General features: G+C 44.5%; 50 protein-coding genes (1 of these 50 running past the window's edge). 21 read left to right on the top strand and 29 right to left on the bottom strand.

The features are described from left to right. On the bottom strand, window positions 1–1,027 hold the beginning of the coding sequence (gene tamL, locus MVI27_RS00250; protein ID WP_246958634.1) for a translocation and assembly module lipoprotein TamL. It extends 1,541 nt beyond the left edge of the window; only the first 1,027 of its 2,568 coding nucleotides appear in the window; the start codon lies at window positions 1,025–1,027; the stop codon falls past the left edge of the window. On the opposite strand from tamL, the gene MVI27_RS00245 reads away from it, so the two are divergent. Then, the gene (locus MVI27_RS00245; RefSeq protein ID WP_246959152.1) at window positions 1,013–1,741 is read left to right on the top strand and encodes a TrmH family RNA methyltransferase; all 729 of its coding nucleotides are present in this window, start codon (window positions 1,013–1,015) and stop codon (window positions 1,739–1,741) included. The two genes, tamL and MVI27_RS00245, sit on opposite strands and share 15 nt — an antisense overlap. Before the next feature lie 23 nt (window positions 1,742–1,764). Here MVI27_RS00245 and MVI27_RS00240 read toward each other — a convergent pair whose 3' ends face one another. The 5 genes from MVI27_RS00240 to porQ form a co-directional block, all read right to left on the bottom strand. After that, window positions 1,765–2,262 (bottom strand): phosphoribosyl-ATP pyrophosphatase, encoded by a 498-nt coding sequence (locus MVI27_RS00240; RefSeq protein WP_246958633.1) that lies wholly within the window; start codon window positions 2,260–2,262, stop codon window positions 1,765–1,767. Window positions 2,263–2,267: 5 nt separating this feature from the next. Then, the gene (locus tag MVI27_RS00235) at window positions 2,268–2,573 is read right to left on the bottom strand and encodes a phage holin family protein (protein WP_246958632.1); all 306 of its coding nucleotides are present in this window, start codon (window positions 2,571–2,573) and stop codon (window positions 2,268–2,270) included. 80 nt (window positions 2,574–2,653) lie between these two features. Continuing rightward, entirely contained in the window at window positions 2,654–3,037 is a 384-nt protein-coding gene (locus tag MVI27_RS00230; RefSeq protein ID WP_246958631.1) for a YtxH domain-containing protein, read from the bottom strand. Between the two features lie 114 nt (window positions 3,038–3,151). Then, window positions 3,152–3,820 (bottom strand): (d)CMP kinase, encoded by a 669-nt coding sequence (gene cmk, locus MVI27_RS00225; protein WP_246958630.1) that lies wholly within the window; start codon window positions 3,818–3,820, stop codon window positions 3,152–3,154. Between the two features lie 56 nt (window positions 3,821–3,876). Beyond that, window positions 3,877–4,875: a type IX secretion system protein PorQ gene (gene porQ, locus MVI27_RS00220; protein WP_246958629.1), complete on the bottom strand. Its 999-nt coding sequence runs from the start codon at window positions 4,873–4,875 to the stop codon at window positions 3,877–3,879. Window positions 4,876–5,011: 136 nt separating this feature from the next. Here porQ and pyrH point away from each other — a divergent pair, with 136 nt between their 5' ends. Together pyrH and frr are read left to right on the top strand one after the other, a co-directional pair. Continuing rightward, complete coding sequence (gene pyrH / locus MVI27_RS00215) at window positions 5,012–5,719, top strand: UMP kinase (protein WP_246958628.1); 708 nt, start codon at window positions 5,012–5,014, stop codon at window positions 5,717–5,719. Window positions 5,720–5,767: 48 nt separating this feature from the next. Beyond that, complete coding sequence (frr, locus tag MVI27_RS00210; protein WP_246958627.1) at window positions 5,768–6,322, top strand: ribosome recycling factor; 555 nt, start codon at window positions 5,768–5,770, stop codon at window positions 6,320–6,322. Between the two features lie 54 nt (window positions 6,323–6,376). Here the strand turns inward: frr and MVI27_RS00205 are convergent, their stop codons facing one another. Further along, a complete protein-coding gene (locus MVI27_RS00205; RefSeq protein WP_246958626.1) occupies window positions 6,377–7,030 on the bottom strand; it encodes an NAD(P)H-binding protein in 654 nt (217 codons plus the stop codon). 60 nt (window positions 7,031–7,090) lie between these two features. Between MVI27_RS00205 and MVI27_RS00200 the strand changes: the two genes are divergently transcribed. Beyond that, a complete protein-coding gene (locus MVI27_RS00200) occupies window positions 7,091–7,444 on the top strand; it encodes an MmcQ/YjbR family DNA-binding protein (protein WP_246958625.1) in 354 nt (117 codons plus the stop codon). Here the strand turns inward: MVI27_RS00200 and MVI27_RS00195 are convergent. Further along, window positions 7,441–8,361, bottom strand: coding sequence for a bifunctional riboflavin kinase/FAD synthetase (locus tag MVI27_RS00195; RefSeq protein WP_266213192.1), 921 nt, complete (start codon window positions 8,359–8,361; stop codon window positions 7,441–7,443). The genes MVI27_RS00200 and MVI27_RS00195 overlap by 4 nt on opposite strands. A gap of 142 nt (window positions 8,362–8,503) precedes the next feature. Here MVI27_RS00195 and atpD point away from each other — a divergent pair, with 142 nt between their 5' ends. Continuing rightward, window positions 8,504–10,012 carry a F0F1 ATP synthase subunit beta gene (atpD, locus tag MVI27_RS00190; RefSeq protein ID WP_246958624.1) on the top strand — a complete coding sequence of 503 codons (1,509 nt, stop codon included), beginning with the start codon at window positions 8,504–8,506 and terminating at the stop codon, window positions 10,010–10,012. Between the two features lie 75 nt (window positions 10,013–10,087). Continuing rightward, the gene (locus tag MVI27_RS00185) at window positions 10,088–10,369 is read left to right on the top strand and encodes a F0F1 ATP synthase subunit delta/epsilon (RefSeq protein WP_246958623.1); all 282 of its coding nucleotides are present in this window, start codon (window positions 10,088–10,090) and stop codon (window positions 10,367–10,369) included. Window positions 10,370–10,581: 212 nt separating this feature from the next. On the opposite strand, the gene rnk is transcribed toward MVI27_RS00185, so the two are convergent. From rnk to MVI27_RS00170, 3 genes are all read right to left on the bottom strand, one after another. Continuing rightward, a complete protein-coding gene (gene rnk / locus MVI27_RS00180) occupies window positions 10,582–10,992 on the bottom strand; it encodes a nucleoside diphosphate kinase regulator (RefSeq protein ID WP_246958622.1) in 411 nt (136 codons plus the stop codon). 80 nt (window positions 10,993–11,072) lie between these two features. Further along, entirely contained in the window at window positions 11,073–12,347 is a 1,275-nt protein-coding gene (locus MVI27_RS00175) for an aminotransferase class I/II-fold pyridoxal phosphate-dependent enzyme (protein WP_246958621.1), read from the bottom strand. A 106-nt stretch (window positions 12,348–12,453) separates the two neighbouring features. Further along, on the bottom strand, window positions 12,454–13,488 hold the full coding sequence (locus MVI27_RS00170) for a PLP-dependent cysteine synthase family protein (protein WP_246958620.1): 1,035 nt from the start codon (window positions 13,486–13,488) through the stop codon (window positions 12,454–12,456). Window positions 13,489–13,708: 220 nt separating this feature from the next. On the opposite strand from MVI27_RS00170, the gene MVI27_RS00165 reads away from it, so the two are divergent. From MVI27_RS00165 to MVI27_RS00155, 3 genes are all read left to right on the top strand, one after another. After that, window positions 13,709–17,194 (top strand): glycosyltransferase family 117 protein, encoded by a 3,486-nt coding sequence (locus tag MVI27_RS00165; RefSeq protein ID WP_246958619.1) that lies wholly within the window; start codon window positions 13,709–13,711, stop codon window positions 17,192–17,194. Window positions 17,195–17,302: 108 nt separating this feature from the next. After that, entirely contained in the window at window positions 17,303–18,112 is an 810-nt protein-coding gene (kdsA, locus tag MVI27_RS00160; RefSeq protein ID WP_246958618.1) for a 3-deoxy-8-phosphooctulonate synthase, read from the top strand. Between the two features lie 84 nt (window positions 18,113–18,196). Next, window positions 18,197–20,626: a TonB-dependent receptor plug domain-containing protein gene (locus tag MVI27_RS00155; protein ID WP_246958617.1), complete on the top strand. Its 2,430-nt coding sequence runs from the start codon at window positions 18,197–18,199 to the stop codon at window positions 20,624–20,626. A 36-nt stretch (window positions 20,627–20,662) separates the two neighbouring features. Here the strand turns inward: MVI27_RS00155 and MVI27_RS00150 are convergent, their stop codons facing one another. From MVI27_RS00150 to bamG, 4 genes are read right to left on the bottom strand one after another with little or no spacing between them, the layout of a single operon-like run. Beyond that, the gene (locus MVI27_RS00150) at window positions 20,663–22,183 is read right to left on the bottom strand and encodes a carbon-nitrogen hydrolase family protein (RefSeq protein ID WP_246958616.1); all 1,521 of its coding nucleotides are present in this window, start codon (window positions 22,181–22,183) and stop codon (window positions 20,663–20,665) included. A gap of 33 nt (window positions 22,184–22,216) precedes the next feature. Next, entirely contained in the window at window positions 22,217–23,281 is a 1,065-nt protein-coding gene (locus MVI27_RS00145) for an anhydro-N-acetylmuramic acid kinase (RefSeq protein WP_246958615.1), read from the bottom strand. Window positions 23,282–23,310: 29 nt separating this feature from the next. Continuing rightward, on the bottom strand, window positions 23,311–23,901 hold the full coding sequence (lptC, locus tag MVI27_RS00140; protein WP_246958614.1) for an LPS export ABC transporter periplasmic protein LptC: 591 nt from the start codon (window positions 23,899–23,901) through the stop codon (window positions 23,311–23,313). Between the two features lie 3 nt (window positions 23,902–23,904). Continuing rightward, window positions 23,905–25,176, bottom strand: coding sequence for a BamG family beta-barrel-assembly machinery protein (gene bamG, locus MVI27_RS00135; RefSeq protein ID WP_246958613.1), 1,272 nt, complete (start codon window positions 25,174–25,176; stop codon window positions 23,905–23,907). A 245-nt stretch (window positions 25,177–25,421) separates the two neighbouring features. Between bamG and MVI27_RS00130 the strand changes: the two genes are divergently transcribed. Beyond that, window positions 25,422–26,537, top strand: a complete 1,116-nt coding sequence (locus MVI27_RS00130) for a DNA polymerase III subunit (RefSeq protein ID WP_246958612.1) — start codon at window positions 25,422–25,424, stop codon at window positions 26,535–26,537. Here MVI27_RS00130 and ligA read toward each other — a convergent pair. Continuing rightward, on the bottom strand, window positions 26,534–28,540 hold the full coding sequence (gene ligA / locus MVI27_RS00125) for an NAD-dependent DNA ligase LigA (RefSeq protein WP_246958611.1): 2,007 nt from the start codon (window positions 28,538–28,540) through the stop codon (window positions 26,534–26,536). The two genes, MVI27_RS00130 and ligA, sit on opposite strands and share 4 nt — an antisense overlap. Window positions 28,541–28,663: 123 nt before the next feature. On the opposite strand from ligA, the gene cax reads away from it, so the two are divergent. After that, complete coding sequence (gene cax, locus MVI27_RS00120; RefSeq protein WP_246958610.1) at window positions 28,664–29,722, top strand: calcium/proton exchanger; 1,059 nt, start codon at window positions 28,664–28,666, stop codon at window positions 29,720–29,722. Window position 29,723: 1 nt separating this feature from the next. Here cax and MVI27_RS00115 read toward each other — a convergent pair whose 3' ends face one another. Further along, window positions 29,724–31,796: an alpha-ketoacid dehydrogenase subunit alpha/beta gene (locus tag MVI27_RS00115; RefSeq protein WP_246958609.1), complete on the bottom strand. Its 2,073-nt coding sequence runs from the start codon at window positions 31,794–31,796 to the stop codon at window positions 29,724–29,726. Window positions 31,797–32,008: 212 nt separating this feature from the next. Here MVI27_RS00115 and dnaE point away from each other — a divergent pair, with 212 nt between their 5' ends. Both dnaE and MVI27_RS00105 read left to right on the top strand, forming a co-directional pair. Further along, entirely contained in the window at window positions 32,009–36,658 is a 4,650-nt protein-coding gene (dnaE, locus tag MVI27_RS00110; RefSeq protein WP_246958608.1) for a DNA polymerase III subunit alpha, read from the top strand. Window positions 36,659–36,771: 113 nt separating this feature from the next. Next, window positions 36,772–37,428, top strand: coding sequence for a LuxR C-terminal-related transcriptional regulator (locus MVI27_RS00105; RefSeq protein ID WP_246958607.1), 657 nt, complete (start codon window positions 36,772–36,774; stop codon window positions 37,426–37,428). Window positions 37,429–37,537: 109 nt separating this feature from the next. Here the strand turns inward: MVI27_RS00105 and MVI27_RS00100 are convergent, their stop codons facing one another. The 6 genes from MVI27_RS00100 to MVI27_RS00075 are packed head-to-tail and all read right to left on the bottom strand — an operon-like array spanning window position 37,538 to window position 42,917. Then, the gene (locus MVI27_RS00100; protein ID WP_246958606.1) at window positions 37,538–39,031 is read right to left on the bottom strand and encodes a carboxypeptidase-like regulatory domain-containing protein; all 1,494 of its coding nucleotides are present in this window, start codon (window positions 39,029–39,031) and stop codon (window positions 37,538–37,540) included. Further along, the gene (locus tag MVI27_RS00095; protein WP_246958605.1) at window positions 39,028–40,410 is read right to left on the bottom strand and encodes a CsgG/HfaB family protein; all 1,383 of its coding nucleotides are present in this window, start codon (window positions 40,408–40,410) and stop codon (window positions 39,028–39,030) included. Before MVI27_RS00095 ends, MVI27_RS00100 begins: the two co-directional genes overlap by 4 nt. A gap of 13 nt (window positions 40,411–40,423) precedes the next feature. Next, window positions 40,424–40,834, bottom strand: a complete 411-nt coding sequence (locus MVI27_RS00090; RefSeq protein WP_246958604.1) for a curli production assembly/transport component CsgF — start codon at window positions 40,832–40,834, stop codon at window positions 40,424–40,426. 4 nt (window positions 40,835–40,838) lie between these two features. Continuing rightward, window positions 40,839–41,555: a curli-like amyloid fiber formation chaperone CsgH gene (csgH, locus tag MVI27_RS00085; RefSeq protein WP_246958603.1), complete on the bottom strand. Its 717-nt coding sequence runs from the start codon at window positions 41,553–41,555 to the stop codon at window positions 40,839–40,841. A 31-nt stretch (window positions 41,556–41,586) separates the two neighbouring features. Continuing rightward, entirely contained in the window at window positions 41,587–41,982 is a 396-nt protein-coding gene (locus tag MVI27_RS00080) for a hypothetical protein (RefSeq protein ID WP_246958602.1), read from the bottom strand. Between the two features lie 50 nt (window positions 41,983–42,032). Further along, window positions 42,033–42,917, bottom strand: coding sequence for a hypothetical protein (locus MVI27_RS00075; protein ID WP_246958601.1), 885 nt, complete (start codon window positions 42,915–42,917; stop codon window positions 42,033–42,035). Window positions 42,918–43,170: 253 nt separating this feature from the next. Between MVI27_RS00075 and MVI27_RS00070 the strand changes: the two genes are divergently transcribed. Genes MVI27_RS00070 through MVI27_RS00055 form a run of 4 tightly spaced genes read left to right on the top strand, consistent with a single transcriptional unit; the run spans window position 43,171 to window position 49,350 of the window. Continuing rightward, a complete protein-coding gene (locus MVI27_RS00070; RefSeq protein WP_246958600.1) occupies window positions 43,171–43,764 on the top strand; it encodes a TetR/AcrR family transcriptional regulator in 594 nt (197 codons plus the stop codon). 5 nt (window positions 43,765–43,769) lie between these two features. Continuing rightward, window positions 43,770–45,107: a TolC family protein gene (locus MVI27_RS00065; protein ID WP_246958599.1), complete on the top strand. Its 1,338-nt coding sequence runs from the start codon at window positions 43,770–43,772 to the stop codon at window positions 45,105–45,107. A 1-nt stretch (window position 45,108) separates the two neighbouring features. Then, on the top strand, window positions 45,109–46,161 hold the full coding sequence (locus MVI27_RS00060) for an efflux RND transporter periplasmic adaptor subunit (RefSeq protein WP_246958598.1): 1,053 nt from the start codon (window positions 45,109–45,111) through the stop codon (window positions 46,159–46,161). A 33-nt stretch (window positions 46,162–46,194) separates the two neighbouring features. Further along, window positions 46,195–49,350 carry an efflux RND transporter permease subunit gene (locus MVI27_RS00055; RefSeq protein ID WP_246958597.1) on the top strand — a complete coding sequence of 1,052 codons (3,156 nt, stop codon included), beginning with the start codon at window positions 46,195–46,197 and terminating at the stop codon, window positions 49,348–49,350. Window positions 49,351–49,469: 119 nt separating this feature from the next. Here the strand turns inward: MVI27_RS00055 and MVI27_RS00050 are convergent, their stop codons facing one another. The 6 genes from MVI27_RS00050 to MVI27_RS00025 all read right to left on the bottom strand — a co-directional run bounded on the left by MVI27_RS00050 (window position 49,470) and on the right by MVI27_RS00025 (window position 54,856). Further along, window positions 49,470–50,834 (bottom strand): MATE family efflux transporter, encoded by a 1,365-nt coding sequence (locus MVI27_RS00050; protein ID WP_246958596.1) that lies wholly within the window; start codon window positions 50,832–50,834, stop codon window positions 49,470–49,472. Between the two features lie 64 nt (window positions 50,835–50,898). After that, on the bottom strand, window positions 50,899–51,654 hold the full coding sequence (locus tag MVI27_RS00045) for a DUF72 domain-containing protein (RefSeq protein WP_246958595.1): 756 nt from the start codon (window positions 51,652–51,654) through the stop codon (window positions 50,899–50,901). Next, on the bottom strand, window positions 51,644–52,246 hold the full coding sequence (locus MVI27_RS00040) for a hypothetical protein (RefSeq protein WP_246958594.1): 603 nt from the start codon (window positions 52,244–52,246) through the stop codon (window positions 51,644–51,646). Before MVI27_RS00040 ends, MVI27_RS00045 begins: the two co-directional genes overlap by 11 nt. Window positions 52,247–52,256: 10 nt before the next feature. Beyond that, entirely contained in the window at window positions 52,257–52,793 is a 537-nt protein-coding gene (locus MVI27_RS00035; RefSeq protein WP_246958593.1) for a type 1 glutamine amidotransferase domain-containing protein, read from the bottom strand. Window positions 52,794–52,925: 132 nt separating this feature from the next. Continuing rightward, window positions 52,926–54,110 (bottom strand): sigma-54-dependent transcriptional regulator, encoded by a 1,185-nt coding sequence (locus MVI27_RS00030; RefSeq protein WP_246958592.1) that lies wholly within the window; start codon window positions 54,108–54,110, stop codon window positions 52,926–52,928. A gap of 80 nt (window positions 54,111–54,190) precedes the next feature. Then, complete coding sequence (locus tag MVI27_RS00025) at window positions 54,191–54,856, bottom strand: YggS family pyridoxal phosphate-dependent enzyme (RefSeq protein ID WP_246958591.1); 666 nt, start codon at window positions 54,854–54,856, stop codon at window positions 54,191–54,193. Between the two features lie 215 nt (window positions 54,857–55,071). Here MVI27_RS00025 and MVI27_RS00020 point away from each other — a divergent pair, with 215 nt between their 5' ends. The 4 genes from MVI27_RS00020 to MVI27_RS00005 form a co-directional block, all read left to right on the top strand. Beyond that, the gene (locus tag MVI27_RS00020; protein WP_246958590.1) at window positions 55,072–55,764 is read left to right on the top strand and encodes a hypothetical protein; all 693 of its coding nucleotides are present in this window, start codon (window positions 55,072–55,074) and stop codon (window positions 55,762–55,764) included. Further along, a complete protein-coding gene (locus MVI27_RS00015; RefSeq protein ID WP_246958589.1) occupies window positions 55,745–56,533 on the top strand; it encodes a sensor histidine kinase in 789 nt (262 codons plus the stop codon). The genes MVI27_RS00020 and MVI27_RS00015 overlap by 20 nt, the downstream gene beginning before the upstream one ends. Continuing rightward, complete coding sequence (locus tag MVI27_RS00010; protein ID WP_246958588.1) at window positions 56,521–57,165, top strand: response regulator transcription factor; 645 nt, start codon at window positions 56,521–56,523, stop codon at window positions 57,163–57,165. Before MVI27_RS00015 ends, MVI27_RS00010 begins: the two co-directional genes overlap by 13 nt. Window positions 57,166–57,488: 323 nt before the next feature. Beyond that, the coding region (locus MVI27_RS00005) for a hypothetical protein (RefSeq protein ID WP_246958587.1) at window positions 57,489–57,671 on the top strand (183 nt) is incomplete at its 3' end.

The raw sequence follows: 57,671 nt of genomic DNA, 5'->3' as shown, positions 1-57,671 counted from the left end.
GCTGATACAGATCACCCGTTCTTAAAATGATGGGTCGCCATAAAGCTCTGGTTTTATACTGATCATCCAGTTTATAAAAATTAATGCCGAACAGCGAATCCCTTTCAGTTTCAACCGAATCTGCCAGTTTTTCCAGCACGTATACTTTAATATCACCGATGGTTGTTTTGCGGTACTGCGTGTCGAGGCTGTCACGGCGAATCTCCATTGTCAGCGGCACATTTTTACGGCTGGTCAAGGTATCTGCAGTAAAATAAATTTCTTCATTAGAAGCATTAAATTTATAATAGCCGGCATCCTTCATCAGATCACCAATTCGCTTTACTTCCTTTTCTAATACTTCCTGATCGAGTACATTTTTACCGCGCACCAACGACTTGTTTAATTCCTGTTCATAGACAGATTTAATCTGCGGATCCGAAATATCATAATAGTAATCACTGATAAACGTCGGATCCTTATGCGTAATTAAGTAGTTTGCCTGCGCCTTCTTAGCAGTAGAATCCAGATCATGGTTGAATTTTACATCCGCATCCCAATATCCGCGGTACACAAAATATTTGCGGATAGATTCTGCACTTTGTTCCGTTTTGCCTTGTTCCAGAATCACCGGCGGCTGCCCGATATTTTGAAAGAAACGCTCAAACAGCAGGCTTTTGCCAACATATTCCGGGTGACGGTATTTAATAAATAAAGAATCCCGTAATTTCTGGTCACGCACTTCACGCGGGTAGGTCATATACTCCGCCAGGATGGAATCGTATTTAGGATCAGTAGCATTATAAAACCAAAGTCCGAAAGGAAACAGGAACAATTGCTTGCGATTGGGTTTCTGCAACACATGCGAGGGCACTTCGTCCTGAAATAACTTACCGTCCTCATACCGGAAATTGTTTTTCGTCAGCAGATATTCGCCTTCCGGAACCTTTCGAGTCGTGCTGCAGGCATATAACAGCAAAAGCACCATTGCGGAAGAAAAAAATATATGATAATTTTGACGATATTTCAACAGATGCTTACGGCCCATATAATTAAAACTTTACAGTCGCTGGATAAAAAAAAATTCAGACAAAAATACAATTTGTTTTTGGTTGAAGGGAATAAAACCATCCGCGAGATCCCGCAGTCACCGTACCGCATCCGTCAGATTTTCACGACGACTCCCGACACGTTTTCAGGTTTTGATGCTGAGGTCATTAGCATTACTGAAAACGAACTCCGCAAGATCAGTTTTCTTCGAAACCCGAAAGATTCAGTCGCGGTCTGTGAACTGAAGAAGGAGGAAAAATATAAGATCAAAGGACCGCAACTTGTCCTCGACGGCATTCAGGATCCGGGAAATCTGGGCACCATTATCCGGCTGGCCGATTGGTTTGGAATCGATCAGATCCTTTGTAGCCAGGATACCGTGGACTATTATAATCCAAAAGTCATCCAGGCCAGCATGGGTTCCTTTTTGCGGATAAATATGGTGTACGGCGACCTGGAAAAAGAGCTCGCGAAGACCGAAATTCCGATCATTGGAACCGACATGGATGGCGAGAACTTATTCAGCTACGAATTTCCTGATGATTTTTTTCTGGTACTGGGCAATGAAGGCAACGGCATCCGCCAGGAAATCGAAAATAACTTATCGCAGAAAATTACCATTCCGCGATTTGGCAACGCCCGGCAAACTGAAAGCCTGAACGTAGCCATGTCTGCCGGTATTATCCTGGGACAGATTTTTGCAAAAAAATAAGCCGGCAAAAACCGGCTTGTATCTTAAATCAGCTGTTCAAAGCTGGAGGTTGTTTTTGTTTTCTGGTATTCTTCCAGTTTCTTACGAACGAAACGAAGTGCGATGGGTGCCAGGTATATTACGGCCAGGCCCACTGCTTTTTTCTTCCAGCTGGACGATTTCATGTTTTTCTTGGCGTAATTGCCTACCATGGTAACGGCAGCAATTTTTAGTGTATTCTCCAGTAAATGAAATCCGGTATCGCTTTTCGCCATTCCGTAAATCGCATTTCGGTTGAGCACAGAGTCTTTAATACCAGTGCTCACGTCCTTCACTATCTGGTTTTTTTTCACATGCATTTTTAAGCCCCCGTGGCCGTCGGATACTTCGTCAATAAACCGGTCGGTGAATCCGTGTGTCATCGCGCTCAGGCTTTCCTTCGGTTTTTTAAAGGTTAAAAGATCCTGCAGATCCGAAACTTCGGCTTTCAGCAGTTCTTTTTTACGCTGTAATTCTTCGAGGCTGTTGTATTTTGCACCCATGTCTCTCAGTTTAAATTTTTAATGATCATATTGGCTACAGAATCTTTGATCGCTTTTCGGCTCAGGAACAGCACTACAATAATGAGTAGATAAATCCCGGCCATGATCAGCATGCCATATGCATAATTACCCAGCCAGTACCCAATCAGCAGTCCCAGCCCGATGTTTAATAATATGATAAAAAACAGAAAGGCAATAGAAATCAGCACACCTAAAAGCACCACGCCTGCGGACAGGGTGACTTTCTCGGTGATCTCCATTTTGATAAGATCAATCCGTTTGGAGATATACTCTTTTATTATTTCTATCATAGTTATTTTTTTAATGTTACAAAAAAAGGAACTTGCGATAAGTCCCTTTTTTTATGATAGGAATCTGAAAATCAGCCGGATTAAGACTTCATTCCATCCAGTTCATTTTCAACATCGCCTACCACATCTTTCGTCGTAGCAACAGCCTGATCTTTGTATTTATCATAACCGTCTTTCACAGAGCTAACTACTTTATCGGTAGTATCCTTCACCTGCGTTGCGATATTATCGTACTGGTTTTTTACTTTTTCAGAAACATCCTGGTACTGGTCTTTTGCTTTTTCCGCTACTCTGTCGTATTGGTCAACCGCCTGGTCCTTCAAGTCATTTGCTTTTTCTTTAATTTTCTTTCTGGTTTCAGCACCTTCTTCCGGCGCATACAGCATTCCCAGAACTACTCCTGCTGCGGCTCCTGCCAACAGACCTGCCAGTACACTTGCTGTATTACTTCCTTTTTTAGACATTTTAATTGATTTTTAATAGTTAATAATAGTTATACCGCGGTCTTCTACCGCTTTTCCTAAAGTTACAATTTATATACCAATTAAAAAAGATGCTATGAAAAAGTATGTTAAAATCTACTTAATGTAGGAAAGCATCAATTCGATTGTTTCATATTTATTTAATGACGTATTGTCAATCAGGATCGCATCGTCTGCCTGCTTCAGCGGAGCCACTTCGCGTTCGCTGTCAATTTTATCACGAAGCATCAGGTTGGCCTGCACTTCTTCCTGCGGAGTTTCAATACCCAGACCTTTCAACTCCAGGAATCGGCGTTGGGTTCTTTCTTCAATACTTGCTGTGAGGAAAAACTTATAATCAGCCATGGGCAATACCACTGTTCCGATATCACGGCCATCCATGATAATGCCGCCGGCTTCGGCAGCTTCGCGCTGCATCTTCAACAGAAAGTTGCGTACTTCCGGTTGCCTTGCGATGAGACTGACCTGAGATGAAACCTCTGCCGTGCGGATGGGTCCCGAAATATCCTCGCCATTCATAAATAAAACAAGTTCCTCACCGATACGCCGGAATTCCAGCGTGAGTTGCGGTAAAGCTTTAAATAGATCATCCAGTTGAATATCTCCATCTTCCGAACGGAAATTCCGGAGGGCAAATAAAGTAATACCGCGATACAACGCGCCCGTATCCAAATGAATAAGGCCGAGCCGCGCGGCGACAACTTTTGAAATTGAACTTTTACCTGTAGAAGAATAACCGTCTACGGCAATAACAGGTTTTTTCATACCGCAAATTTGCTGAAAAAAATCGGGAATATAATGCAGAGGGTTTATGAAAGCTGCTATCGCCGATAGCCGGACAGCTCAATCAGATCCAGCGTCAGACCGATTGTATTTACATTGGATGCATTATGGTAGCGGACATGGGCATAATCAAACCGGAAGCTGCTTATTTTAATGCCGAAACCTGCGGACAAACCGGCAAAGCTTCGCTGATCCAGCACCGCAAGTTCACTTCCGCGCCGTATGTTGTAACCGATTCTGATGTTAAAGGGCTGCTCCGGGAACAACTCGGCGCCCAGCGAAAAATGGTCCGCCAGCTTTCGGGTCCAGTTCACCGGCTGGCCGTCGGCATTGTAATCCTGTGAAATATTCAGTCTTTGCAGGTCGTGCGCCGTGATCGTCAGTGCTACCGGAAATTCATCCAGTATTTTGGTATAACCCAAGTCCACGCGAAAGGCTACTTTTTCCCGCAAACCATTATAAGTCTTGAACTGATAACCAAAGTTCCGGAAAACCAGGGCCAGCGTTTCCTTGCTTTGCGCATTATGGTAGGTGATTCCCGCAGTACCGGTGACCGCCATCGAGGAATAATTATCAATCCGTGAACTGACGATATTGACACTGCCACCGATGGTAAAATCCTCATCAAACTGGTACGCGTACATCACGCCGGCCGCAGCATCGCTGGCGCCAAATTCGCCACTGATTTCGGCGCTTTCGTCGGTACGCGGCATATGCCCGTAATCCATATAGCGGAGGTGTGCACCGACCAAATGTGCTTCACCCAGATTTCGGACATACGTCGCCGTTCCGTACTGGGAGCCGGCCAGAAAGCTTGTATAATTAAGCCCGATCATCTGATCCTGTTCCAGATTCATCAGCGCTGGATTGACCGCTGCAAAATTCACATCGTGATCGCGCACGGAAACGGCATCGCCCCCGAGTGCTGCCTGCCGCGCGGAGAAAGGCGTATTTAAAAAAGGATAGACACGGTCTCCCAGTTGCGCCGAGGCCAGCAACAAACAGTGAATCCCCGAAAAAAGAAAAAGTTTTTTCAAAAAAACGTTTTTAAGAACCGTTTGCACAGCGGCAAATCAGCAGTTTTAAAATTTTCAGCGTAAAGATAAATCTATTAACGTAATTATGCCGCTTTCCTTATATTTGCACCGTAAAAAAAGTAATAAATCTGTAATAATGAAATACCAGCGAATCCTTCTTAAACTAAGTGGCGAAGCCCTGATGGGCAGCCGGCAATACGGCATCGATAACGACCGCCTGAAAGCCTACGCTGCTGAAATTAAAAAAATCACCGACCTGGGCTGCCAGGTAGCTATTGTGATCGGTGGTGGTAATATCTTCAGAGGGTTGGCTGGTGCTGCCTCCGGAATGGATCGGGTACAGGGCGATTATATGGGCATGCTGGCTACCGTTATCAACGGAATGGCTTTGCAGGGCGCGCTGGAAGACGCCGGTATTTTCACTAGATTGCAAAGTGCCATTGAAATGGATAAGGTGGCGGAACCTTTTATTAAAAGAAAAGCAGTTCGTCATCTCGAAAAGGGCAGAGTAGTAATCTTCGGCGCCGGCACCGGAAACCCGTATTTTACAACGGACACGGCGGCAACTTTGCGCGCCATTGAAATCGATGCGGAAGTTATTCTGAAAGGTACCCGCGTGGATGGCATCTACGATTCTGACCCGGAGAAAAATGCAGATGCTGTGAAGTACAGTACCTTGTCTTATGACGAAGTATTCGCGAAAGATTTAAAAGTAATGGATATGACCGCCTTTACCTTAAGCCGCGAAAACAATCTGCCGATTATTGTTTTTGATATGAACAAGGAAGGCAATCTGCTGCGTGTGGTGCAGGGCGAATCTGTTGGTACGCTGGTCAATATTTAAAAGCACGATTTTTGCGCTTAATTTTATTATAAGAAATTCATACATATCATGGAAGATCTGGAACTCATAGTAGAAACAACAAAGCAGGAAATGGATTCTGCACTGAAACATCTGGAGCATGCCTTTCAAAAAATCCGTGCCGGTCGTGCCTCCACGGCGATGGTGCAGGATGTAATGGTGGAATATTACGGCACGCTCACGCCGCTGAACCAGGTAGCAAACCTGATGGTGCCTGACGCGATGACGATTTCCATCCAGCCCTGGGATAAAGGCGCAATCAATCCGATTGAGAAAGCCATCATCAATTCCAACCTGGGTTTTGCACCATCAAATAACGGCGACAGCATTATTATTAATGTTCCGCCGCTGACCGAAGAGCGCCGCCGAGATCTGGCCAAACAAGCGAAGGCAGAAGCTGAAAACTCTAAGGTAACCGTGAGAAATGCACGCCAGGACGGAATGAAAGAACTGAAAAAACTGGACGGTATCTCTGAAGACATTATTAAAAATGAAGAAGCTTCCATCCAGGAATTAACAGACAAATACGTAAAACTCTGCGACGAAATGTTTAAAGCAAAAGAAGCAGAAATTATGAAAATTTAATGCTTTGTATATTACAATGTAAAACCGCAGCGCACAGGTGCGGTTTTTTTGTTTTTAAGGATTTTTTTCTGCGAAAGAAAAGATATTGTCCAGTTTAATTACGGATTCACCACTGCTTTTGATAAAAGCTGCGTTCACCATCCCTTTGGCCAGCACAGATGTGGGCAGCGGACGGTATTTTTTTGCCAATCCTGTTTTGGTAATTGCCTGCAGAATAGCGGCGCCTGCTTTCTCGCCGAAACGGTCAGAATTTTTTCGCACCAACATACCCGGCTGAAAAATGGTGAGTTTCGGAAAATTCAGTTTTCGAAGATTGTCTTCCAACATACCCTTTAACCTGGAGTAAAAAAGTCTGGAGTGCGCATCCGCACCGGCGGCTGAGACCAGGATAAAATGTTCAACATCATTGTCCTTGGCAGCTTTTGCAAAAGCAGTGGGATAGGTAACATCAGCCAGCATTTGTGCTTCCTGACTGCCAGCTTGTTTCAGTGTGGTACCCATACAGCAAAAAGCAATTTCGCCCTGTACTTTGCTTTGCCATTCATCAGGAGAAGAGAAGTCAACTTCATGAACGATTAATTTCGGGTGATTATCGAGCAGCGGTCTGCGCACCAGGACATGTATTTCTGTGAATTCCGGATGTGTAATAAGTTCCTGAATTAAATCTTTACCTGTTGCACCGGTCGCGCCAATTACTGTAACTCTCATCTGTTGTATTTTTCTATAACGTAAACCTTAAAAGTAATACATTTGATTAAAAGTATGCGTATGGATATCGAACAATTGACTGATTATTGCCTTCAAAAGCCGGGCGCAGAGCTAACCTTTCCGTTTGGCGAAGACATTCTTGTCATGAAAGTCGGCGGTAAAGTATTTTTATTATGCCTGCTTGATCAGATCCCACTTTCTTTCTCTGTTAAAACTGATCCGGACTGGAGCCTGGAACTCCGCGAACAGTTTCCGCAGATTACCGGAGCCTATCATATGAATAAAAAACACTGGAATTCAGTTGTTTGTGATGGGCTGAAACCAAATCTTATTAAGACATTAATTGACCAGAGTTATGAATTGGTTTTTAAAAGTTTGCCGAAAGTGGCGCGGGCAGAACTTAATGGAGTTTAAAAAGAAAACGCCTCGGTGAGTCTTTTGTCTTCATCAAGTTTTAAAATGAGATCCTCCATGGTCGTGAATGCAATTTCCTCATGTAAAAATGCACGGAAACGTACTGTGACGGTTTTGCCGTAAATGAAACCATCAAAATCCAGGATGTAAACTTCCACCGTAACCTGTTTGCCGTTCACTGTCGGATTCGTGCCGATGCTTAACATTCCTTTGTATAGTTTGCCGTCAAGTTCAGTTTCCACAATATAAGCACCTTTTCCCGGTAAAAGCTTCATCGGATCGACCTGCAGATTTGCAGTTGGATACCCAATCGTTCTGCCGATTTTTCGGCCGTGAACCACAGTGCCGGTTAGGGCATAGGTGTAACCAAGCATGTCATTGGCTAACTGAACTTCCTTACTAAAAAGCGCGTTTCGTATCTGGGTTGAGCTGATATGCAACTCACCGAAGTCTACGACAGGAACCTGCTCTACAGTAAAACCTAATTTGGGCCCAAGCTCCTGCAGCAGTTGAAAATTACCGCTTTTGTTCTTGCCGAACGTATGATCATACCCCACAATTAAATGACGCACTTTCAATTTGTCCACCAAAACCTGTCTCACAAATTCTTCTCCGCTGAGATTACGAAAATCCTCATCAAATGATTTCAGGAAAAGATGGAGTAATCCATTTTTTTGCAGAAGTTCCTGTTTCTCTTCTAAGGTCGTGAGCAGATGTAAAGCCTCATCCGGCTGAAAAACGGTTCGCGGATGCGGCCAAAAGGAAATAATTCCGGTTTCCAGATTCTGCTGCGCTGCCACATCTTTCAAACGTTCCAGAATTGCCTGATGACCGCGGTGTACACCATCAAACATTCCGATGGAAAGCGCCAGCGGACGGGAATCAGCAGAACGGTTAAAATCTGTGTGTATCTTCAAGAGAACATTATTAAAAACAGGCCTGCGCACGGCAGAAAAGATGCGTTTTTTAAGATAGTGCAAATATGACAAAAATCTTCTTGACATCCAATTGCGGATCTGTGAATATTGACTATATTTGCACACACGAAAAAAATTAGCAATGGCAAACCAAATTAAAGGAAAAATTTCTCAGATCATCGGTCCGGTAATCGACGTGCTTTTTACCGATGTGGAGGAGCTTCCAAAGATCTATGACGCTTTGGAAATTACAAAACAAGATGGTACGAAAGTGATCCTGGAGGTAGAACAACACGTTGGTGAAGATTCTGTAAGATGTATCGCAATGGACGCTACCGACGGATTGCAGAGAGGTCAGGAAGTAATTTCACAGGGCAGACAGATCACCATGCCAACAGGCGAAGGAGTGTATGGCCGACTGTTTAACGTGGTAGGTGATGCCATCGACGGTATTCCTCAGGTTTCCAAAGAAACCGGTCTTCCGATTCACCGCGAAGCACCAAAATTTGACCAGCTTTCCACTTCTGCTGAGGTTCTTTTTACCGGTATTAAGGTAATTGACCTGGTAGAGCCTTATGCAAAAGGAGGTAAAATTGGATTGTTCGGTGGTGCAGGGGTAGGTAAAACGGTACTGATCCAGGAATTGATTAACAATATTGCAAAAGGACACGGTGGTTTATCCGTATTCGCAGGAGTAGGTGAACGTACCCGCGAAGGAAACGACCTTTTGAGAGAGATGCTGGAATCCGGCATTATTAAATATGGTGAAGAGTTCAACGAGTCCATGGAAAATGGCGGATGGGATCTTTCCAAAGTGAACCTGGAAGAAATGAAAGACTCTAAATGTACTTTCGTTTTCGGACAGATGAACGAACCACCGGGAGCAAGAGCGCGTGTAGCACTTTCAGGACTTACGATTGCGGAATATTTCCGTGATGGTGACGGACAGGGACAGGGAAGAGACGTACTTTTCTTCGTAGATAATATCTTCCGTTTTACACAGGCAGGTTCCGAAGTTTCAGCACTTCTCGGCCGTATGCCATCTGCGGTAGGATACCAGCCAACACTGGCTTCTGAAATGGGGGCGATGCAGGAAAGAATTACTTCAACGAAGAACGGTTCCATTACTTCCGTACAGGCGATCTACGTACCTGCGGATGACCTTACCGACCCGGCACCGGCTACCACCTTTGCCCACTTGGATGCAACCACGGTACTTGACCGCAAGATTGCTTCCCTCGGTATTTACCCTGCGGTAGACCCACTGGAATCTACGTCACGTATTCTGACACCGGAAATTCTGGGTGAGGAGCACTATAACTGTGCGCAGCGTGTGAAGGAAATTCTTCAGCGTTACAAAGCACTTCAAGATATCATCGCCATTCTCGGGATGGAAGAACTTTCCGAAGAAGATAAACTGTCAGTGTACCGTGCGCGTAAAGTGCAGCGTTTCCTTTCTCAGCCGTTCCATGTTGCGGAGCAGTTTACCGGTCTGAAAGGAGCTCTGGTAGATATTAAGGATACCATCAAAGGGTTCAACATGATCCTGGATGGTGAGCTGGATCACCTGCCGGAAGCAGCTTTCAACCTGAAAGGAACCATCGAAGAGGCGATCGAAGCAGGAGAAAAAATGCTTGCTGAAAACGCGTAGTACTCAATTATAAAAAAAGAAAAAGGGTAGCAGTACTCTTTTTCTTTTTATCATGACTCTGTAAACCGACAAAGAATGAACATTAAGATATTAACTCCTGAAGCAGTAATTTTCGAAGGCGAGGTGAAGTCCGTTTTACTGCCGGGCCGCAACGGTGAATTTCATATCATGAAAGACCACGCTGCGATTGTAACTTCCCTTAATGGTGGAAAGATTAAAATGTACACTGAGGCGATCAGCGAACCTTACAGCAGCAATTTCACCCGTGAAAATGAGAAGGACAGTGTTTTTTCTTTCGCCGTAAAAAGTGGAGTGATTGAATTCAGTAACAATAAAGGAATTATCCTGGCTGAATAATCAGTTGGTCCTTTCATAATAAAAGCGCCGCCTTTGGTTTCAAAGGCGGTGCTTCTTTTTCAGATCATCCCCATACTTCCCATCAAACCCAGGGTAGCTGAGAGAATGACCACACATTTCCAGCAATTAAACTTCATTGTATCATGGTCTTAAAGCCGTTATAAAGCAGAAATCCTGCCATCGAGCGGAAACGGTTATTGTGTCATATTCTGTTACGCATCAAAATCACCGGCTGCTTCAGGCTGATATACGATTTCATCGATCACAATTTTAGTCATGCCGGAAGGAACAAGCCAGTCAATTTCATCACCTACGCGGTAACCGATCAGTGCTGCGGCCACGGCCGAAAATATGGAGATTTTCTTTTCCTTAATATTAGCTTCCGATGGATAAACCAGTTTGAATTCCATCGTACTTTTGTTATTCTGAAAATGAATTTTGACGATCGAATTCATGGTCACCACATCACCACCGATATTTTCGGGTTCCACAATTTTCGCATTTTTTAACTCAGCCAGCAGTTTTTCAGCTTCTTCCTTCTTAATGCTGTTGGTGGCTTTCGCTGCCGTAATGGCGCGGTGGATCCGGTTAAAATCCTGCTTGGTAATTATTACTTCTTTCATATAATAAGGTGTTTGATTTAAAATAAAAATGACCGCCTGAATTTTTCAGACGGTCATGTATATCATGCTGTGAAAAATTCTTAATCGGCCTTGAACTGAAGGTTTTGTTCCTCCATCAGCTGTTCTTCCTGTTTCTTATAAAACCCTGAATCCAGTTTTTCACGGATTGCTTCAAAGGCGGCCAGCGTTTCATCGATTTCCGCATCCGTGTGCGAAGCCGTCGGGATCAGGCGAAGCAGAATCATCCCTTTTGGAATTACCGGGTAGATAACCACCGACGTAAAGATGCCGAAGTTTTCACGCAGGTCGCGGGCTAGCAAAGTAGCTTCCACTGTGCTTCCCTTCATCATAACCGGCGTTACACAAGTATTGGTATTTCCTAAGTCGAAACCACGGTCTGTAAGTCCTTTTTGCAAACGGTTTACATTATACCACAGTTTGTCTTTGATTTCCGGGCGTGAACGCAGCAATTCCAGACGCTTTAATCCACCGATAACCATTGGCATGGTCAGCGACTTGGCGAAGACCTGAGAGCGAAGGTTATATTTTAAAATTCCGATAATATCTTTATCCGCCGCAATGAAAGCACCGAAACCGGCCATTGATTTTGCGAAAGTAGAGAAGTACACATCAATCTGATCCTGGCAGCCTTGTTCCTCACCAGCGCCGGCACCTGTTTTTCCAAGCGTTCCGAAGCCGTGTGCATCATCTACCAGCAACCGGAATTTAAACTTGTCTTTCAGCGCGCAGATTTCTTTCAGCTTACCCTGCATACCACGCATTCCAAATACTCCTTCGGTAATCACCAGAATACCACCGCCGTTTTCTTCGGCCACTTTTTCCGCACGTGCCAGGTTCTTTTCAAGGCTGGCAATATCGTTGTGTTTATAGGTAAAACTTTTCCCCATGTGCAGGCGAACACCATCCACGATGCACGCGTGGGAATCCGAATCATATACGATGACATCATGGCGCGTTACCAAAGCATCAATAGTAGAAACCATTCCCTGATAACCGAAGTTCAGCAGATACGCTGCTTCCTTTCCTACAAACTCAGCGAGTTCACGCTCCAGCTGCTGGTGCTGTTCCGTTTCACCAGACATGGCGCGGGCGCCCATCGGGTAGAACATTCCATATTCTGCGGCCGCCTTTGCATCGGTTTCAATTACTTCAGGATGGTTGCACAATCCCAGATAATCATTCGCACTCCAGAAAATCACTTCCCGGCCCTGAAACTTCATTCGCGGACCGATCGGCCCCTCGAGTTTAGGAAACACGAAATACCCTTCAGCATAATCCGCAAATTGTCCCAACGGACCCGGATTTCCTCTCAGACGATCAAAAATATCTGTCATTATTTTTTAGTATTAATTATATCAAAGTTAATCTTTTTTAAACCAAGAAAACCTTTCGCTCTTCACAAAAAGGTCTTCAGGTTCAATATTTTTTCGTAGTAAACAATCAGGAAACTTCTGCCTGGAAAACTTCACCATTCGGATGGGAATGCCCGTTCAGAAAACCCATTTCTGCCATCCATTCATCGCTGTACACTTTGGTAATATACCGTGAGCCGTGATCAGGGAAAATGGCAACCACCACATCATTTTCAGAAAAAGGATGTTGCTCGGCATATTGCAGCAAACCCTGGGTAACGGCACCGCAGGTATACCCGCCCATAATGGCTTCACGAAGCGCAATTTCGCGCGTACGGTGCGCGGCCTTTTCATCGGTTACACGTACAAATTCATCCACTTTATCAAATAGCAGGGCCGAGGGAATTAAATTTTTGCCCATCCCTTCAATCTGATACGGGTGAATGTCATCTTTATTAATCTGACCGGTTTCATGATATCCTTTCAGGATAGAACCATCCGCGTCCACACCGATAATTTTAATATCCGGGTTTTGTTCTTTTAAAAATTTTGCTGACCCGCTCAAGGTTCCTCCTGTGCCGGTGCAGGCAAACAGATGGGTGATTTTGCCTTCTGTTTGTTCCCAGATTTCCGGGCCGGTGCTGCGGTAATGCGCATCAATATTCAGCTCATTGAAATACTGATTGATATACACAGAGTCTGGAGTTTCGGCGGCGATTCTTTTGGCCACTTCATAATAGGAGCGCGGATCATCTGCCGGAACGTTTGCCGGGCAGATGTGTACCGTGGCACCTAAGGCTTCCAGGTATGCGATCTTTTCTTTTTTAGTTTTATCGCTGACGGAGAGGATACATTTATATCCTTTGATAATGCAAACCATCGCGACGGAAAATCCGGTGTTGCCCGAGGTGGTTTCCACTACCGTTGAACCCGGTTTGAGCAGGCCTTTTTTCTCAGCAGCTTCAATGATGTGAATTGCAATACGGTCCTTGGTAGAGTGGCCTGGATTGTAAGATTCCAGCTTGGCATACACTGTGGCCGGCAAACCAGCCGTCACATGGTTCAGTTTTACCAATGGTGTATGGCCTATCAGCCCCAGGATATTATCGTAAACATGCGTCATTATAGGATATTTTTCCGCTTAAAAAAGCGCGTACAAAAATACTAAAAAATAATAAAACAGCAATGTTATCGGGATTTCAGCTGTATGAGAAGGCTCATGTAAAACTACTTTAAGGAAATGTAATAATAGCCGTATACGCGCAGAACTTAATTTTAATTTAATAAAAAATAAGCATCACCTAAGTTAATTGTATTATTTTCGCGTAATTGAAAATTTATTTATGAAGAACTGGACTTTTCAGAAATGGAATACCATCCTGGGATGGGGCGTTTTTGCGATCGCTTTTTTCACCTACTTATCCACGATTGAACCCAACTTCAGTTTCTGGGACTGCGGCGAATATATTGCTTCCGCGGTAAAACTGGAAGTAACACACGCGCCCGGAGCGGCCTTTTTTCAGTTGGTAGGAGCCGTCGGTGCCATGCTGGCTTTTGGAGACGGGGAGAAGTATTCAGTGGTGATCAATGCGATGTCAGCATTGTACAGTGCACTGACGATTTTATTCCTGTTCTGGACGATTACGCATTTACTAAGAAGACTGCTTCATAAAGATTTCACCGATATTCTGCCTGTTCAGCAAATTACAATTTTGTTTGCCGGCGTTATCGGTGCCCTTGCCTTTACCTTTTCTGATACCTTTTGGTTTTCAGCAGTGGAAGGTGAAGTATATTCCATGGCTTCAATGTTCATTGCGATGCTCGTTTGGCTGATTACCAAGTGGGAAAATGAATACCGTGCGTTTGGAAACGAACGCTGGATCCTCTTAATCTTTTTTATTACCGGGCTTTCCGTGGGTGTGCACATGATGTGTATGCTGGCCATTCCCGCAGTTTGTTTTATTTACTACGCCCAGAAATATACGTTTAGCTGGAAAAGTTTTCTGTGGGCCAATCTGGCAACGCTGTTAATTCTGGCGATTGTATTTAAAGGAATCTTTCCGCTCGTAATGACGCTGTTCGGGCGCATTGAAATTTTTGCCGTGAACGGGATTGGTTTGCCTTTCCACTCCGGAACTATTATCGCCTTCCTGCTGGTAACGGCGCTGTTCATTTTCGGAATCCGCTATGCCAACAGGCTCGGAAATAAATTATACCAAACGGCTATTATGTCGGTTTTGTTTATGATGATCGGTTTTTCCTGCTGGATGGTGATTCCCATTCGTGCAACGGCTAATCCCCCGATGAACCTGAACGATCCTGACAATGCCATCGGCATGCTGGATTACTACAACCGTGAGCAATATGGCGACTGGCCGACTTTGTATGGCCAAAACTATACGGCTGCATTGGATGCTAATGGAATCCTGCGCAATGAAGACGGAAGTTATAAAACAAAAAAGCGCGGCGATGTTTATGAAAAAGATGAAGGCACCAACTCATATCGTAAAGTAGGGGAGCGCTTTAATTATGTATATAATCCGGATCACGTCAGCATTCTGCCCAGAATGTTTAATGAAGATAAAGCAGTCATGGAGAATTATGTTTCTATGTACGGTGCACCGGACTTCGGTTTTAATTACAGTAACAGCGATGTGGCCGACAGCCCGGAAGCACATCAGATTTTCGATGATCTTCGGAAAAAATACGACGAGGGGTCTATCAAGGCTGCGGATTACCTTCAGGTGAAACCTTATAATTTAATAAATGTTCAGCGCCCTTCGCTGTGGCAGAACCTCGATTATTTCTTTACTTTCCAGAACGGATATTATTTCGTTCGCTATCTGATGTGGAACTTTGTGGGTCGTCAGAATGACCTGGAAGGGAACATGGAAAATAACCGCGGCAACTGGATTTCGGGGATTTCGTTTATTGATAATGCGCTGTATGGCGACCAGTCCCAAATGCCCGCAAAATTCCGGAATGAAAGTACGGTGACTTTCTTCTTCCTGCCGTTGCTGCTGGGAATTATTGGTTTTGTATTTCAGCTGAACCGCGACTTCGGAAGGTTCTATGCCATCTTATCTTTATTTATCATTACCAGTGTGGGAATTATTTTCTACACCGGTGTGAAACCTTTTGAGGTGCGGGAACGGGATTACGCGATGGTCGGTTCCTTCTATGCCTTCGCCATCTGGATTGGTTTGGGCGCAGGTGCCATTTTAAACTTTTTAAATCAAAAAATAAAGTCACAGGCTGTGCCGTGGATCGCGGGCGTTGTCCTTCTCGGCATTCCGCTGATGATGGGTTTCCAGAATTATACCCCACACGACCGAAGCAACCAATACGCTGCTTATGACTACGCCTATTCGACACTGAACTCCATTCCTAAAAACGGGATTTTATTCGTGTATGGTGATAATGACACTTATCCGATCTGGGGTATGCAGGAAACATCCGGTTTCAGGAATGATGTGAAAGTGGTGAACTTCACCCTTCTGAGCACGCCCTGGAACATTGATCAGGCACGCCGCAGGACCAATAATGCAATGGCAGTTCCGTCCAGCCTCAAACATGAAAACTATCGCGACGGCAGCAATGATCAGATTTACATTATGTCGCCGAAAGACTGGGAAAATATTTTTGCTAATCTTGAAGGGCAGGGTGTGCCGGCTGAAACATTTGGTGAATTCCGCAAATACCTCACCGTGGACAGCATGACCATGAAAGAGGCCGTGAATTTCCTGAAAATGAAATCGGACAACAAAGATGAAATTTTGAAGATGATTTTCGGTGAAGACCGGTATGAGAAATTCAACTTTCTGCCGGTAAATAAATTTATACTTCCTGTAAACAAGCAAAACGCAATACAGGCAGGAATCATCAAAGCAAAGGATGCCGCTCAGGCAGTAGATGCTATTACGGTAACCTACAAAGGCAGCAGCATGTTTAAAAACAATCTCGCGCTCTTGGATATCCTGGCTCATTTTGACTGGAAGCGAAACATTAGTTTTTCCTCCGGTGGTGTATATGATCCTGATAATTTGTTTTATTTAAGTAACTATCTGCAGTTTGATGGTTTCAGCTACCGTTTGGTTCCTATTGAAACCAAAGAAAGTGAAGACGGCGAATTGGGCCGCGTGGATGCAGATGCGCTGTATAACATCGTGAAAGGCTACCGCTGGGGTAATTTTAAGGACCTGAAAGTACATTACGATGAAACTGCCATGCAGAATATTGTGGGCTACCGGTCTTCTTCCAGCCGCGCTGCGGAAGCTTTAGCGATGAAAGGAGAAAAAGCAAAAGCAATCGAAATGCTGGATCTGGCTGCGCGCGAGATACCGGTGGAGAAATACAATGATCCACGTTCGCTGAGTTCCATAGTATATGGATATATCGTTGCGGGACAAGAGCAAAAAGGGCTGAAGCTTGCCGAGGAACTAAAGAAAGGAATCTTCACGGAGTATGAGTATTACACAAGTTTGTCGCCACAGGAGCAGCGTTTTGCCGGCCGCCAGATGCGCACGAAACCGCTTGAATATTCACTGGTCGTCGGCGCGGTGACCGATGCTTTCGAAAAGACAGGGCAGCGCGACAAAGCCTATAGTTATCTGGTGAAATCTCTCGAACCGATCGATAAAAAGTTCAGTACTTTTATTGCGGATCTGAAAACACTTGGCAAGGAAAAAGCTTATAAAGAAGCAGAGAAAGTGCAGAAGATCACACCGTTTTACACCTATCTTTTCGACCTGATGAATCCTTTCGATTCCACGTACGCGAAAGAAAAAGAAGCACAGATTACCGATGCACTGATGCGCGCGACGCAATAAATAGTAAAAAGCGAATTTTGAATTCGCTTTTTTTGTGCGCTGAAACCAGGTAGAAACCTTTACTTAAAAAATGTATTTTTACAAATCTAAAATTTAATCATAAAACCAATGATAAAGCATCTTTCTAATATCAGCCACCGTGACTCCCGTAACTTCTTTTTGATTGCCGGCCCCTGCATTATTGAAGGCGAAGACATGGCACTGAAGATTGCTGAAGAAGTCATCCGCATTACAGACCGTTTTAAAATTCCGTACATCTTCAAAGGAAGTTTTAAAAAAGCCAACCGTTCGCGCGTGGATTCATTTACTACAATCGGAGAAGAAAAATCGCTTCAGATCTTAAGGAAAGTCGCGGAAACTTTTGATATTCCGGTAACCACCGATATTCACGAAAATGAACATGCAGCACTGGCGGCAGAATATGTGGATGTACTGCAGATTCCTGCTTTCCTGGTGCGCCAGACGGACCTGCTGGTGGCCGCTGCAAAAACCGGAAAAGCGGTCACCCTTAAAAAAGGACAGTTTCTCTCGCCCGAAGCCATGCAGTTTGCCGTGCAAAAAGTGTTGGATTCCGGAAACGAAAAAACGGCCATTATCGAGCGTGGCAACAGTTTCGGTTATACCGATTTAATCGTAGACTTCCGCGGGATTCCTACCATGCAGCAGTATGCGCCCGTGATTTTGGATGTGACCCACTCGCTGCAGCAGCCCAACCAAAGTGCCGGAGTGACCGGCGGCCGCCCAGAGCTCATTGAAACCATCGCCAAGGCGGGAATCGCAGTGGGAGCGGATGGACTCTTTATTGAAACACATCCGGATCCGTCCTGCGCACTTTCCGATGGCGCCAATATGCTCAGACTGGATAAGCTGGAAAACTTGCTGGAAAAACTGACCCGCGTGCGCGAAGCCATTCTTTAATATACTTTTTTTTGAAAGTAAGCGTTTTTGAGCTGAAGCCCGAAAGCGCTTTTTTATTATCTTTAAAAAAAATAAACTGCAGTTTTGAAAAAAGTTTTACTCCTGTTGGCTGCCCTGCCGGCCATGCTCTTTTCCCAGATCAAAATAAAAGTCGTTGATGAAGGCGGCCGTCCTGTTTCCGGGGCGCAAGTTGAATACAATAATCAGAACTTTATAACTGATGATTCAGGTGTACTGCAAGTCCCTTTAGCTGATCAGCAGCAGCCTCTCACCGTTCGAAAAGATGCTTATTCTACATTTACGAAAACAGTTCCGGCTTCTCCCAAGTCACAGCAGGTAACCATTCTGCTGCGCCGCCAGGAACGTGAAACAGAAATTCAGGAAGTTGTTTTTCAGGGTAAAGGAAAACCAAAAGTAACGGATCTTACCTCAGTAGAAATCTCGGCTAAAGAAGCGCAGCAGGTCGCTGCCTTATCGGGCGGGGTGGAAGGTTTGCTGAAAACTTTACCGTCTGTGAATTCCAATGCAGAACTGTCTTCGCAGTATATGGTGCGTGGCGGCAATTATGATGAAAATTTAATTTACATTAATGATATCGAGATTTACCGCCCGTTCCTCATTCGCAACTCCTTGCAGGAAGGGCTGAGTATCATCAATCCGGATATGGTGCAGACGGTGAACTTTTCTGCCGGTGGCTTTGAGGCCAAGTACGGAGATAAGATGTCCTCTGCGCTGAACGTGTATTACCGCCAGCCCACAAGAAATGAAATCTCCGGAGAAGCAAGTCTGATTGGCGGACGCCTTACCGGCGGTTTTGCCAGCCGCGACCGAAAATTTACCGCACTCGTTTCCGGCCGCTACCGGAACACTAACCTGGTGCTTAATACCTTAAATGAAGACACCGATTTTAATCCGCAGTATAAAGACCTGCAGTCTTACCTGACCTACAAAATACACCCGAACTGGAAACTGTCTTTCGTAGGTTACTGGAGCGAAAATACTTACGAAATGATTCCTAAGGTCAAGGAAGTGGATTTCGGTTCGCTGCAAACCCCTTTGAAGCTTAGTGTATTTTACGACGGAAAAGAAGACGATCAATACCGCAACCTGATGGGCACCGGCACGATTCAGTTTACGCCCAATAAAAAATGGAATTTCACGCTGGATGCGTTTGCTTACCAAAACCGTGAGCGGGAATACTACACCATTGCCTCTGCGTACATGCTGCAAACCTTTGATCCGGTCACGGGCGCACCGATCACCTCTTACGATGTGGGCGGCCAAATTGATCACGCCAGAAATGATTTAATGGTAAAAACATACGGCGCACAGTTTAAAACCAAATTTGCGCCCAATGTGAATACAGATATAGAAGCTGGTTTAAAAATTGAAAAAGAAAATCTGAAAGATCTGACCAACGAATGGCAGCTGATCGACTCACTGGGCTACAGCACGCCGCGCGACTTCGTGTTGCCGGGACAGTTGAATGCGGCTGATTTAAAATTAAAATATCAGATCAGCGGACAGAATCATATCCAGCCCACAAGAATGTCGGCATATGCACAGTACTCCCAAAAATTGTATTGGGGAACCAACCGCGTGTTTGTGAACGCGGGTGTCCGGGCGTCGCATTGGGACTTTAATGATGAAACGATTGTGTCGCCGCGCGCGCAATTTGCCATTAAACCGGATTGGGAGCAGGATATGCTTTTCCGTTTGTCGGGAGGGATTTATTATCAGGCACCGTTTTATAAAGAAATCAAAGATGTGGATGGCAGTTTTAATTCCGATATTAAATCGCAAAGATCCGCGCAAATTATCTTAGCCAATGATTATGAATTCCGAATGGCAAAGAGGCCCTTCAAGTTGACGACCGAGTTGTACTACAAAAAAATGGACCATCTTATTCCATATTATCTGGATAATGTGCGCATCCGGTACAGCGGACAAAACAATGCGGAGGGATATGCATATGGAATTGATACGCGCCTTTTCGGGGAGTTTGTGCCCGGTGTGGATTCCTGGATTTCCGCTTCGTATGCCAGAGTGTATGAAAACATTAACGGTCAGGGCAATATTCCGCGTCCTACTGATCCGCGCCTGCGCCTGAGTATGTTCTATCAGGATTACATGCCGAAGTTCCCGTCGATGCGCGTGAACCTCACCTTGGTTTATGCCAATGGTCTGCCTTCCGGAACGCCGGTTACTTTTCTGGCAGATGGTACGCCCGATTTTAATGCCGCCTACCAGTACCAGCGCACGCTGCCTTCCTACAAGAGAGTAGACATCGGACTTTCAAAAGTGTTTGTAGACCAGAATGACAACAAGGTTACTTCCGGTTTTTTCAGTAATTTCCGGGAACTGAGTTTAGGGGTTCAGATTTATAACGCCTTTAATATTAATAATACGGTAGCCAATCAGTGGGTAAATGATGTGAGTTCCGGCTATAATTATCCGGTGCCGGTTCGACTGACCGGGCGTTTCTTTAATGTGAAATTGGACTTTAAATTATAATTAAAATCCCTGCCGTTGAACAGCAGGGATTTCATTTTAATCGTTTTCAGGATCGTTATGAGCAATCACATCGTATAAATCTGTGCGACGGTCACCAATGGTTCTCACTGCGCCGTAGTGATGCAGTTCTTTGAGCAGGTTAAGATCCACATCTACAATTAAAGTCGTTTCAGTATTCGGCGTGGCTTCTCCTTTTATGGCATTGGACGGAAACGCAAAATCAGAAGGTGTGAAAACCGCAGCCTGGCCATACTGGATATCCATGTTATTCACACCGGGTAAATTACCAACACAACCGGCAATCGCAACATAACATTCATTTTCAATAGCACGCGCCGAAGCACAATTTCGTACTCTTGTGTAGGCATTTTGGGTATCAGTCAGATACGGAACAAACAGAATTTTCATTCCTTGTTTTGCCAGCAGCCGCGGCAGCTCGGGGAATTCCACGTCATAACAAATAAGCAAGCCAACTTTTCCGCAGTCCGTGTTAATCACTCTAATGTCATTGCCACCACGCATGCCGTAATATTTCCGCTCGTTCGGTGTAATGTGAATTTTCCGGTGTTCATCAATTTTCCCGTCACGGTGGAGCAGGTAACTGATGTTGTACAGTTCTTCATTTTCCGCCAGCGGCATACTGCCCGCAATGATATTAATATTATAAGCCACGGCAAATTGCGACAGTTTATCACGGATGGCTTCCGTCATTTCCGCAAGCTTAAACATGCTTTCCCGCTCAGAAAGATCATTGAACGGTGCCAGCAGCGGCGTGTTGAACAGTTCCGGGAACAGGATGAAATCCGATTTGTAATCCGCCATGACGTTCACGAAAAATTCCACCTGTTCAAAAAAAGCATCCAGATCATCGAAATGCCGCATCTGCCATTGCACAAGTCCCAGCCGGATCACCGAGTCCTGCATCGTGTTGGGTTTCTTGCTGTAGTAGATATTGTTCCATTGTAGCAGCACCGCATTTTCACCGGAGTCCTGGTCATCCGGCAGGTAGCCGCGCAGAACACGTACCGGCAGGAAATTATTCGCTAACTGGAAACTCAGCACCGGATCATAAATTTCTTTTTTGCGGACCTGCTGAATGTACTGGCGCGGCGTCAACTCATCACGGTACAAGTGGTAATTCGGAATACGTCCGCCCACGATAATAGACTTTAAATTCAGTTTTTCGCACAGTTCCTTCCTAGCATCATATAAACGGCGGGCCAGCCGCAGCGCGCGGTATTCCGGATCTACAAAAACTTCGATTCCGTACAAAACATTGCCGGTATCTGAGTGGGTATTGAACGTATAATTGCCTGTGATTTCTTTATAGGTATGTTCGTCGCCAAACAATTCGTACTGAATTATAAGCGAAAGGCAGACGGCGGCAATTTGCCCGTCTACGGTGATACAGATTTGTCCGTCCGGAAAGATTTTAATGAGTTTGCGGATACTTTTTTCCGACCACACGCTCTCTGCCATGTCCGGGTAGGCTTTCTTCATCGTTGTGCACAGTTGTGCGTAATCATCAGTTTGTAGATTTCTGATTTCTATATGCATACATTTAATTTTAAAAAGTTAATACAGGGAACATCATACCAAAATGCCCGTACAGTGGTCGTGCGCGCTGCCGGTTGCTGAAGACAGCACATTATTTTGATGAGTAAGCCGAAGTACTGCCATAAAACCAAAAATCAGCGCCTCTTTAAAATCAATTAATTCCAACTCTGGCAGGATCAGTTCTGCGGTTGAATGCGCACGAATTCTTTCGATTAAAAACTGATTCTTTGCACCGCCGCCGGTGATTAAAATATTTTTTATCTGCTCATTATTCAGAACAGAAGCAATCTGAGAAGCAGCGTGTTCCGTAATTGTAGCAATCGCCTCCTGCGGTTTAAACTCTTTGATGAGATCAGTAATATGTTGCTGTACCCATTCAATCCCCAAAGATTTGGGCGGAGGCACATTATAAAAGGAAATGGCATTTAGTTTTTCCAGTACACTGCAATTCACCTCACCATTTCGCGCAATATCGCCGTTGTGGTCAAATGGCTGTCCCAGTTTCCGGCAAAGTGAATTAAGCACAATATTCACAGGACAAATATCGAAGGCAAGACGCTGATTATTTTTTATAAATGAAATATTGGAAAAACCTCCCAGATTGAGGCAGGCCTGATAATCACTGAACAGCAACTCATCACCAATGGGAACCAGCGGCGCACCATTTCCGCCCAGCAGAACATCCTGCATCCTGAAATCATACACAACCGGTGTGCCGGTAACTTGCCTGATCGCGCGACCATCGCCGATTTGTACTGTGAATTTTCTTTCCGGCTGATGAAAAACTGTGTGGCCATGCGAACCGATGATTTCCGGACTGCTGAGCTGATGTTTGTTTAATAACTCCTGAATTTGTTCTCCTAAGTAAAAACCATACTCAACATTAAATGCTGCCAACTCCGTGGCTGACATAGAAATGCTGCTTCGCAGCTGCTGTTCCAGTTTCTCATCATACTGAATCGTTTCAGCGCAGATGATTTCGAATTGCCAGTTCTTATTGTTTTCGCGGTTAAAAGCAGCATAGCACAAATCCAGGCCGTCCAGGCTCGTGCCCGACATTAAACCAAGTGCTGTTACCGAATCTTTCTTTAATTCCATGTACTAAAGATACGGCTTCACTTTCAACCTTAGCGCGAACTTTCAGGAATTTTGCCGGCATTAATGTCGCCGCTGTTATTAAAGAAAGTGTATTCTGAAAAATCGTCTTTTGCGCGCATGCCATTGGCGCCCACCAGTGTAGAACCGTCCTTATCGGTAACGTAAACTGTATCAGTCGTGTAGATCAGTTTTTTATTCTGATCCCAGAAAACGGATTGCATGGCAAACATCTGCTTATCACTGCTCACGATGCGGATATTCCCACGCGCTTCGTAAAACTTTTTTCGCTCATTAAACTTGGCAAAGTCTGCCTTAATGCTGCCGGGTGAATCCGGTTTCTTTTTATCGTAAAAAAGGATATTGATGCCTTTGCGGGCAACGATGTATGGTGAATCAATCAGCTCGTATTTCTCAATAAGCGGTGCGGTGGCGCGTAGTTTAATCATTCCTGAATCGCGCTGCAAAATTTCAGAATTGTAAATCACCTGCGAGGGAAAATTTACATTCTTATTCTTATTGATTTCTGCCAGGTCTTCCTCACAGGATATCAGCGTAAAAAATATAGCACATCCCAGGAGGGCGGCTATATTGTTTTTAGATATGTTGCGGACTGAAACCATGATTTAATCGTACAGACGCTTGTTAAACCACTTATCGGCAAACGTAAGTCCGACGCGGAGGTTTATGAAATTCTGGCGAACCAGGTTGTTATCCATTGTGCCGCGCTGTCCCAGTTCAACACCCACATCAATTCCGCTCATGCGGTTCACATTGCTGTTCTCGAATGGCAGAGTGACACCCGCGGTCAGCGCGAACTGGTTGATGTTGGTGCCGTTCAGCATCAGGTTGCCTTTTTCGTAATAAGCACCATAGCGGTAGGTCACACGTGAGAAGTAATTTCTGAAGTTATTGTAGTTCGGCAAATACCAGCCGCCGGCGGCAATACGGTAAGAGTTCTGCTGTTCAAAAGGCTGACCCAAAAACTGGATCGTTTCTCCCTGGCGGTAATCAAACTGCGTTCCCGCAAACCATTTACCATCTTTACCATAACCTGCACCGAGTGAAAATTCCATTGGGATCAGGTTATCATCTTTGCTGTAATCTTCCGCAATAATGCTTACGTTGTTCTTTGTTTGCCCTGCGGTATAATAGTACGTACTGTTTGTGAAATACGTATCCATCTGGCCCGTATTTCCGAAGGTGTAAGTAGCACCAAGCGTTAATTTATTATCCTGTCGGATTTTCTTCTGATACGCAGTTCCGGCTGTGAAGTTAAACGTCTTGATCTTATTGCGGGTTTCATAGCCGTTGATCAGTTCCGCATTGCTCACGGTTAGTTCATTAATGTCGTACAGGTTTCCGAAATAAAAGTTAGTGCGAAGACCTAGCGCAAACTCCGGCGTAACCTGATAGGATACAGCGCCTTGCACAGTACTCAGCGTACCTTCCCCGCGGAAAAGGCTGCTCACCGTTGTTTGAGTTTCAGCATTAGTTGCATTGTTGATCACCGAATATTTTTTGGAACTGTACGGCTGGTATCCTAATCCGAATTTCACTTTGGAAGAAATCGGAAAAGCAATCGTCAGGTTCGACAAATAGGTGGAATGCTTGGTCGCATCCTGCTGATCAGATTTGAAGAAATTATTTTCATTGGCAACTTCCACCTTAAGCGTCGTAAGTTCCACGATTTTGTTGGCTGCCGGGTTTCTGAAATTAAAATTATTATTGAAGTCTCCGATGTATGCTGTGGAAATCCCGCCCATTGCGCTGATATCCACGGTATTATCGTACTTCACATCGCCAATGCCGAATGCGGCGTACGGAGAATTACCAATCGTTTGCGCATCCATTAGAAAACTGGCAGCGATGAGTGGTAAGACAAATAATTTTTTCATTCCAGGTTGTTAAAAATAATGGGCAAATATCCTAAATAATCCTGAACTGTGAAAGTAAGTTATCTTAAAGTTTGTTAAGCTGAAACAGCGGTACAATGCACTTCCCGGTGATGCAAAAAACAGTGAAGATTGATTGATTCAAATATTTAATTAATATGATAAATGTTTTTTTTGGTAATTATATAATTTAAAGCGCAACCTCTGAACAGTTTGACCAAAGGCTGCTAATGCAGTATCTTTGAGCCATGAATTGGGACGATATTGCAGGACACGAACAGCTGAAAACAATGCTGAAAGAGAGCATTTCCGGAAACCGCATCAGTCACGCGCAGCTTTTTACCGGCGCGTACGGCTATGGTACGCTGCCGCTGGCAATTGCTTTTGCGAAAGAAATATTATCGCGTGAGAATCCGGCGGCGGCCTCGAAAGTGGATACCTTCAACCATCTGGACCTGCATTTTACTTTCCCTTTTTTTAAACAGGATAAAAACAGTGTTTCGGTTCCGTTTCAAAAAGATTTCCGCGAGCTGATGATGCAGAATCCGTACGCAAATGCAGATGACTGGAGCCGGATTTTGCAATCAGAAAATAAAAAACTGACCATTTACGCGGAAGAAGCAGATGCGCTGACATCCAAATTTTCATTAAAGAGTTTTGAAGGCGGCAGTAAAATTCTTATCGTGTGGCAGGCCGACCGGATGAACACCGATGCGGCCAATAAGTTCCTGAAATTCCTGGAAGAACCTCCGGAAAACACTTTCATCATCCTTACCGCCGAACATACAGATGCTATGCTGCAGACAATTTTGTCGCGTACGCAAATCGTGGAAGTTCCACGGATTGATGACGAAGCGCTTAAAAGTTACCTTCAGCGCGAACACGAAATTTCACCGGATCTGCTGCAAAGTATTTTGATTGAAGCCCAGGGGAATGCCAACACAGCGGCACAACTGGCGCGCTCCGAAGATCCGGATACTGAATTTGAAAGTTATTTCATCATGTGGGTGCGGGAGGCATTTCAGGTAAAAAAGAAACCTGAGTTTTTGAAAAACATTGTGCTTTGGGCGCGCAAAATTGCCGGCTGGAAAAAGGAAACGCAGTTAAATTTCATTCGGTACTGCACTGAAATTTTTCGTCTGGCGCTGTTGCAGAATTACGGGAATACGGAGCTGGTGTACAAAAGAATTTCGGCGGACGGTTTCAAGTGGGATCGTTTTTCCCAGTTTATCAGCGGAGCAAATATTGAAGTAATTCTAACCGAACTTTCGGAAGCTGATTATCATCTAGAGCGAAACGGAAATGCCCGGATCATCTGGACTGATCTGGGCATTAAATTATCGCGTAACCTGCACCGGAATTAAACATTAATCAAATCCAGGAACTGCTGTTCATCCAGTATTTCAATAGTACCCAGTTGCTGCGCCTTCTTCAGTTTGCTGCCGGCTTTTTCGCCAACCACCAGGTAATTCAGATTTTTGGAAACTGCCGATATATTCCTGCCGCCGTTTTGTTCTACCATTTCTTCGGCCTGATCCCGGCTGAATAATGAAAGTTTACCTGTAAATAAAAAGGTTTTGCCAGCGAGTTTATCACTTAAAGCAGACGGTGCTGCGTTGGGATCTTTTGCCAGCTGAATGCCGTATTGTTTAAGCCTTTCGATCATCAGTACGTTCTCAGGATTGGCGAAATACAGCTGAATACTCTCTGCGATTTTAAGGCCGATATCTTCCACCTGCATAAGTTCTTCCAACGAGGCCTTCTGTAACGCTTCAATCGATTCAAAGTTCTTCGCGAGTTTTTTGGCAACTGTTTCGCCGACATGCTTGATCCCGATACCGAAAAGCACACGTTCAAAGGGAACCGTTTTGGACTTATCAATACCGGCCAGAATATTGTCCACTGATTTTTTAGCCATTCGTTCCAGCGGTAAAAGCTGTGCTGAGGTGAGTGTATAAAAGTCTGCCGGATTTTCAATCAGTTTTGCGTTGTACAGTTGCTCGATGGTTTCGCTGCCCAGGTTTTCAATATTTAAAGCTTTGCGTGAAACATAATGAATCATTTTTCCGATGACCTGCGGCGGGCAATGCAGTTCATTCGGACAGAAATGAATGGCCTGATCTTCGATTTTTACCAGCGGTGTGCCGCACTCCGGACAGTTGGTAATATACTGTACCGCCGCGCTGCCGCTGTCCCGCAAACTGGAATTGACTCCAACAATTTTTGGGATAATTTCTCCGCCTTTTTCCACCATTACGGTGTCATGCTCATGCAGATCCAGTTTCCGGATAATATCTTCATTATGTAAACTCGCGCGCTTCACCGTGGTTCCCGCCAGCAGGACCGGCTGCAGATTGGCCACGGGTGTTACCGCGCCGGTACGACCCACCTGATAGGAAACGGATAATAATTTGGTCTGCACCTGCTCGGCTTTAAATTTATAGGCCATCGCCCAGCGCGGAGATTTGGCCGTGTAACCCAGTCTCGCCTGCTGCTGCAGTGAATTTACTTTTAGAACAATGCCGTCGATTTCGAAGGGCAGCTCGTGCCGCGCGGTTTCCCAGTGCGTAATATATTGTTTGATCTCCTCCAGGTTCCGGCAGAGTTTTGCGTGACCGGAAGTTTTGAATCCCCAGCTATGCGCTTTTTCCAGTAATTCCCAATGCGTTTCAGCCGGCGCAGCATCTGCAATGTATTGATATAAAACCGCCGTCAGCCCACGTTTGCGGACTTCAGCGGAGTCCTGCATTTTCAGCGTTCCTGAAGCAGTATTGCGCGGATTCATAAAGAGATCAAGTCCTTCCTCGGCGCGGCGCGCATTGATTTTATCGAAGCTTTTGCGGGTCAGGAAAATTTCGCCCCGCATAAAAAAGGAATCAGGGTAATCGCCATGCAATGTCAGCGGAATTTCCGGAATGGTTTTAACATTCGCCGTAATCTCATCTCCGCGAAAACCATCACCGCGGGTAATGGCTTCCTTTAATTTACCGTTTTCGTAATGAACCGAAATGGACGCACCATCATATTTGAGTTCTGCCACAAAATCCACCGGATCGGGAATGGTGCGGATGATGCGGCGCTCCCAGTCTTCCAGATCATTAAAATCGTAGGAGTTATCCAGTGAGTACATTCTGAACTTATGCTCAACCGTCGGGAAGTTTTTAGTAACCGTACCGCCAACGCGCAGGGTGGGAGAGTTTGGGTCATAAAACTCAGGATGTGCCTGCTCGAGTTCCTGAAGATGTTTGAGTTTCTGATCAAATTCAAGGTCAGAAATTGTCGGCTGGTCCTCGATATAATAACGGTAATTATGCTGATGAAGTTCGGCGCGTAAATCTTCAATCTGTTGCTGAATGTTCTCTGACATAGGTGTCGGTTTTGCACAAATGTACACATTCGCCTCTTGCCATAAAAGTTCCGCAGACTATGCGAAATCGCGTGGGAACACACTTTGATGATTTTCAGCAGTTTAATTTCAGACTTGCCATACATGAATAAGAAAGATAAGATACTAATCGCCTTAGCCGTACTGGTTTCGGCCGTGGCAGGAGCAGCTACCTATTTTAGTTTGCCGGCTGTGCTGCTGTTTATTCTGGCGGCCGCTGCGCTCATCCTGGTTGCCATGATCGTGGGAAAAGCTACGGAACAGTTGGGCAGCCGCATGGGTCCGGCAGCAACCGGGGTTCTACAGTCTGCCTTAGGAAATCTGCCCGAGCTTTTCGTTTGCATTTTTGCTCTGCGCGCAGGCCTTTATACGGTGGTGAAAGCGGCGCTGGTCGGGTCTATTTTCGGCAATTCTGTTTTTGTGTTGGGAATGGCGATCCTGGTGGGCGGGCTTAAAAACGGACGGCAAAAATTCCACTCCGAACCGCCGAAAACGAATGCTATTCTGATGATTCTGGCTTTTGCAGCGATGGCAGTTCCTACGCTTACCTATTATCTTCATACGCCCGCGGAAAGCCATCTGGATATGTTGGATATTGTAGTAGCCGTGGTCTTACTGCTGATGTTTTCATCTTACCTTATTTTTTCAATTAAAGGAGATAAAAGTATTACGCCCGAGCATGCGGCAGATCCTTCGGAAAAATCGTGGAGCCTTGTTTTAACCTTGATTGTATTAGCTGCTGCGGGCGTAGCGGCCGGTTTTGTCTCAGGTTGGTTTGTAGATGCCTTACAGCCGGCAATGGCCACACTGGGAATTAATGATGTTTTCGCTGGTCTGATTGTAGTCGCGCTGGCCGGAAATGCGATCGAGAATCTGGTGGGGATTCAGCTTGCGTTTAAAAATAAAGCAGATTATGCGGTAAGTGTGATCACGAATTCCTCACTACAGGTCGCGATGGTTTTATATCCGCTGCTGATCATTCTGTCATTTTTCATCGGCGGCGCGGTATTATCTTTTGTCCTAAGTCCATTGCTGCTGGCCGCACTGGCACTTTCCGTTTTGGTAAGTGCCTTCATCATTTTCGATGGCGAAAGCATCTGGCTGGAAGGCGTCGCACTGGTTGGATTATACATTATCATTGCGGCTGCCTTCTGGTGGGGCTGATTTAATACGCCAGCATTTCCTCAATTTTCTGCTGCACTTTCTCTGCGTTCGGAAGCATTGCTTTCTCCAGTTCCAGATTGATCGGAACGGCGGGCAGATTTAAAGCGCCCATTGCTTCAACCGGTGCGTCGAGGTATCTGAAACAGTTTTTTGAAATCCGGTGTGCCACCGCTTCAGCAAAAGAGTTGTTAATCTGTTCTTCTGTTAAAACCAGACATTTACCATGCGCTTTTACTCTTTCAAAAATTAATTCTTCGTCCAGCGGAACTAGGGTGCGCAGATCAACGACTTCCACATTGCCACTAAAATTTTTGGCTGCAGCTTTTGCCCAGAAGACACCCATTCCATACGTAATGATGACCAGACTGTTTCCTTGTGTAATTGCACGCTCATCTGCTTTCAGCGCAACGGTGGCTTTTCCTAAAGGTAAAATATAATCTTCTGCAGGCTCCACGGTTTTAGCATCTTCCGTGCCCGGCACTTTGCTCCAGTATAAACCTTTATGTTCCAGCATAACCACCGGATTGGGGTCATAATACGCTGCTTTCAAAAGTCCTTTAAAATCAGCCGCGTTACTTGGATAAGCTACTTTAATTCCTTTGATATTAGCCAGTAAACTTTCTACGCATCCGCTGTGATAGGGTCCGCCGCCGCCGTATGCGCCAGTCGGTACCCGTAAAATGCTGCTCACCGGAAATTTACCGGCGCTCAGATAACAGGATTTAGATAGTTCCGTAATTAGCTGATTGATAGCAGGATAAATATAATCAGCGAACTGTACTTCCACAATAGGTTTTAAACCAACCGCACTCATACCGGCCGTAGAGCCGATAATATATGCTTCCTGAATTGCGGTGTTAAAAACCCGTTTGTTGCCAAATTTTTTACCAAGGGTCACGGTCTCGCGGAACACACCGCCAATGCGTTCACCCACATCCTGGCCGTAGAGCAATGCTTCGGGATGTTTCCACATCAGTTCCTGAATGGCGTGAATGGCTGCATCTACCATCACAATTTTCTCCTGGCCGGCGGGTTCGCGCGTTCCGGTTTCTTCGGTGATCGGAGTCGGTGCAAAAACGTGGTCCGCTACAGTAAGCGGAGAAGGATCGTCCGCATCGACTGCCTGCTGAAAAGCTTCTTCAACTTCGCGGCGCGTTTTTATTTCTATATCATTTAAAGTCTTTTCCTCCACGCCCATTTCCAGAAGATGCTGCCGAAGTTTTACACCGGGATCTTTCGCACGGTGTTTTTCCAAATCTGTTTCATCACGGTAAAACTCACGACGCACTCCGGAAGTATGGTGTCCGATCAGTACCGTACTGGCGCAGACCAACATGGGCTTTCTCTCTTCACGGACGAAGGTAACTGCTTCCTGCATTGCCTGATAACTCGCGACAAAATCAGTTCCGTCGACCCGCATACGGTTTAATCCTACAAATCCTGCCGCAAAATCATAAGCATCAGAACTGCGCGCTTCTTCCTTGGTAACCGAAATGCCCCACTCATTATCCTGCACCAGAAAGATAATCGGAAGTTGGTGGAGTGCTGCAAACTGAAATGCCTCGGAAACCTCACCTTCCGTTACTGAATTATCACCCAGGCTGCAAATGACAACCGGATTGTTTTCAAATTCTTTCAGTTTAAAATGTTCGATGTACTGGATTCCCTGTGCCACACCTGTAGTTGGGATCGATTGCATGCCAGTGGCTGAACTTTGGTGGATCATCTTCGGAAGATCCTCGCGTAAACTGCTGGGGTGAGAGTAATAAGACCGGCCACCGGAAAATGGATCATCTGCTTTTGCCAGTAACTGCAGCATCAGTTCAAACGGAGTCCAGCCCATCCCGAGAAGCAAACTTTCATCACGATAATAGGGCGAAACCCAGTCATCCGGAGTCAGTTGGTAGGCCGCTGCCAGCTGAATGGCTTCATGGCCGCGGGAAGTGGAGTGAACATATTTGGTAATCTGACGGTTTTCCTCGTACACATCTGCGGTTGCCCGGGCAATCATCATGTGTCCGAAAGCTTTCAAAAGTATTTTTTCTGAAACTGCGTTTTCTGTTTTTAAATCCATAGCGAACAAATATAATTATTTTGAAGCAGTATTAAAAATCGGAGATTCCGTAAAAATGTGTTCGTGAAGATGCGAAATGCACAGCGCTTTTTTGATTTTAATTTAAAATTATAAACGCTGAAATTAAGTGCAGCAGCAGAAACAAATTTTAAAATTTTCCAACTTTTTTTCCGTTAAAAATTGATGTAATTTTACACAAATTGTGCTTATAGATGTACTTAGTATTTGATACAGAAACAACCGGCTTACCAAAAAATTTCAACGCACCGGTGTCGGATTCAGACAACTGGCCGAGAATGGTTCAGATCGCCTGGCAGTTACACGATAAAGAGGGAAACCTGCTTGAAAATCAGGATTATATTATTAAACCCGAAGGCTACGATATTCCGTTCTCTTCCCAGCGAATTCACGGAATTTCTACCGAAATGGCACAGCAGGAAGGGCGGCCGCTGGAAGAAGTATTACAGGAATTTAAAGATGTTTTGTCGCGCTCGGAAGTGATCGTGGGACACAACATTGAATTTGATTATAATATCGTAGGCGCTGAATTTTTCAGAAAGAATATTCATAACAGCCTGACGGATATTCCCTATGCGGACACCATGCAGCTGGGTACTGATTTCTGCCAGCTGGGCGGCGGGAAAAGTGGCAGGTTTAAACCGCCGCGTCTGGAGGAATTATATGAGAAATTATATAACACCAAATTTGATGAAGCACATAATGCCGCGGCAGACGTAAATGCTACCGCACAGGTTTTTTTCGAAATGGTGCGCATCAATATTGTTCCCGCGTCGCTGCTGAAGATGACACCGGAAGAGCTGCAGCATTTTCAAAATATCCACCCAAATTCGGTGCAGCCGTTTCCGATTATTATCCGCCGGCAGGTGGCTGCCCGCCGCACCAAAAAGCAGGTGTCTTACGGCAACGCGGAGGATATTGATTTAGGGCAGTATTTTAACTTCCACAATCACAGTATTTATTCATCGCTGCAGGCGACCACGCATATTCAGGACTTAATTAAAAAAGCACTGGACAATAATTTTCCGGCCGTGGGCCTGGTGGATCTGGGCAATATGATGGGCGCTTTCAAGTTTGTTTCGGAAGTGGAAAAGGCGAACGACCAGATTAAAAAAACGTTCGAAGAATATGAGAAACGTCGAGCGGAAGCGGAAGAAAATAATCAGCCTTTTACCGAAACTCCGCCGCGCAGTGCACCCTTAATTCCCGTTATCGGTTGTGAGTTTTATATATCTGATCGCCCCGAACAAAAGCAGTTTACGAAAGACGATCCGGACCGCCGTACGCATATGGTCTTGTTGGCGAAAAACTTTGATGGATATAAAAACCTGGCAAAACTTTCGAGCCTGGGATATGTGAACGGTTTTTATTTTGGCGTGCCGCGGATTTCGCGCGAAATGGTAGCGCAGTACCGCCAGAACCTGATTGCCGTGACAGCCGGCACCATGGGTGATATTCCGAACACCATCTTAGAATACGGAGAAAAAAAAGGAGAGGAAATTTTCGAGTGGTGGAAAAATACGTTCGGAGATGATTTCTATACCCAACTTCAGAATCACGATATCGAAGAAGAAGATTACCTGAATGATATTCTGCTTAAATTCTCGGAGAAACATGAGGTCAGTATCATCGCGCAAAATGAAACTTTCTACACCGAAAAGAAAGATGCGCATATTCAGGACATTTTATATTGTATAAAAGACGGTGAAAAACTGACCAGCCCGGTTGGTAAAGGTTTTGGAAAAAGACGCGGGCTGCCGTCTCAGCAGTTTTATATTAAAGATGCCGACGAGTTAAAACAGACTTTCAGTCCCTATCCTGATGCCTTTGAAGCCTATGAAAAACTGGTTGCTAAATTCGAACCTTATACCCTGAAACGCGATGTGCTGCTTCCTGAATTTGAAATTCCTGAAGAGTTTATACACAACGAAGACAAGCTCGATGGCGGAAAAAGAGGGGAGAACGCTTACCTGCGGCATTTGACTTATGAAGGAGCCAAACAGCGGTATGACAAAATCAGCGATGAAATAAAAGAGCGACTGGACTTTGAACTGGAGGTTATAGCTAACACGGGTTATCCGGGCTACTTTCTGATTGTGCAGGATTTCTGTAATGAGGCGCGAAAGATGGGCGTTTGGGTTGGGCCCGGCCGTGGCTCGGCCGCAGGGTCAGCCGTTGCCTATTGCACCGGAATTACCAATGTGGATCCGATCAAATACGATCTCCTTTTTGAGCGTTTCCTGAACCCGGAGCGTATCTCAATGCCGGATATTGATATTGACTTTGATGACGAAGGACGCGATAAAATCATTAAGTGGGTTATTGATAAATACGGTAAATCCAATGTGGCGCAGATTATCACATACTCTGTCCTCGGTGGGAAATCTGCGATCAAGGATGCCGGCCGCGTTCTGGATCTGCCCATTCCCGATACCAACAATATCGCAAGACTGATTCCGCCTGCGCCGGGAATGAACATTGCCAAAGCCCTTGCTAAATTTGACAAGCTGGCGCCGGAAGATCAAATGCTCGCACAGGAGATGAAAGATATCCTAGCCAATCCGGAAGACGAGCGCTACGAAGTGCTGTCTGCAGCCCAGCGCATGGAAGGATGCATCCGGAATACCGGAATCCACGCCTGCGGGGTAATTATCACGCCCGAAGACATTTCGAACCTGGTTCCGATTACGATTGCCGCCAAAGATGCGGACATTTTAGTATCGCAGTTTGATAACTCGGTGGCGGAAAATGCCGGCCTGCTCAAAATGGACTTTTTAGGCCTGCGTACTTTAACGATTATTAAGCACGCCATCCGGCTGATTAAAGACAAGCACGGCGTTGATATTAATCCTGATGAGATTCCGCTGGACGATGCCAAAACATATCAGTTGTTTAAGGAAGGACGCACCATCGGGATTTTCCAGTATGAAAGTCCCGGCATGCAGAAGTATATGCGTGAACTGAAGCCGACTGAGTTTGCCGACCTCATTGCGATGAATGCTTTGTACCGCCCGGGGCCCATTAAATACATTCCAAACTTTATTAACCGTAAAAACGGTGCCGAGGAAACTACCTACGATTTAGAGGAAACCAAGGAATATCTGCAGGAAACCTACGGCATTACCGTTTATCAGGAGCAGGTAATGCTTCTGTCGCAAAAACTCGCCAACTTTACCAAAGGTGAAGCGGATACACTGCGAAAAGCAATGGGTAAAAAACAGCGTGATGTGCTGGATAAAATGTATCCTAAATTTATTGAGGGCGGGAAATCCAATAATCTGGATGAAGAAAAACTTAATAAAATATGGAAGGACTGGGAAGCGTTCGCCGAATATGCCTTTAATAAGTCACACTCCACGTGCTATGCACTGATCGCGTATCAGACGGCTTATCTTAAAGCCAATTATCCAGCAGAATATATGGCCAGCGTGATGACCAATAACATTAACAATACCAAGCAGATTACTTTATTTATGGAGGATTGCAAAAGTATGGGCGTTGATGTTTTGGGACCTGATGTTAATGAATCACAGTATGAGTTTGCGGTAAATGATAAGGAGCAGATCCGCTTCGGCTTAGGTGCTATTAAAGGTATTGGCGAAGGGCCGAGTGAAGCCATTGTGGAGGCAAGGAAAGAGGGCAGGTTTACCGATATTTATGATTTCTTTGAAAGAATTCCGGCTTCACAGATTAATAAAAGAGTAGCTGAAAGTTTGGTCATCGCCGGTGCTTTCGATGAACTCGACCGCTACCACCGGGCGCAGTATTTTGATATCGATATGTCCGGGAAAACCAATCTGGAAAAACTGCTTCGCTACGGACAAAGCTTTCAGGAAAGTAAAAATGAAATTGAAAATTCATTGTTTGCCGACTTTGCCGAAGAAGTGCAGATTGAAAAACCGAAAATCAATCCGGCGCCGGAGTGGCAAAATATGCACAAGCTGAACCGCGAAAAGGAAATCATTGGCTTCTATCTTTCTGCGCATCCGCTCGACGAATATCGCTATCAGTACAGTTTCCTGCAAGGTGCGCTGAGCCGGAAAGAGGTTTTGGAAAAGAAGCCGGAAGAAGAAACAGAGATGGAAGCAGTGCTGCTTTCGCCTGATCTTACTGCAGCCGAAGATACGGACGATGATGTGGTGGATTTGTCTGCCGCGGAGGATGGCGAAGATGAGGTACTGGAAGAAGCTACGAAAAAAGCAGAGCCGAAGGGAGCTTTTAATTTTCTGAACCTCGATGAAATTGAAGCTTTTAAAAACACAGCCTTCAGCCCGACCCAACCCGATCTATTTAATAATGACAAACTGACCTGGAAAGAAAAACAAGCTTTAAAAAATAACACGCCGGAATATATGGTCGCCGGACTAATTACGGAATACACAATCCGCGACGGGCGCAACAGCGGCGAGAAGGTGGCTTTCCTTACCCTGGAAGATTATAGCGGTTCCTATTCTTTCAGACTGGGTGACCGTGATTACATGAAACTTCGGGATAAAATTGATTTGCAGCGCTTTGTGATTTTTAAAATAAAGTTTGCGCAGGTTTCAGATGGGCGGGTTTTCGTAAATGTGAATGATGTGATCGATTTAAAAGAAGCCTTCGATAAATTTGCTAAGAAAATGACGGTGGTGATCGATGTGAACGACCTCAGAAAAGAAGATATCAACTTTTTCCGGCAGCAGTTTAATCAGGAAACCGGCGAGCAGAAACTGAATTTCCTCATCCGCAATCCGGACGACAACAGTATGCTGGAACTCATGAGCATGCAAACGCAGCTGGAACTGACGAACGATTTGCTTACGGTATTTAATGAAACACAGAAGTATCAAATTTACCTCAATTAATATATTGGTTTATTAGTAAAAACGTAAAAAAGGGGTGAAAACACGGTACGATATTTTAAAATTATTATATTTTACTAACTATTTTTCGTATATTCGTACAAAACACGATGAACATGAAAACCAAAATTATTTTGTACGAAAGCCAGTTGCTCTATGCTGAAAGTCTGCATTGTCTCCTCTCGAAAAGTCGTTTTACGACCAGTTGTGAAGTGATCACGGTAAACACAAAGCAGGCAGCGATGACTCAGGTAACTGATCCGGGAACCATTATCTTTTTTAATATTTCGCCGCTTACCTCGCACGAAGTGGGAAACGAAATTGAACAGTTGCTGGAGCTAAATCCTTCTCTGAAAATCATTACGTATTCCGCTTTTCCGGAACCGAGAATGATCAAGCGTATTTTTGATAAAGGAGCAAAAGGCTTTCTCGGAAATAATACCACCGGTAAGGAATTTCTGGAAGCGCTCGAGTGTATGCTGGAAGATAAAGTGTACATCAATGAAAATGCTAAAAACGCTTTGCTTAATTACATTTGCAGTGTGGAAGATGCAAAACCAAAACACAGTTCCGTGGAAGAACTCACAGCGCGCGAGAAAGATGTACTGCATTTGATTTGCGAAGGTTTGCGGTCCCGAGAAATTGCCGAGCGTCTTTTTATTTCCACACATACGGTGGAATCTCATCGTCGCAATATGATGCTCAAATTTAATATTAACAGTTCGAACCAGCTGGTAAAGTATGCACTGGAAAACCGCCTGGTAGAATATTAATTGATTCATAATAGTTAGAAAATCCACTTCAGCAATTCTGAAGTGGATTTTTTTAAAGCTTTATAAAAAGAAAGTTGAGGAAATACATTCCTCAACCCCCTTGAAAACTTTACTCCCAATCTGGCATTTCTGCGTCGGGGAATAAGTTTGTTCTACTATAATCCTGTAAGGTGATTTTCATGATCTCCCGCTGTGAGATACCGTCGTTGCTGGTGCTCACAAATATGACTTCTGCATCGTTTGGCGAAAAACGCGGATCCAGGTCATTCATTCCGACCGGCTTTTCACTTTCCACAGAGATATCGGTCGCTGTAGCAGCATTCAAGTCATAGATGAAAAGATGAGTATCCAGTTGCCGGTAATCTGCATCCTGATGCCCGGAAACATCATAGCTGTACAGCAATTTGGTTCCGTCAACCGAAAAGCTCAAACCGCCTGCGGCGCCCGGAATGTTTTGCAGTACTGTTTGCACCATATTTCCAAGTACATCAATAATGTATATTTTAACATTATAACCATTGGCATCATTGGTTTTCACCGCGATTTTACTGCCGTCGTAGCTCCATTCACACTCAGTGATAAAACTGCCGTCCGGCGTGGTGTGGACAAGCTGCAACCCGCTGCCGTCTTTATTGATGCGGTACAGCTTCGTGAAATTGGGATAGAGCAGTTCTTTTCCATTTTTACTCCAGGCAAAATCCAGTTCGGCATTATTAAATCCTGCAACCGGGACGGCAGTCACCTGCATGACGCCCGAACCATCCGGACGGGCCGTATGAATCTGTGCATTGCCGCCGACCGTTCTCAGAAATGCAATAAGTTTGGCATTCTGGTTCATCCGCGGTCGCCAGCTGTTAAACGAGGCAGAACTAAATTTGAAATTTTCATTAGCTTCATTGCTCGAGTAGATTACGTAATTCCCGTTTTCTTTCCTGACGTAGTGGAAGCGGTTTTCGGGTGTGGCGCTCGTTGTAAATCTGAAAGTAGCACTATTAACCGCCGGATGTATCCCATCGGAGACGGCTACCTGCCAGTAATAAGTAACACCGAATTTCAGATTTTCCAAAGAATATGTTGGTTCAGTTAAATCCTTCACCGTCAATACTTCGTTGTCAAGGCTGTTCCGAACGGTGAGGGTATATTTCGGCACATCCAGAGAATCAGCATCAGTCGCTGACCAAGTTAACTGCACATTCAGTGGTTGATCGACGGCATTATCAACCGGTGAAATGAGTACCGGTACCGAGGGCGGCGTATTGAGTGACTGATCATCCGCCATTTCAAAAACAACGCTTACCGTCTGGTCCTTATTTTTAATGTTTACACCCTGCAGATTGGTGAGGTACCCCTGCAGTTCTGCACGAACCGAATAATCGCCCAGTGGAACATTGGTAATAGAAAATGTTCCGTCTTCTGCAGAAAATACCGTTTCAGAAGTGGGTGCTGTGCTGATTTTTACATTTTTCAGCGGCTGATTGGTGCCTTTCTTAATAACGACTCCTTTTAAAGTACCGGTTTGTACCTGCTCCACAAGATCTTCACTGCAGGAAAACAGCAGCAGAATAAGAAAGAGCATGGCTATATAGTGTATTATCGTTTTCATTTGTTTTGTCTTTGAGGTTTTTTAGCACCGAAGTAATAAATCAAGCCGGCTCCAATCCGTACGCCCATGTCTTTTCGGCGGCCGTTTACGAAACCGTCCCAATCATCAGTAAAACCGAGGTCGTACTGTGATTCTGCTCTGATTCCCAAATTGGGCGATACCAGATATTCCAATCCACCTCCGAACTGCGCTTTGTAGGCAGGCTTTTCGGGTAAGAAGAATGAACCGGCGCCTGCATACACAAATGGGGAAAGCTTATATTTCGGTAAAAACAAATATTCCAGATTTACTTCTGAAACCAAAAGATTCTTTTTCAAAATACCGCTGTTTTCGAGTGTCACTGCACTCAGATTGATTTCTGCGTTCAGGTTATCGGTAATGAAATATTTTACTCCACCTTTTCCGCCGAGATTCATTTTGGCGTCGGTGTAATCTCCTTTTATTTTAAAGCCTTCACCATAAGCGAAAAGTGCCAGCTTTCCGCGCTGCTGCTCGGGAAATTTGTTGCCGATAATACGTTTCTCGTTTATGGTTTGCTCCTGATTATATTTGTCGATAATAGAATTAAAATCACCGGCATGCATCTGCTTATTATCCCACAGTTGATCCCGGACGCCTTCGATTATAATTGACATCACTGCTTTCTCAATGGCTTCAGTCACCGCCAGGTGTACCGGTTCATTTTGGGTTATGCCGACATCGGACTCCAGAAGCCGCTCCGTATCGATAAAACGGAAAAAGTTACCATTAATACTCGTCGATAAAATCGTTTTCGATGTATACACTGTTTTTAGGATTTCACCGCTCGACGTAGAAACTGCACGGAGATACACCGTGATTCTGTCTTGTCTGTACTGCGCGCCCGCGCCCAATCCAAAGTAGCGTGCACCGATGCCGCCGGTCATTACATTTGTGTCATAGGAAATAACTCCACCTTCCAGCAGCATACCTGCGAATAAGAGGGGAGGGAGTGTCGAGGCTTCTGTGGCGTCTCCGCCGCCGTATTCCTTACGTGTGCTTCGGATGATTTGCCGTTCATTCAACAAATTCCCAATGTTTTCGCGCTCGATGGCGGTAAACCATTTGCTGTCTTCCAAAGCTTTAAGTAGGATGGAAGTGGTACCTTGTGGCACGGCTGTGCTCCAGTTTGATCCGTTTTCTGCTGCTTTATACTGTCCCGTCTGATCCCTGAATTTATAGACGCCTACTACAATCTTGTCTTTAGGCGGTGGCAGGTTTCTGATGGCCGGAGTGTATGAAGTATACTCACCCAGTGTAGATTTTTCACTGTTGGTGGGCAGATTAAATAAAGTGCATTGATACAGAAACAAAAGAGAGAGCAGCGAGCCTATAATCTTAATTATAGTTTTAGCTGTCATAATGTATTGTTTTTTATCCACCGGGGATCACAATTTGCGACTGTTCACCGGTGCTGGTGTTTAAGATGGAAATGAGAAGGCCCTGACCCGTTTGCAGAACTTCCAGGTAAATAGAACCAAAAACATAGGTTCCCGGTTTCAGGTCACCGTCACCGAATTTGTCGCCAAAAAGTTTGCGCGACAATTCGTTGAGAATTTGCCGGTTCAGATTATCGGTAAAACTGTCCAGTGAGTTTTGATCACGCAGATTAAGTCCTGTTCTGCTGGTATCGCTGAACTGATTCTGGGCGCTGGCAGAACTCATGAGCCATTGGTAATTAAAAGTGTCGCCACCGAAAGCCGGATTAATAGGCTTGTAGACAAACTGCTGGGCACCGCACCAGAAAACCGCGCACAATGCCAGAGGGATTAATATTGGTTTCATAATATTAATATTTAAATTCTCTGTTGCGCAATTGGTTTTCCGCTGACCATCTGATAATGCCTGCCAGCGCGCGGTCCGCTTCAAATTCCATGGCTTCTTCATCCGGTTTGGTCATGAAGGAATACATGACCTGGTCATCAATAGTAACGTTCACGCGACTGTTACGGCCAAAGGCAGGTAATTCAGTAACGGTAACGGTACCATCAACCTTTCTTGGGATTTGATTGTACTTTTTAAAAAAAGCCTCGTAAAACATTTGGCCCGGCCGTGTTTTGGTCTCGTCGATCGTGATACCCGAAAGCTCGATGGAGGATTCCGGGATAAAACTGACGTTTTTAGAGAAGTAATCTCCGTTAATCTCGAGGCTGTCTCGGGCAATTAATTTGTCGGTCTCGTCATCCTTGATGAGCAGAAAAATTTTAACAGCATCGGCCTTAGCGATCCGGATCGTGCTTTCCGAGAGTGTTTTGCTTTCATGAGGCTTTAGGGAGAATTTGCCGCTTTGTTTGTTACTGGAACTGCCGCTCTTTCCCTGTTTTACGGAGATGAGGATATAATTTAAGGTGTGAAACAGGTCGTCCGTGCTTTCTGAAACAGCACGTATTCTCAGCAGACCTTCACGTGAGTCGGTAACTATTTTCCCCTTCACACCGGACGGCTGCTGTGCAGTAGCCAGTGATGAAGTGCATAGTGCGACCAGAAATGTAATGAGAGTTTTCATTGTTAAGTAGAGTTTTCAAGGGTTGTTTTTCTTAATAATTTCTCATAAAGATGGTCATGTCATTCGCATTGATGTTTATTTTCATTCCCTCCGAAATGCTGTTGCTCCCGGCAATGTCAATATAATTGTTGTTGCCGTTAATGTGGATCTGTGCGTTGGTAGGATAGGAATTGGCATTATTAAAGAGCGTGAGATTTTGATTTCCGTTTTGGATCAGCATCAGTTTACCGTACTCGCGGTCGCGGATATCAGCATGGTTCTGGTTGCCCTGCTGTAAAGTCAGCGTATTATTTTGGGTGCCGGCTGCCTGGGTGTACTGTTCATAAAACTCAACAATATTATGGCTATTGATGTTTTTTACATCAATACTTTGTGCGCCAGACCGGACACTCACAATAATCAGCAATAAAAACAGAAATCTTTTCATCACAAAGAGTAAAGAAGCAGGAGCAGTTGTGCTGCTCCTGCCGGTTGTTGTTAGTTTGATTGGTTTACAGTAAGGGAATTGTTATTTCCGATCTGGGTTCCGTAGTGGAAATGGCCATTACCGCTTTGGTTGATATCAGCGAAGTTATTGTTGCCTTGTTGATAATCATCAGCGAAGTTATTGTTACCGGATTGAGTTTGGTACAATACGTTACTGTTACCATCCTGCCATCCGATCGTTGTATTGTCATTTCCTGATTGATCAGACAATGCATAGTTGAAATCCCCGCTTTGCGTATGGTCAGCGCTATTTCGGTTTCCATATTGGTATTGGTACACGTCGTTCATATCTCCAGTTTGGCTGGAAGTTGCTTCGTTGCGGTTTCCTACCTGATCCTGTACAGCGATATTCCAGAAGCCGTCCTGGGTGGCTTCTGCACGGTTGCGGTTACCATCCTGGTATTGGTATGCTTCATTCCATACACCATCCTGGTCTACCATTGCACGGTTGCGGTTGCCTACCTGCCACTGTTGCGATTCGTTGGCGGTGCCGTCCTGGGTTACTGTAGCTCTGTTTCTGTTGCCGTCCTGATATTGGATTGCAAAGTTGTAATCACCATTTTGATCCACGTCGATTCTGTTGCGGTTTCCAAATTGGTACGAAATATTATCATTACTGTCACCCATCTGGTCCACTTCAATTCGGTTACGGTTACCCATGCTTAGTGCATAGTTTGTGTTATTATCACCTGTCTGGTTAATAAATGCTTTGTTTCTGTTCCCATCCTGGGTCAGCACATTGTCATTCATGTAGCCTGTCTGGTTAATTACACCTTCGTTGTGATTTCCCAACTGAGTAGAAACATCACTGTTCATCTGTCCGTAGGAAAAACCTACTGCAAATAGCGCTAATACGCCAATAGAAAACTTTTTCATGGTTAAAAAATTTTTAGGGTTAGTTTGTGATACAAATGTAGAAGGAGGCATTATGTGAAGCATCACTTTTTTTCTGTAATATGCTAAAATGGTTGTATTACAGGAGATGATTGCGTGAATCAACCCCCGTGTAAACAGGTGTTTCTCGAAACAGACTTGAGGAAGTCGTATTTACTTATCTGTTTTTATGTCATAAATAAACCAGGAAACTATTTTTGTTTCTAAGTTTTCTTTCGTACTTTTGTGCCTGCTTATGGAAAAAAATGAATTTTTAGCGAAAGCCTGTGATTTGTTTCTGGAACATGGCGCCAAAACGCTGACGATGGATGATGTTTCAAAAGCATTTGGAATTTCTAAAAAGACTTTGTACACCAAATATCGAAATAAGGAAGAACTGATCGAAGCTGTATTACATTATAAGCTCGATGAGGTAATCGCAAAGTTGCAACTGCAGAATCAGCAGATCGAGTGCGCGGTAGAACGGATGTTTTGTCGAGATGAGGATATTGATGAACTGGCGAACAGTAATAATTCCCTGCTCATTAAACAACTGATCCGATATTACCCGGCGATTTTTTCCCGACATATGATTGAATTTTCGCACAAGTTTGCCGAGGTTCTTATTCATAATATCGAGAAAGGAAGGCAGCAAGGTGTGTATCGCGAGGATTTCGATGCGGAAGTATATACCAAGTTATTCTTCCAGCTCGTGATGTCACTGGAAAGTTCGCCCTTTATGGACAGTGCGGAAATTGATTTGGTGCACTATAAAAAAGAAACTATGCATTTTTATATGAATGCAATCACCACAGAAGAAGGTAAAAAACTATTAAAAAAATATAAATAATACTGATGAAGAAATTAATTTTCAGTCTTGTATTTGCCAGCAGTTTTCTGTTCGCTCAGGAGCGTGTCCTCACCCTGCCGGAAGCGATTGAATACGCGCTGCAGCATAAAGCAGATGCGGAAAAAGCGCGCCTGGACATTCGAAAGGGTGAAGCCGAGATTGCGGAAGTAAAATCCAATGCCTATCCGAATATTACCGTCAACAGCAGCACGACGTATAACCCACTTGTGCAAGAAAGTTTGTTACCTGGCGAAATATTCGGCGCACCCGGGCAGCAAATTAAAGTTGCTTTTGGCCAGAAATGGACCAGTAGCAATATGGTGCAGCTCACCCAGAACATCTTTAATCAGCAGGTATTTGTGGGTTTAAAAGCGGCCAGATCTACACAGGAATTTTACATAATCAATGCGCAACTCACCGAAGAGCAAATTATTGAAAAAGTTGCGAACGCGTATTTTCAGGTGTATCAGGCGGAACAGATGCTGAACAATGCCGAGAGCAACCTTAAAATCACGAATGAGACCATTAAGATTATTAAAGGTTTATTTGATGCCGGTCTTTCCCGCAAGATTGATTATGATCGGGTAGTCGTTGCCAGGAACAATATTGTCTCAAGTCAAAAGCAACTGCAAAATGCGGTGGAACTGAGTGAAAATGCGCTGAAGTTTATGATCGGAATGCCCATCGCAGAAGAGATTAGTTTACCGGAACAAACTTTCGAACCTTCTTTCCTTGCCGACCGCAGCGCAGATTTTGCCGCGCGTACCGAAGTTAAATTGCTGAACAAGCAAATCGAATTATTGAACTGGAAAAAAAAGGCATCGGAAGCGGAGTACTATCCTACCGTGGCACTGTCCGCAAATTATGGTTTCCTGGGGCAAGGTGAGAAATTTCCTTTATTTTATGGAGAGAAGAACGGCGTTTTCTGGTCTGATCTTGCGTCCATTGGATTGAACATCCGTATTCCGGTGTTCAATGGATTTGCAACAAAAGCCCGTGTGGAACTTAACTCCATTGAGATTGAAAAAGCACAGGCAGACTTGCGCGAAACTACTTTAGGACTGGATCTCGCATATCATAATGCCATTGCTCAGCTGGAAAATAATGAAACCACCATTGGCATGCAGGAGGAAAATGTGAAGCTGGCAGAAGAAGTGCTTTCCAATACGCGAAGCAATTATCAGTACGGCTTGGCGACCTTAAACGATATTCTGGATGCGGAGCGTGACCTCACGGAGGCTAAAAATAATTTAACCCGCGCTCAACTTGATTATAAACTGGCAGAAATTGACCTGCTGAAGTCTCAGGGAAAACTACGAACCTTAAGCGAAATAAACTATTAAAATGAAGAAAAATACATTAATTACCATTCTGGCCGTTGTCGGTATTGCGGTTGCATTCTTTTTTATACTGCAGCGCAACAAAGCCAAGAATGAAGAACACGTAGCTGTTGTAGCAGAAAAGAACACAGATGTGGCCGTGCGTACGGCGATTGTGAAAAAGGAGGAAGTGAGTGGAGAATTCTCCGTAAACGGAACCTTTTTGCCGAACCGTCAGGCGCAGATTGCGGCAGAAATCAGCGGTCAGCTGGTTGCACTGAATGTGAAAGAGGGAAGTTATGTACGCGCCGGACAAAGCATCGGGCGACTGGGCGGTGAAAAGATTTCCGTGAATGTGGCGAATGCCAAAGCCAACCTGGAAAGTGCCCAAATGGCCTTAACCCGTTATGAAAATGCATATAAAACCGGCGGGGTTACGGCGCTTCAGCTGGATCAGGCCCGCCTGCAGGTGAAGAACGCACGCGCACAATTGCAGTCCACCAATCTGCAATCCGGTGACACGAATATAATTTCTAAAGTTTCCGGAATTGTAAATCAGAAATTTGTGGAAGTAGGGAGCGTGGTAGCACCGGGAACGCCGATTATCGAGATTGTGGATATTTCTTCGGTTAAATTAAAGGTAGATGTGGACCAGTCTCTGGTCAGCGATCTGGCTGTTGGTAACACGGTTAAGGTAAAGCCAGACGTTATAGAAGGCACCATCGACGGACGCATTACCTTCATTGCGCCCTCCGCCTCCGGAGCGCTGAAATTCCCGATTGAAATCACGGTGCCGAACAGCTTTAACAAGTTGAAAGCAGGCATGTACGGAACTGCCATATTTACCCGCAGCGGAGATTCTCAGGCGCTTACCATTCCGCGTGAAGCTTTTGTGGGCAGCGTGAGCGACAATCTGGTTTTTGTGGTTAAAAATAACGTGGCCTACCTTACCAAAATCCAAAGTGGAACCAATTACGGTGATAAGGTACAAGTGGTCAGCGGCCTGAAAGCCGGTGATGAAGTGGTGACCAGTGGACAGATTAACCTGACCGACAAAACCAAGGTTCGTAAACTATAATCATTTCCATTCAGGAAACAGAAAAAATATTAAATGAAATTAGCAGAAGTATCGATAAAAAGACCCAGTGTGGTCATCGTGATGCTCGCCTTACTCATCATCGGTGGTTTATTCAGCTATTCACAGCTGAACTATGAACTTATTCCGAAGTTTGAAGTAAAGGTCATCACGGTTGCAACGGTGTATCCCGGAGCCTCGCCCGCCGAGGTGGAAAATACCGTTTCCCGAAAAATAGAAGATGCCGTTTCGGCCTTGGAAGGAGTGAAAAAAATTCAGTCTAAATCCTATGAAAGTCTCTCGGTAGTCGTTGTGCAATTTAATAATGACGCCGATGTGGACTTTGCCTTAAATGAAGCCCAGCGGAAAATCAATGCCATCCGTTCTGATTTACCGGAAGATATTGATGAACCGTCGCTCAGCCAGTTCTCACTCTCGGACCTGCCGATTGTCCGGATGGGTGTTACGGCGAACCTGACCGAAAACGAATTATATGATTTGATTGACAACCGTCTTCAGCCGGAATTCTCCCGTATTCCCGGGGTTTCCAAAGTGGATATCGTCGGTGGGCAGGAACGCGAAATCCGTATTAATCTGAACCAGGAAAAACTGGAAGGATACGGGCTTACCATTCCTCAGGTGCAGCAGGTTATCACCATGAGTAACCTGGATTTCCCAACCGGAAGTTTGCGTACGCGCCAGAACAGTACCCTGATTCGCCTCGCCGGTAAGATTAATTCCGTAGATGAGTTGCGCAACCTGACAATTTCCTCGCAGAACGGACAAAACATCAGACTGTCTGATATTGCTGAAGTACAGGATACGCAGAAACAGGCAGACAAGCTGGCACGTATTAACCAGCAAAATACAATGTTGCTGCAGGTGCAGAAACAAACCGACGCCAACGCGGTAGAAGTGAGCCGTCTGGTACAGGAGAAGATTGTACAACTGGAAGAACAGTACAAAGCACAAAACATTAAGATTACAGTAGCGAGTGATACTTCTGTATTTACATTAAAGGCCGCGAATGCTGTTATCAAAGACTTAGTGATCGCGGTAGGGCTGGTAGCCTTTGTAATGTTGTTTTTCCTGCACAGTTTGCGGAATGCGCTTATTGTAATGGTGGCAATTCCAGCCTCTTTGATTGCAACCTTCATCGGGCTTAATTTATTCGGTTACAGCCTTAACCTTTTGAGTTTGCTGGGACTTTCCCTGGTAGTAGGTATTCTGGTGGATGATGCGATCGTGGTCATTGAGAATATTCACCGGCACATGGAGATGGGTAAAAATAAAGTGCGCGCTGCTTATGACGGAGCTTCAGAAATCGGATTTACCGTAACGGCGATCACGCTGGTAATTGTGGTGGTATTCCTGCCGATTGCTTTAAGTACCGGTTTGGTTTCCGATATTATTAAGCAGTTCTGTGTAACGGTAATTATCGCGACACTGTTGTCTTTATTAATATCATTTACCGTGGTGCCATGGTTGTTCTCCAGATATGGTAAACTGGAAACCATCAGTAATAAATCTTTCTTCGGCCGTATTATTTTAAAATTTGAAGAAGGGCTGACTTGGTTTACACACAAAATTGAAAACCTGCTGAAGTGGAGTCTGCATCATAAAATTAAAACATTTGCAGTCACTTTCCTGTTGTTTGCTTCCTCGATAGCATTATTGGTTATGGGGTATATCGGCTCCGACTTTTTCCCGGGCAACGATAAAGGAGAATTCCTGGTGCAGATGGAAATGCCGAAAGATACCTCTTTGGAAGAAACTAACTTCCTGACCCAACGCGCGGAGAAATATCTGGCAACCAAACCGGAAATCATTAAAATGATTACCTCTGTAGGTTCCGTCAGTGGTGGGATGGGCGCAGTGCAGTCTACCAATTATAAATCTGAAATCTCCGTGGAACTTACAGACAAAAGCGAAAGGGACGAGCCTACAAACGTGTATGCGGCAAGACTGAAACGCGATTTGGAGAAAATTCTGGTAGGTGCGAAAGTAACGACCATTCCGGTTGGCTTTATGGGTGCTGAACAGGCGCCGCTGCAAATGACGATTACCGGAACCACTCTGGAAGATGCCATGGCTTTCGCGAAACAGGCAGAAGCGCAATTGCTGTCGATTGATGGTGCTTCAGAAGTAAAGTTAAGTGTGGAAGAAGGAAACCCGGAAATTTCCGTCACCGTGAACCGCGATAAAATGACTTCGCTTGGTCTAAATGTAGCCACCGTCGGACAGACGCTTCGTACTGCTTTTAGCGGTAATAATGACAATAAGTTCCGTACCGGTAACAATGAATATGATATCAATATCATTCTGGATGAAGCGAACCGAAGCAACATTGAAGACGTACGTAATATTACTTTCATTAATAATGACGGAAACAAAGTACAGCTGGCGCAGTTTGCGGATATTAACTTTACATCCGGACCGGCCTTACTGGAAAGATATGACCGTAGCCCGTCTGTAACCGTTCAGTCTCAAGTGGTGGGTAAAACGACCGGTACAGTGGCTTCTGAATGGGAAGCAAAACTGGCAAACGTTAAGAAACCTGCCGGCGTAAACTGGGTATGGGGCGGTAACATGGAAAACCAGAGCGAAGGTTTCGGTACCCTCGGGGTAGCCTTACTTGCTGCGATTATGCTGGTATATATGATTATGGTGGTACTGTATGATGACTTTGTGAAGCCGTTTATTGTATTGTTCTCCATCCCGCTTTCCTTTATTGGAGCACTGTGGGCACTGGCACTCACCAATCAGAGTTTGAACATCTTTACCATTCTGGGAATCATCATGTTGATTGGTCTGGTGGCGAAAAATGCGATCCTTTTGGTTGACTTTGCCAATCACCGGTTAGAAACCGGGGAAACTATAGAGAATGCGCTGGTGCAGGCCAACCACGCCCGTTTGCGACCGATTCTGATGACAACCATTGCGATGGTATTCGGGATGCTGCCAATTGCGATGGCTACCGGTGCAGCCGCGGAAATGAACAATGGTCTGGCGATCGTGATCATCGGTGGTTTGATTTCCTCCCTGTTCCTGACACTGATTATTGTACCGGTGGTATATTACATCGTGGTTCGCATTGAGAAGCGATTTGAAAAGAAAGAGAAAACAGATTATCAGGACGCGATGACTGCTGACTATGAGCATATCCATCCCGAGAATGAAATCGGTTTTTAATTTAGTTTAGTTTGATGAAGAAGAGAGCTGCTCGTTTCCGGGCAGCTCTCTTTGATTTAAATACGTGTAAACTAAATCTCTCTTTATCTTTCTATAAAGTTTATCTTTAAAATAATACCTTATAACCCGGCAGCTACGATCTTTTTTTGCGCCAGCGTTAAGAATCTTTTAACCAGCAATACTGCCGAAATCGTCAGGCCAAGTCCAAGGGCAATCCACATTCCGAAGGCGCCCATTTTGAAAGTGACGCACAACACATAACCCAGCGGAATGGTAATGATCCAGTAGGCAATAAAGGTGATAATTGAAGGGATTTTCACATCCTGAATACCGCGTAAGCTGCCCAGGGCCACGACCTGCACACCATCCGATAACTGAAACAGCGCCGCAATAATTAAAAGTTTTGAAGCCAGCAAAATAACGGCAACATCCTCCGCCTGGGTGAAGAACGTCGGCAAAATATTGCGCCCTACGATAAAGAACAGACCGCAGAAAAGCATAAAGATAAAGGCAATTTTCAGGTTGTTAACGCCCATCCCTTTTAATCCGACATAATCACCTTCACCGGATTTCCGTCCGATCAATACGGTCGAAGCCACACTGAATCCGATGCATAAATTAAATGTAAATGAAGCCATCGAAAGTGCGATCTGGTGGGAAGCAATGTCCTTAGCAGAAATTAATCCGCAGATGAAAGCAGCGCCCGCAAAAGCCGTTACTTCAAAAAACATTTGCAAAGCAGTAGGGAACCCGATGCGCAGCATTTTGCTGAACATCTGGCGCGAAAAGCCGGTAAACTTAATATAAAACGCTTTAATATACTGTCTGGTTTTTTTCTCTTTTAATAATACATAATAGAGAAATACCACCATAAAAATCCGCGCGATCAGGCTCGCCAATGCAGAACCCTGAACACCCATCGGTGGAAAGCCGAGCAGACCTTTAATGAAAACGTAGTTTAAGGCAATATTGATGACATTGGCAATGATCGTTGCTTTGGTTACCCCAACCGTAAATGACAGTCCTTCCGAAACTTCACGCAAGGTCTGGAACGCCATAAACGGAAGAATGCTGACCGTCATAATCACCAAAAACTTAATTGTATCGGGAATGACTTCCGGCGGCTGATCCATATGATAGAGCAGGGGCATTGCGACCAGCAGCAATATCATGAGCAGTAAACCAATCGTCATATTAATAATAAAGCCATGGCGAAAAACGGAATTAATGGTTTCGTGATCGCCCCGGGAATGCGCCTCTGAAACCAGCGGCGGAATCGCGAGCGAAAAACCAAGCGCAAAGACAAAAATGGAAAAGAATACCGCGTTTCCCAGTGAGACCGAAGCCAGCGCCTGCGCTCCCAGTAACTTCCCGACAATAATATTGTCAAAAAGATTCACGGAAACCTGGCCTACCTGGGTTACCATAACCGGGAGTGCGAGTGTGAGGAGTGCTTTCGTGTACGAACGATTCAGAAAGGCCATAGCTGAAAAAATTTAAGCTGCAAAAATACGGCAAACAATCTGTTTTAGCGGTCGACTTCCTGTTTTAATTGTCTTTGAGCACTTCTGTGGGGAAGCCGAGCAGATTCATCATTTCAATCGCATTGATAATTCCGGACGTTCCGAAGGTATTATTAAAAAATAGAAATACTTCCCGGTTGGCATTCTGCGCTTCAGTTGCGATCTTATCTAAAAATAAATTGTCGTATCTGGATTTAAATAATTGCGGTACGCCGTGCATCCGGTAATATGCAGCCTCCTTATTATTGATAATAAATTCATCGGGGATATTGCCGGGATATGAAACGCCGCAAAAAATAATTCCATGTTCTTCCAGCGTTTGCAAAACTTCTTCCGTCCACCAGGAAATATGCCGAAACTCCACGACATTCCGATAGTGAGGAACTACTGCGGCCAGTACGGACTTTAGGTTTTCAGCCGAGTAATGAAAAGAGGGCGGCAGTTGATACAGAAAGCCGGCCAGCTTGCGCCCAAGATGACCGGAAATATGGTTGCAAAAGTTTTCAGCAAGGTCGCCGATGTTTTCAAGACGACGGGTATGCGTGATTTCCTTTGGCATTTTTATAAAAAACTGAAAATCGGCAGGCGTGCTGTCAAACCATTTTTGCAAGGTTTTCGGAGTTGGCGTTCCGTAGAATGTGGTATTAATTTCCACTGCGGGCAGGTATTGCGCATAAAATGACAAATACTCGCGCGACGGTAAACTATCCGGATAGAAAATCCCCTTCCAGAAGCCGACCGAAAAGGAAGAGCAGCCTACCTTAATTACATTACTCTTCATTATTAATTAATCCATCAGTTAAGGATTGCCACTGGATCTTGCTGCCGAGGAGCATGCCGCCTAAGCCTACCACATAATCCCGCACTTTCTCCACGATGTTTGTTTCTTCTTTGTTTGGTGTTTCATTGCGGGCGTGCACTTCGGCACTGACGCGGGTACCTTCACGCCGGATTTCAAGGTTGTTAGTTGCTTCATCATCGAGGAAATGGGCAACTTCAGTATTACTGTCCAGCGGGCTAGGACTGGGCCGAAGGCGCATATAAACACGTTGCGAACTGCCGAATTGGGTGTCTTCAAACTCCTCTATGCGGACCCAGTCGTAGCCGTCTTTTTCAGTATTGGACAGCAGGGGTACCTGCACGCTGATAAAATCGCCTACTTTGGGAACATGAGGATTTGGATTCCCGTACTGATCACGCAATTCAAATTTAGCCTTTTCGCGTCCGGCAAAGTGATCCCATGAACTCACATTGAGGAAACGGTTTTTCACGCGCCGGAAATATTCTTTCGCGCTGTTCTCGTCGGGCAACACAATGTTTGTATAGGCATTACTCTGTGCGCCGTCTCTTTGTGGTGGAATTTTATCATTCACGGCGGTGCTTTTATTTATTAAATTCTTCGATAATTCTTTTATTAAATGCTGGCAAATCTTTTGGTGAGCGGCTGGTAGTTAGGTTTCCGTCTGTTACCACTTCCTCATCGATCCAGTGTGCGCCCGCATTTTTTAAATCTTTGGAAACAGAATGGTAAGAAGTCATTTTCTTTCCGTCTACCACTTCGGCATTAATTAAAGTTTGCGGTCCGTGACAAATGGCAGCTACCGGTTTTTGCTGGTCGAAGAAGTTCTGGACAAATTTGATCGCGTCCGTATCCGTACGAAGGGTATCAGGATTAATCACGCCACCTGGTAACAGCAACGCCGTATAATCTCCTGCGTTCGCATTTGCTACTGCTTCGTCGACAGGTACACTGTCGCCCCACTGATCATCCTTCATGCCGCGGATGCTACCTTCTTTGAGGCTGATGATTTTTACCTCGGCGCCTGCCTCTTTCAAAGCCTGAACCGGTTTTTCCAATTCTGATTGTTCAAATCCATCGGTCGCCAGCACGGCTACTTTTACGTTATTTAATTCTGACATAATATTATTTTTTGCCTTAGAACAGCAAATATGTTGCCACCAGGAAGACTATATTTTGCGATGATCTTTTCTTTAATATAAAAAAACCGAAGCACTTGGCTCCGGTTATATATTAAATGTAAAACTGTGAAGTTATTTTCGCACAAAACTTTCTACGTCAGCAGCACTTACAGGATTTGATCCTAATATAATGAGTCGTTCCACCACGTTTCTAAGTTCACGTATGTTCCCGGTCCAACTGTAGCTTTCCAATGCTTTAATTGCTTCGTCATCAAACTCTTTCAGAGCTGTGCCGTGTTCATTCGAAATGGCCTTCGTGAAGTGCGCCACCAGCAGTTTAATATCTTCCTTACGTTCGTCCAATGGCGGTACATAGATTTCAATAACAGAAAGTCGGTGGTACAAATCCTCGCGGAACCGTCCTTTCTGAATTTCTTCCTGCATATTCTTATTGGTTGCCGCAAGCACCCGCACATCTACTTTAATTTCCTTATCACTGCCGACCGGTGAGACTTTGCTTTCCTGCAGGGCGCGAAGTACCTTTGCCTGAGCAATCAGCGACATATCCCCAATTTCATCCAGGAAAATGGTACCGTTGTTGGCGAGTTCAAATTTCCCTTGCTTATCTTTGATTGCGCCGGTGAAACTACCTTTCACATGCCCGAATAATTCAGACTCGATCAGTTCAGACGGAATGGCGGCACAGTTGACCTCAATCATCGGGCCCTTGCTTCTTTCGCTCTGTGCATGGATGGCATGCGCGACCAGTTCTTTACCAGCACCATTCGGACCGGTAATCAGTACCCGCGCGTCGGAGCTGGCCACTTTTGCGATCATATCCTGAATCTTTTGTAAAGCCGGCGACTCACCGATCATTTGGTACTTCTTATTGACCTTCTTTTTTAAAGTAGTGTTTTCGTTTTTCAGATGCTGATTGGTTTTCTGCAGATTGCCTTTATCCAGCGCGTTACGCACACTTGTGATCAGCCTGTTGATATCGATTGGTTTTGAGATAAAATCATATGCACCGTCTTTCAGGCAATCCACCGCTGTATCAATATCTGCGTGACCCGAAATCATGACGAAAGTCGTATCAGGTTTTAACTGCAATCCTTGCTTGAGGAGATCCGTTCCGGACATCTTCGGCATTTTAATATCAGACAGGACCAAGTCGAAATCTTCCTTTTCCAGAAATTTATATCCTTCGTGGCCATCTTCAGCTACAGTAAATTCATAATCTGGCAACTCATCGGATAAAATAGAGTGGAGTACACCGGAAATGGCTTTTTCATCCTCGACAATCAAGATTCTTTGCATTAGAAAAATTTTATTTTTTTAGTAAGTTTAATTATTGGAATTTCAGCATCTAACGTAGCAACAATCATACCCATCAGCCCTCATGCGCGGCTGCCGAATATAAGCGAACCGATGCGCACAGAGTTGCTTCCACAGCTAATCGCCAGCTGGAAATCGCCGCTCATACCCATTGATAAAGTGGTTAACTGATAGCGCGCACTGAGCTGATCGTACAAATGTTTTAACATGGTGAATTCTGCTTCAATTTGCTGCCGGTGTTGCGTAAAGGTAGCCATGCCCATCAGCCCTCTTATTTGCGTACCCGGAAAATGGCCTTGCGCATGCTGCATAAGCAGTTCTTTGGTTTCATTAATCTCAAGACCGTATTTCTGGTCTTCCTGTGCGATTTTCACTTGTAGCAGAACATTAATGGTTCGCCCGCATTTCTGCGCTTCCTTGCTGATTTCAGCCAAAAGTTTCTCCGAATCCACACTTTCAATCATATGAACAAAAGGCGTGATGTATTTCACTTTGTTGCGCTGCAAATGCCCGATCAGATGCCAGCGGATATCCTCCGGAAGCACGGCGGCTTTTTCCGTCATCTCCTGAACTTTATTTTCACCGAATACGCGTTGTCCTAGATGATACACTTCCTGAATTTTTTCAACAGGGTGTGTTTTCGATACAGCAACCAACTGCACATTTTCGGGCAATAGATCACGTACCGTTTCGTATTGTTTTTGCAGATCAGAAGGGGTTTGAAGCATTTTTTTAAATAATGGCGTTAAAAATACGGGTTTTTGACGGTTCAGGCAAACGGCTGTTCGCGTGAGGAATTGTGTTTTCTTCCTGTTTATGCATAATAAGGGTGATTTCACTAACTACTTTCCCGAATCCTACGATTACTTTTGCAGCAGGATTGAAAGGAATCTTTCAATTTAATTTTTTTTAAAGTAGTTTCAGACCACCGAATGTCACCATTATGATGAATCTTATCGAATGGGACCAGACCATAGGTTCTATTATTCAGATTTCGCTGCTGCTGATTTTCCTGGCGGCCTTGCTCTGGAAGCATAAACAACTGGGGCGCGGCATCATCTGTTTCATTGCCGGTAATATTCTGATCACCACGACTAATATTGTTATTTTTATCATTCATCAGACAGGCATCGTTTTCCATACGAAAGCACTGTACAGCATTTGCGTGAATTTCGGTTCTTTTCTGATTCTTTTTATTTACTTCCATAAAGTACTGCGGCAGTATTGGTCAAAGGTTATAAATGTGATCAGCATGGTTTGCCTGGTGATTGGCTATTCGCTGTTTGTTTATTTTGAAACTGATTTTTTCAACAGATTGCCAGTAGGATTTTTTCTGTTCGAGGTTGTTCTGCTGATGACCAACATATTTTTGGTGCTGCGGGAAACATTTAATTCAGATAAGATACTATATATAAGGACATATTACCCGTTTTGGGCATGTATTGGCCTGATGGCTATTTATCTAGGAATTACACCGCTGATGGTAATTGGTGATTCTTCCACCAGAATTATTAATGTCAATATATTTTTCCTACTTTTATTTATTGTAAATATGCTGGGATATGCGATATTGTTAATTGGCATATTCGACGCGGAAGGAAAAAACAGTCAGCGACGTGGATCTTACAGAAATTGATTTTGTACTGGGCATCAGCACTTTTATTATCATGATTGTTATTTTGGCCATGGTGATGGTATACGGAGTTTTTATAAAGAAAAAGTCGGAACTGCTGCTGTCACAACAAAAAAAAGAAGCAAGGTTTGAGCAGGAACTGGCAACATCACAGGTTGAAATAAAAGAACAGACGCTTAATTATATAGGACAGGAACTGCATGATGATTTGGGACAAAAATTATCGGTGGCGCGGCTGATGACCAATAAGATTAATACGGCCGGGGACGGTGACCGTGAAGATATCGTTCAGGAAATTAATATGCTGCTGGGCGAATGCATTCAGGATATCCGTAATCTTTCCAAAGTTTTCATCAGCACGCAGGTGCGCAGAATGGGTTTTGTGGAGGCGCTCGAGCGGGAAATTTTTCGCATTGAACGGTTGAACCTGATGCAGGTGGATTACCACAATAATAACCATGAACCGCAGATTGCACGCGAACATGAACTAATCCTCTTTCGGATCGTCCAGGAATGTATTACAAATGTCATTAAGCATTCGCGTTCCAATAAAATGAAAATTACCATCGAGGACAAATTGGAAGAAATGGTAATTACGGTGGTGGATTTCGGTATTGGATTTAGTCAGAAGAATGTAAATGATGGCAGCGGCCTGAAAAATATGAAGAACCGGGCTAAGATTATTAACGCGGATTTCCGCCTTCGATCAACTGCCAATCATGGAACTGAAATAACCCTCACTTATAAAAGAGAACCATTATGGAACCCGTAAAAGTAGCCATTGTGGATGACCATAAGCTGGTCTCCAAAGCCTTGGAAAATATGATTTCCGCCAATGAAGATCTTCGTGTGCTGATGACTTGTTTTAACGGACAGGATTTTGTCAGTTCATTAAAACAATCAGAAGAAAAGCCGGATGTGGTGTTAATGGATATCAACATGCCAATCCAAAATGGTATTGAAACTACGCGCGAAGTATCCGAGCTTTACCCGGACATGAAAATTATTGCGCTCACGATGGAAGATGACGAAGCGACGATCATCAATATGCTTAAGGCCGGTGCCAAGGGGTACTTATTAAAAGACATGTCACCCGAAACCTTATTCGATGCGATTCGTATTGTCCATGAAAAAGGAATTTTCTATACAGATATTGTTACCCAAAGCTTACTTAAAATTAAGACGGAAGAAAAAGCAACCAAAGAAATAACAGATTCGTTGAAAAGCCGTGAGCTTGATTTTATAAAATTATCCTGCTCTGAACTGACGTACAAAGAAATCGCCGACCAGATGTTTGTGAGCCCGCGCACAGTAGATGGCTACCGTGATTCCGTTTTTGCGAAGCTTAATGTGAAAACCAGGGTAGGCATCGTATTGTTTGCAATTAAACACGGGCTTTCTTAGAAATAGGGTGATTTCACGGTTTACTGGTATGATTTCTCACTATATCTTTATACCGGTTCTAAAAGCACAAATGACGAACAAATTTTTTACCGGTTGAAAGACCGGTTTTTTCAGCTTATGTATGTTAAGGAGCGTACGCCATAATTATTAATGGATTTTCTTAGCAGTAATTTTGACAGTATATATATGATTGTTTATTAAAGCTGCATTTTGTCGATTGAACATAGGGTCTTGGAGAAAATAACTTCGTCTATGCTTTATATTTGAACAGTTGGAAAGTAATCGCAATATAGAAATCCTAAATAATTATTTAGTTTAAAGTTTTGGAGCAGAATATCAGCACTTTAAACATTCGTTTAAAATATAAAACGTCAAACCCCTTGCTCATTCAAATAATGTGCCTATTTTTGCAGAGTCAAAAGGAAACGAGTAGACAGCGAAGGGGTACGATTGAGGAAAAGGGGAAGAAGCGCGGTGTTTCAGAGCTTTCAGGAGCTTTGGGATGC

It is taken from the genome of Chryseobacterium salipaludis (genome assembly GCF_022968825.1).
In the GTDB taxonomy this organism is placed as follows: Bacteria; Bacteroidota; Bacteroidia; order Flavobacteriales; family Weeksellaceae; genus Kaistella; species Kaistella salipaludis.
The sequence above is the reverse complement of the archived record's forward strand: the minus strand, read 5'-3'. Positions and strand labels throughout refer to the sequence as shown.

Bases quoted from the DNA above. Each gene is read 5' to 3' on its own strand.
- MVI27_RS00245 (WP_246959152.1), top strand. From the start codon at position 1,013: ATGCTTACGGCCCATATAATTAAAACTTTACAGTCGCTGGATAAAAAA.
- MVI27_RS00240 (WP_246958633.1), bottom strand. From the start codon at position 2,262: ATGGGTGCAAAATACAACAGCCTCGAAGAATTACAGCGTAAAAAAGAA.
- MVI27_RS00235 (WP_246958632.1), bottom strand. From the start codon at position 2,573: ATGATAGAAATAATAAAAGAGTATATCTCCAAACGGATTGATCTTATC.
- MVI27_RS00230 (WP_246958631.1), bottom strand. From the start codon at position 3,037: ATGTCTAAAAAAGGAAGTAATACAGCAAGTGTACTGGCAGGTCTGTTG.
- cmk (WP_246958630.1), bottom strand. From the start codon at position 3,820: ATGAAAAAACCTGTTATTGCCGTAGACGGTTATTCTTCTACAGGTAAA.
- pyrH (WP_246958628.1), top strand. From the start codon at position 5,012: ATGAAATACCAGCGAATCCTTCTTAAACTAAGTGGCGAAGCCCTGATG.
- frr (WP_246958627.1), top strand. From the start codon at position 5,768: ATGGAAGATCTGGAACTCATAGTAGAAACAACAAAGCAGGAAATGGAT.
- MVI27_RS00205 (WP_246958626.1), bottom strand. From the start codon at position 7,030: ATGAGAGTTACAGTAATTGGCGCGACCGGTGCAACAGGTAAAGATTTA.
- MVI27_RS00200 (WP_246958625.1), top strand. From the start codon at position 7,091: ATGGATATCGAACAATTGACTGATTATTGCCTTCAAAAGCCGGGCGCA.
- atpD (WP_246958624.1), top strand. From the start codon at position 8,504: ATGGCAAACCAAATTAAAGGAAAAATTTCTCAGATCATCGGTCCGGTA.
- MVI27_RS00185 (WP_246958623.1), top strand. From the start codon at position 10,088: ATGAACATTAAGATATTAACTCCTGAAGCAGTAATTTTCGAAGGCGAG.
- rnk (WP_246958622.1), bottom strand. From the start codon at position 10,992: ATGAAAGAAGTAATAATTACCAAGCAGGATTTTAACCGGATCCACCGC.
- MVI27_RS00175 (WP_246958621.1), bottom strand. From the start codon at position 12,347: ATGACAGATATTTTTGATCGTCTGAGAGGAAATCCGGGTCCGTTGGGA.
- MVI27_RS00170 (WP_246958620.1), bottom strand. From the start codon at position 13,488: ATGACGCATGTTTACGATAATATCCTGGGGCTGATAGGCCATACACCA.
- MVI27_RS00165 (WP_246958619.1), top strand. From the start codon at position 13,709: ATGAAGAACTGGACTTTTCAGAAATGGAATACCATCCTGGGATGGGGC.
- kdsA (WP_246958618.1), top strand. From the start codon at position 17,303: ATGATAAAGCATCTTTCTAATATCAGCCACCGTGACTCCCGTAACTTC.
- MVI27_RS00150 (WP_246958616.1), bottom strand. From the start codon at position 22,183: ATGCATATAGAAATCAGAAATCTACAAACTGATGATTACGCACAACTG.
- MVI27_RS00145 (WP_246958615.1), bottom strand. From the start codon at position 23,281: ATGGAATTAAAGAAAGATTCGGTAACAGCACTTGGTTTAATGTCGGGC.
- lptC (WP_246958614.1), bottom strand. From the start codon at position 23,901: ATGGTTTCAGTCCGCAACATATCTAAAAACAATATAGCCGCCCTCCTG.
- bamG (WP_246958613.1), bottom strand. From the start codon at position 25,176: ATGAAAAAATTATTTGTCTTACCACTCATCGCTGCCAGTTTTCTAATG.
- MVI27_RS00130 (WP_246958612.1), top strand. From the start codon at position 25,422: ATGAATTGGGACGATATTGCAGGACACGAACAGCTGAAAACAATGCTG.
- ligA (WP_246958611.1), bottom strand. From the start codon at position 28,540: ATGTCAGAGAACATTCAGCAACAGATTGAAGATTTACGCGCCGAACTT.
- cax (WP_246958610.1), top strand. From the start codon at position 28,664: ATGAATAAGAAAGATAAGATACTAATCGCCTTAGCCGTACTGGTTTCG.
- MVI27_RS00115 (WP_246958609.1), bottom strand. From the start codon at position 31,796: ATGGATTTAAAAACAGAAAACGCAGTTTCAGAAAAAATACTTTTGAAA.
- dnaE (WP_246958608.1), top strand. From the start codon at position 32,009: ATGTACTTAGTATTTGATACAGAAACAACCGGCTTACCAAAAAATTTC.
- MVI27_RS00105 (WP_246958607.1), top strand. From the start codon at position 36,772: ATGAAAACCAAAATTATTTTGTACGAAAGCCAGTTGCTCTATGCTGAA.
- MVI27_RS00100 (WP_246958606.1), bottom strand. From the start codon at position 39,031: ATGAAAACGATAATACACTATATAGCCATGCTCTTTCTTATTCTGCTG.
- MVI27_RS00095 (WP_246958605.1), bottom strand. From the start codon at position 40,410: ATGACAGCTAAAACTATAATTAAGATTATAGGCTCGCTGCTCTCTCTT.
- MVI27_RS00090 (WP_246958604.1), bottom strand. From the start codon at position 40,834: ATGAAACCAATATTAATCCCTCTGGCATTGTGCGCGGTTTTCTGGTGC.
- csgH (WP_246958603.1), bottom strand. From the start codon at position 41,555: ATGAAAACTCTCATTACATTTCTGGTCGCACTATGCACTTCATCACTG.
- MVI27_RS00080 (WP_246958602.1), bottom strand. From the start codon at position 41,982: ATGAAAAGATTTCTGTTTTTATTGCTGATTATTGTGAGTGTCCGGTCT.
- MVI27_RS00075 (WP_246958601.1), bottom strand. From the start codon at position 42,917: ATGAAAAAGTTTTCTATTGGCGTATTAGCGCTATTTGCAGTAGGTTTT.
- MVI27_RS00070 (WP_246958600.1), top strand. From the start codon at position 43,171: ATGGAAAAAAATGAATTTTTAGCGAAAGCCTGTGATTTGTTTCTGGAA.
- MVI27_RS00065 (WP_246958599.1), top strand. From the start codon at position 43,770: ATGAAGAAATTAATTTTCAGTCTTGTATTTGCCAGCAGTTTTCTGTTC.
- MVI27_RS00060 (WP_246958598.1), top strand. From the start codon at position 45,109: ATGAAGAAAAATACATTAATTACCATTCTGGCCGTTGTCGGTATTGCG.
- MVI27_RS00055 (WP_246958597.1), top strand. From the start codon at position 46,195: ATGAAATTAGCAGAAGTATCGATAAAAAGACCCAGTGTGGTCATCGTG.
- MVI27_RS00050 (WP_246958596.1), bottom strand. From the start codon at position 50,834: ATGGCCTTTCTGAATCGTTCGTACACGAAAGCACTCCTCACACTCGCA.
- MVI27_RS00045 (WP_246958595.1), bottom strand. From the start codon at position 51,654: ATGAAGAGTAATGTAATTAAGGTAGGCTGCTCTTCCTTTTCGGTCGGC.
- MVI27_RS00035 (WP_246958593.1), bottom strand. From the start codon at position 52,793: ATGTCAGAATTAAATAACGTAAAAGTAGCCGTGCTGGCGACCGATGGA.
- MVI27_RS00030 (WP_246958592.1), bottom strand. From the start codon at position 54,110: ATGCAAAGAATCTTGATTGTCGAGGATGAAAAAGCCATTTCCGGTGTA.
- MVI27_RS00025 (WP_246958591.1), bottom strand. From the start codon at position 54,856: ATGCTTCAAACCCCTTCTGATCTGCAAAAACAATACGAAACGGTACGT.
- MVI27_RS00020 (WP_246958590.1), top strand. From the start codon at position 55,072: ATGATGAATCTTATCGAATGGGACCAGACCATAGGTTCTATTATTCAG.
- MVI27_RS00010 (WP_246958588.1), top strand. From the start codon at position 56,521: ATGGAACCCGTAAAAGTAGCCATTGTGGATGACCATAAGCTGGTCTCC.